At 64.3% G+C, this 55,470-nt stretch carries 55 protein-coding genes (2 of these 55 running past the window's edge); 34 read left to right on the top strand and 21 right to left on the bottom strand.

The window, feature by feature from the left end; all coding sequences use genetic code 11:
- Window positions 1-659, bottom strand: partial view of an aminoglycoside phosphotransferase family protein gene (locus tag KAK11_RS01735; protein WP_210805522.1) — the 5' portion only. 406 nt of this gene lie to the left of the window's left edge; the window shows 659 of its 1,065 coding nt (coding positions 1-659); it begins with the start codon at window positions 657-659; the stop codon falls past the left edge of the window.
- 141 nt (window positions 660-800) lie between these two features.
- Here KAK11_RS01735 and KAK11_RS01730 point away from each other — a divergent pair, with 141 nt between their 5' ends.
- Genes KAK11_RS01730 through rsmA form a run of 3 tightly spaced genes read left to right on the top strand, consistent with a single transcriptional unit; the run spans window position 801 to window position 5,328 of the window.
- A complete protein-coding gene (locus tag KAK11_RS01730) occupies window positions 801-3,254 on the top strand; it encodes an LPS-assembly protein LptD (protein ID WP_210805520.1) in 2,454 nt (817 codons plus the stop codon).
- Entirely contained in the window at window positions 3,251-4,564 is a 1,314-nt protein-coding gene (locus KAK11_RS01725) for a peptidylprolyl isomerase (protein WP_210805518.1), read from the top strand. Before KAK11_RS01730 ends, KAK11_RS01725 begins: the two co-directional genes overlap by 4 nt.
- Entirely contained in the window at window positions 4,561-5,328 is a 768-nt protein-coding gene (gene rsmA / locus KAK11_RS01720) for a 16S rRNA (adenine(1518)-N(6)/adenine(1519)-N(6))-dimethyltransferase RsmA (RefSeq protein WP_210805516.1), read from the top strand. Before KAK11_RS01725 ends, rsmA begins: the two co-directional genes overlap by 4 nt.
- A 267-nt stretch (window positions 5,329-5,595) precedes the next feature.
- On the opposite strand, the gene KAK11_RS01715 is transcribed toward rsmA, so the two are convergent.
- From KAK11_RS01715 to KAK11_RS01685, 7 genes are all read right to left on the bottom strand, one after another.
- Window positions 5,596-5,991 carry a barstar family protein gene (locus KAK11_RS01715; RefSeq protein ID WP_210805514.1) on the bottom strand — a complete coding sequence of 132 codons (396 nt, stop codon included), beginning with the start codon at window positions 5,989-5,991 and terminating at the stop codon, window positions 5,596-5,598.
- 51 nt (window positions 5,992-6,042) lie between these two features.
- Entirely contained in the window at window positions 6,043-6,408 is a 366-nt protein-coding gene (locus KAK11_RS01710) for a guanyl-specific ribonuclease (protein ID WP_246498199.1), read from the bottom strand.
- Window positions 6,409-6,810: 402 nt separating this feature from the next.
- A complete protein-coding gene (locus tag KAK11_RS01705; protein ID WP_210805510.1) occupies window positions 6,811-9,129 on the bottom strand; it encodes an NADP-dependent malic enzyme in 2,319 nt (772 codons plus the stop codon).
- 63 nt (window positions 9,130-9,192) lie between these two features.
- A complete protein-coding gene (locus KAK11_RS01700) occupies window positions 9,193-10,446 on the bottom strand; it encodes a M20/M25/M40 family metallo-hydrolase (protein WP_210805508.1) in 1,254 nt (417 codons plus the stop codon).
- Between the two features lie 5 nt (window positions 10,447-10,451).
- Complete coding sequence (uraD, locus tag KAK11_RS01695; protein WP_210805506.1) at window positions 10,452-12,239, bottom strand: 2-oxo-4-hydroxy-4-carboxy-5-ureidoimidazoline decarboxylase; 1,788 nt, start codon at window positions 12,237-12,239, stop codon at window positions 10,452-10,454.
- A gap of 1 nt (window position 12,240) precedes the next feature.
- Window positions 12,241-13,215, bottom strand: coding sequence for an allantoinase PuuE (gene puuE, locus KAK11_RS01690; protein WP_210805504.1), 975 nt, complete (start codon window positions 13,213-13,215; stop codon window positions 12,241-12,243).
- Window positions 13,212-13,901 carry a GntR family transcriptional regulator gene (locus KAK11_RS01685; protein WP_310737738.1) on the bottom strand — a complete coding sequence of 230 codons (690 nt, stop codon included), beginning with the start codon at window positions 13,899-13,901 and terminating at the stop codon, window positions 13,212-13,214. The genes puuE and KAK11_RS01685 overlap by 4 nt, the downstream gene beginning before the upstream one ends.
- Before the next feature lie 179 nt (window positions 13,902-14,080).
- Between KAK11_RS01685 and uraH the strand changes: the two genes are divergently transcribed.
- From uraH to KAK11_RS01635, 10 genes are all read left to right on the top strand, one after another.
- Window positions 14,081-14,434 (top strand): hydroxyisourate hydrolase, encoded by a 354-nt coding sequence (uraH, locus tag KAK11_RS01680; protein WP_210805502.1) that lies wholly within the window; start codon window positions 14,081-14,083, stop codon window positions 14,432-14,434.
- A 305-nt stretch (window positions 14,435-14,739) separates the two neighbouring features.
- Window positions 14,740-15,933, top strand: coding sequence for a urate hydroxylase PuuD (locus KAK11_RS01675; RefSeq protein ID WP_210805500.1), 1,194 nt, complete (start codon window positions 14,740-14,742; stop codon window positions 15,931-15,933).
- 84 nt (window positions 15,934-16,017) lie between these two features.
- Entirely contained in the window at window positions 16,018-17,034 is a 1,017-nt protein-coding gene (locus KAK11_RS01670; protein ID WP_210806609.1) for an ABC transporter substrate-binding protein, read from the top strand.
- 8 nt (window positions 17,035-17,042) lie between these two features.
- A complete protein-coding gene (locus tag KAK11_RS01665) occupies window positions 17,043-17,855 on the top strand; it encodes an ABC transporter ATP-binding protein (RefSeq protein ID WP_210805498.1) in 813 nt (270 codons plus the stop codon).
- Window positions 17,852-18,628: an ABC transporter permease gene (locus tag KAK11_RS01660; protein ID WP_210805496.1), complete on the top strand. Its 777-nt coding sequence runs from the start codon at window positions 17,852-17,854 to the stop codon at window positions 18,626-18,628. The genes KAK11_RS01665 and KAK11_RS01660 overlap by 4 nt, the downstream gene beginning before the upstream one ends.
- Before the next feature lie 46 nt (window positions 18,629-18,674).
- Complete coding sequence (locus tag KAK11_RS01655; RefSeq protein WP_210805494.1) at window positions 18,675-20,750, top strand: two-component system sensor histidine kinase NtrB; 2,076 nt, start codon at window positions 18,675-18,677, stop codon at window positions 20,748-20,750.
- Entirely contained in the window at window positions 20,747-21,403 is a 657-nt protein-coding gene (locus KAK11_RS01650; RefSeq protein WP_246498197.1) for a response regulator transcription factor, read from the top strand. The genes KAK11_RS01655 and KAK11_RS01650 overlap by 4 nt, the downstream gene beginning before the upstream one ends.
- A gap of 46 nt (window positions 21,404-21,449) precedes the next feature.
- Window positions 21,450-22,415, top strand: a complete 966-nt coding sequence (gene thiL / locus KAK11_RS01645; protein ID WP_210805492.1) for a thiamine-phosphate kinase — start codon at window positions 21,450-21,452, stop codon at window positions 22,413-22,415.
- Window positions 22,412-22,981 (top strand): phosphatidylglycerophosphatase A family protein, encoded by a 570-nt coding sequence (locus KAK11_RS01640; RefSeq protein ID WP_210805490.1) that lies wholly within the window; start codon window positions 22,412-22,414, stop codon window positions 22,979-22,981. The genes thiL and KAK11_RS01640 overlap by 4 nt, the downstream gene beginning before the upstream one ends.
- Before the next feature lie 18 nt (window positions 22,982-22,999).
- Window positions 23,000-23,539, top strand: coding sequence for a CinA family protein (locus KAK11_RS01635; RefSeq protein WP_210805488.1), 540 nt, complete (start codon window positions 23,000-23,002; stop codon window positions 23,537-23,539).
- Here KAK11_RS01635 and KAK11_RS01630 read toward each other — a convergent pair.
- Window positions 23,482-25,614 (bottom strand): putative bifunctional diguanylate cyclase/phosphodiesterase, encoded by a 2,133-nt coding sequence (locus tag KAK11_RS01630; RefSeq protein WP_210805486.1) that lies wholly within the window; start codon window positions 25,612-25,614, stop codon window positions 23,482-23,484. The genes KAK11_RS01635 and KAK11_RS01630 overlap by 58 nt on opposite strands.
- A gap of 197 nt (window positions 25,615-25,811) precedes the next feature.
- Between KAK11_RS01630 and KAK11_RS01625 the strand changes: the two genes are divergently transcribed.
- Window positions 25,812-26,762 (top strand): 2-hydroxyacid dehydrogenase, encoded by a 951-nt coding sequence (locus KAK11_RS01625; protein WP_210805484.1) that lies wholly within the window; start codon window positions 25,812-25,814, stop codon window positions 26,760-26,762.
- A gap of 70 nt (window positions 26,763-26,832) precedes the next feature.
- On the opposite strand, the gene holA is transcribed toward KAK11_RS01625, so the two are convergent.
- From holA to leuS, 3 genes are read right to left on the bottom strand one after another with little or no spacing between them, the layout of a single operon-like run.
- Window positions 26,833-27,921, bottom strand: coding sequence for a DNA polymerase III subunit delta (gene holA / locus KAK11_RS01620; RefSeq protein WP_210805482.1), 1,089 nt, complete (start codon window positions 27,919-27,921; stop codon window positions 26,833-26,835).
- Window positions 27,922-27,930: 9 nt separating this feature from the next.
- The gene (locus KAK11_RS01615) at window positions 27,931-28,437 is read right to left on the bottom strand and encodes an LPS-assembly lipoprotein LptE (protein ID WP_210805480.1); all 507 of its coding nucleotides are present in this window, start codon (window positions 28,435-28,437) and stop codon (window positions 27,931-27,933) included.
- A gap of 2 nt (window positions 28,438-28,439) precedes the next feature.
- Complete coding sequence (leuS, locus tag KAK11_RS01610; protein ID WP_210805478.1) at window positions 28,440-31,151, bottom strand: leucine--tRNA ligase; 2,712 nt, start codon at window positions 31,149-31,151, stop codon at window positions 28,440-28,442.
- Window positions 31,152-31,213: 62 nt separating this feature from the next.
- On the opposite strand from leuS, the gene KAK11_RS01605 reads away from it, so the two are divergent.
- Both KAK11_RS01605 and KAK11_RS01600 read left to right on the top strand, forming a co-directional pair.
- Window positions 31,214-33,238 (top strand): PEP/pyruvate-binding domain-containing protein, encoded by a 2,025-nt coding sequence (locus tag KAK11_RS01605; RefSeq protein ID WP_246498195.1) that lies wholly within the window; start codon window positions 31,214-31,216, stop codon window positions 33,236-33,238.
- 69 nt (window positions 33,239-33,307) lie between these two features.
- Window positions 33,308-34,246 (top strand): Ig-like domain repeat protein, encoded by a 939-nt coding sequence (locus KAK11_RS01600; RefSeq protein ID WP_210805476.1) that lies wholly within the window; start codon window positions 33,308-33,310, stop codon window positions 34,244-34,246.
- Window positions 34,247-34,249: 3 nt separating this feature from the next.
- Here KAK11_RS01600 and KAK11_RS01595 read toward each other — a convergent pair whose 3' ends face one another.
- The 4 genes from KAK11_RS01595 to KAK11_RS01580 are packed head-to-tail and all read right to left on the bottom strand — an operon-like array spanning window position 34,250 to window position 36,691.
- Complete coding sequence (locus KAK11_RS01595) at window positions 34,250-34,669, bottom strand: ExbD/TolR family protein (protein WP_210805474.1); 420 nt, start codon at window positions 34,667-34,669, stop codon at window positions 34,250-34,252.
- Window positions 34,670-34,674: 5 nt separating this feature from the next.
- Window positions 34,675-35,322: a MotA/TolQ/ExbB proton channel family protein gene (locus KAK11_RS01590; RefSeq protein WP_210805472.1), complete on the bottom strand. Its 648-nt coding sequence runs from the start codon at window positions 35,320-35,322 to the stop codon at window positions 34,675-34,677.
- The gene (gene dapB, locus KAK11_RS01585; protein WP_210805470.1) at window positions 35,319-36,137 is read right to left on the bottom strand and encodes a 4-hydroxy-tetrahydrodipicolinate reductase; all 819 of its coding nucleotides are present in this window, start codon (window positions 36,135-36,137) and stop codon (window positions 35,319-35,321) included. Before dapB ends, KAK11_RS01590 begins: the two co-directional genes overlap by 4 nt.
- Window positions 36,137-36,691, bottom strand: a complete 555-nt coding sequence (locus KAK11_RS01580) for an outer membrane protein assembly factor BamE (RefSeq protein ID WP_246498194.1) — start codon at window positions 36,689-36,691, stop codon at window positions 36,137-36,139. The genes dapB and KAK11_RS01580 overlap by 1 nt, the downstream gene beginning before the upstream one ends.
- 148 nt (window positions 36,692-36,839) lie before the next feature.
- Between KAK11_RS01580 and fur the strand changes: the two genes are divergently transcribed.
- Window positions 36,840-37,310 (top strand): ferric iron uptake transcriptional regulator, encoded by a 471-nt coding sequence (gene fur, locus KAK11_RS01575; RefSeq protein ID WP_210805468.1) that lies wholly within the window; start codon window positions 36,840-36,842, stop codon window positions 37,308-37,310.
- Here the strand turns inward: fur and hprK are convergent.
- The 4 genes from hprK to KAK11_RS01555 form a co-directional block, all read right to left on the bottom strand.
- A complete protein-coding gene (hprK, locus tag KAK11_RS01570) occupies window positions 37,264-38,220 on the bottom strand; it encodes an HPr(Ser) kinase/phosphatase (RefSeq protein ID WP_210805466.1) in 957 nt (318 codons plus the stop codon). The two genes, fur and hprK, sit on opposite strands and share 47 nt — an antisense overlap.
- Window positions 38,221-38,244: 24 nt before the next feature.
- Complete coding sequence (locus KAK11_RS01565; protein ID WP_210805465.1) at window positions 38,245-38,715, bottom strand: PTS sugar transporter subunit IIA; 471 nt, start codon at window positions 38,713-38,715, stop codon at window positions 38,245-38,247.
- A gap of 238 nt (window positions 38,716-38,953) precedes the next feature.
- On the bottom strand, window positions 38,954-39,295 hold the full coding sequence (hpf, locus tag KAK11_RS01560; protein WP_210805463.1) for a ribosome hibernation-promoting factor, HPF/YfiA family: 342 nt from the start codon (window positions 39,293-39,295) through the stop codon (window positions 38,954-38,956).
- A 211-nt stretch (window positions 39,296-39,506) separates the two neighbouring features.
- Window positions 39,507-40,598, bottom strand: coding sequence for a sensor histidine kinase (locus KAK11_RS01555; protein WP_210805461.1), 1,092 nt, complete (start codon window positions 40,596-40,598; stop codon window positions 39,507-39,509).
- A gap of 111 nt (window positions 40,599-40,709) precedes the next feature.
- Here KAK11_RS01555 and KAK11_RS01550 point away from each other — a divergent pair, with 111 nt between their 5' ends.
- The 7 genes from KAK11_RS01550 to KAK11_RS01520 all read left to right on the top strand — a co-directional run bounded on the left by KAK11_RS01550 (window position 40,710) and on the right by KAK11_RS01520 (window position 47,024).
- On the top strand, window positions 40,710-41,351 hold the full coding sequence (locus KAK11_RS01550) for a response regulator (protein ID WP_210805459.1): 642 nt from the start codon (window positions 40,710-40,712) through the stop codon (window positions 41,349-41,351).
- A gap of 108 nt (window positions 41,352-41,459) precedes the next feature.
- Entirely contained in the window at window positions 41,460-42,578 is a 1,119-nt protein-coding gene (locus tag KAK11_RS01545; RefSeq protein WP_210805457.1) for a histidine kinase, read from the top strand.
- A gap of 27 nt (window positions 42,579-42,605) precedes the next feature.
- A complete protein-coding gene (locus KAK11_RS01540) occupies window positions 42,606-42,986 on the top strand; it encodes a response regulator transcription factor (RefSeq protein WP_210805455.1) in 381 nt (126 codons plus the stop codon).
- Window positions 42,987-43,038: 52 nt separating this feature from the next.
- A complete protein-coding gene (locus KAK11_RS01535; protein WP_210805453.1) occupies window positions 43,039-43,584 on the top strand; it encodes a heme NO-binding domain-containing protein in 546 nt (181 codons plus the stop codon).
- Between the two features lie 12 nt (window positions 43,585-43,596).
- Window positions 43,597-45,189 (top strand): ATP-binding protein, encoded by a 1,593-nt coding sequence (locus KAK11_RS01530; RefSeq protein ID WP_210805451.1) that lies wholly within the window; start codon window positions 43,597-43,599, stop codon window positions 45,187-45,189.
- Window positions 45,190-45,351: 162 nt separating this feature from the next.
- Window positions 45,352-46,326 (top strand): magnesium/cobalt transporter CorA, encoded by a 975-nt coding sequence (gene corA, locus KAK11_RS01525; protein WP_210805449.1) that lies wholly within the window; start codon window positions 45,352-45,354, stop codon window positions 46,324-46,326.
- A complete protein-coding gene (locus KAK11_RS01520; protein WP_210805447.1) occupies window positions 46,323-47,024 on the top strand; it encodes an HAD-IA family hydrolase in 702 nt (233 codons plus the stop codon). Before corA ends, KAK11_RS01520 begins: the two co-directional genes overlap by 4 nt.
- Window positions 47,025-47,412: 388 nt before the next feature.
- Here KAK11_RS01520 and KAK11_RS01515 read toward each other — a convergent pair whose 3' ends face one another.
- Window positions 47,413-48,339 (bottom strand): carbohydrate kinase family protein, encoded by a 927-nt coding sequence (locus KAK11_RS01515; protein ID WP_210805445.1) that lies wholly within the window; start codon window positions 48,337-48,339, stop codon window positions 47,413-47,415.
- Window positions 48,340-48,632: 293 nt separating this feature from the next.
- Between KAK11_RS01515 and KAK11_RS01510 the strand changes: the two genes are divergently transcribed.
- The 10 genes from KAK11_RS01510 to KAK11_RS01465 all read left to right on the top strand — a co-directional run.
- Window positions 48,633-49,622 carry a sugar ABC transporter substrate-binding protein gene (locus KAK11_RS01510; RefSeq protein ID WP_210805443.1) on the top strand — a complete coding sequence of 330 codons (990 nt, stop codon included), beginning with the start codon at window positions 48,633-48,635 and terminating at the stop codon, window positions 49,620-49,622.
- Window positions 49,623-49,750: 128 nt separating this feature from the next.
- Window positions 49,751-50,707 carry an ABC transporter permease gene (locus KAK11_RS01505; protein ID WP_210805441.1) on the top strand — a complete coding sequence of 319 codons (957 nt, stop codon included), beginning with the start codon at window positions 49,751-49,753 and terminating at the stop codon, window positions 50,705-50,707.
- A complete protein-coding gene (locus KAK11_RS01500) occupies window positions 50,704-51,486 on the top strand; it encodes an ATP-binding cassette domain-containing protein (protein ID WP_210805439.1) in 783 nt (260 codons plus the stop codon). The genes KAK11_RS01505 and KAK11_RS01500 overlap by 4 nt, the downstream gene beginning before the upstream one ends.
- Window positions 51,487-51,504: 18 nt before the next feature.
- A complete protein-coding gene (locus KAK11_RS01495) occupies window positions 51,505-51,966 on the top strand; it encodes an RbsD/FucU family protein (protein ID WP_210805437.1) in 462 nt (153 codons plus the stop codon).
- Window positions 51,956-53,212 (top strand): ROK family transcriptional regulator, encoded by a 1,257-nt coding sequence (locus KAK11_RS01490; protein ID WP_246498193.1) that lies wholly within the window; start codon window positions 51,956-51,958, stop codon window positions 53,210-53,212. The genes KAK11_RS01495 and KAK11_RS01490 overlap by 11 nt, the downstream gene beginning before the upstream one ends.
- 195 nt (window positions 53,213-53,407) lie before the next feature.
- Complete coding sequence (locus KAK11_RS01485) at window positions 53,408-54,151, top strand: beta-ketoacyl synthase chain length factor (protein WP_210805435.1); 744 nt, start codon at window positions 53,408-53,410, stop codon at window positions 54,149-54,151.
- Window positions 54,144-54,920: a lysophospholipid acyltransferase family protein gene (locus KAK11_RS01480; protein ID WP_210805433.1), complete on the top strand. Its 777-nt coding sequence runs from the start codon at window positions 54,144-54,146 to the stop codon at window positions 54,918-54,920. Before KAK11_RS01485 ends, KAK11_RS01480 begins: the two co-directional genes overlap by 8 nt.
- Window positions 54,907-55,167, top strand: a complete 261-nt coding sequence (locus KAK11_RS01475; protein ID WP_210805431.1) for a phosphopantetheine-binding protein — start codon at window positions 54,907-54,909, stop codon at window positions 55,165-55,167. The genes KAK11_RS01480 and KAK11_RS01475 overlap by 14 nt, the downstream gene beginning before the upstream one ends.
- Window positions 55,168-55,196: 29 nt before the next feature.
- Window positions 55,197-55,448 carry an acyl carrier protein gene (locus tag KAK11_RS01470; protein ID WP_210805429.1) on the top strand — a complete coding sequence of 84 codons (252 nt, stop codon included), beginning with the start codon at window positions 55,197-55,199 and terminating at the stop codon, window positions 55,446-55,448.
- 12 nt (window positions 55,449-55,460) lie between these two features.
- Window positions 55,461-55,470 carry the 5' end (the start) of a COG4648 family protein gene (locus tag KAK11_RS01465; RefSeq protein ID WP_310737725.1) on the top strand. 548 nt of this gene lie beyond the right edge of the window, so 10 of the gene's 558 nt are visible here — the first part of the coding sequence; the start codon lies at window positions 55,461-55,463; its stop codon lies beyond the right edge, outside the window.

Raw genomic sequence — 55,470 nt, 5'->3', positions numbered from 1 at the left:
TCAGACACCATCAGGTTGCGCGGCATCCAATCCCGGTGCACGGCCACCGTGGGCTGTGCCAGCGCGCTGTCGAGCAGGTGCGTGCAGACGCCCGCCCACATCTGCTTTTCTTTGTCGCCCCAGGTGAGGCCAAACTCCTTGGCCACACACCAGTCGGGGAACAAGTCCAGCTCGCGCTGTAGCAAGGGTGCGTCATACAGCGGCAGGCTGTCGGCCTTTACCGTACTTTGCCAATGCACCAAGGCGCGGATGGCGTCGCGCATCAGGCGATCCGCCTGCGCCTGGTTGGCCTCTTTCAAGGCGTTCAGATAGAGCCCTTGGCCCAGGTCGCTGAGGAGCAAAAAGCCCTGTGCTTCATCGGCCGCCAGCACGTCCGGCGCGTTCAAACCTGCTTGGTGAATGAGCCCGGCCACGTGCAAAAAGGGGCGCACGTCCTCGAGGGGCGGTGGCGCGTCCATGATGATCAAGGTTCCCGCGGCGCCCCGGATGCGGAAGTAGCGGCGAAAACTGGCGTCTGCCGAAGCGGGTGCGAGGCTGGTTGCATCCAGCTGATGAGTGGCCAGCAGCGGCGTCAACCAGGCGTGAAAAGCGCGTTCGCGTTCGGGGGCGGCCCAGGCAATGGAGGACGAGTTGGCCGTAGAGTGGGCAGACATGGACATGCGCTGGGTGCAACGACCCTCGTGGATAATGCCTCGATTCTACCGAGCCCCCTTCCGCGCCCTCTGGGCTGGCCGCTGAGCGCTGGCCGCTTTGCAGACCGCTGCCGCGGTGGACGGCCCTCACCGAACGGTTTTGTTTTGTTGTCCTTCTCTCCGTCACGCCTGAGCCTCTGCGAGCACCGCGTTCGTTCGCGCCGCCTGGGCTCGGGTGCGCCGGCTGTGCCGCCCGCGCGCATGCGCGCAAGCCTGACGCCTGTGGCCTTGATCCTGGCCTTGCTGCCCGCGGCTGCCTGGGCGCAAACGAGCCCTCAGCAAGCTTTGCCGCTGCGCATCGATGCGCTTGGTGCTGCGCAGGCGGCCGCAGCGCCTGCAGCGGCTGCTTCTGCCGCTGCAGACGAGGTGACAGTCATGCAGGCCGAGCGGCCGGCCAGCGCCAAGGACATCGTGCTGACGGCCTTGCGCCTGCGCACCACCATGGACCTGGAGACCGTGGCCACGGGTGAGGTGACGCTGTCGCAAGGCGACTTGGTGTTGACCACCGATGCCTTGAGTGTTCAGCATGCCTCACAACTGGCGGTGGCCAAGGGCCGCGTGACGGTGCGCCGTGGGGCCGACCGCTTCAGCGGCAGCGAAGCCCAGGTCAACCTGAAAACCCGCGAGGGCGTGCTCAAGGATTCAGTCTTTGACTTTGCCCGCACCGGCGCCGGTGGCCAAGCCAAAGACATCGAGTTCTTCTCCGACCGCCGGCTCACCGCCCAAGCCGCCAGCTACACCAGTTGCCGGCGCGAGGAAGACTTGGAGCCCGATTGGGTCCTCTCGGCGGACAAGCTCTCGCTGGACTTTGAGAACAATGAAGGCCGGGCCGAAGGCGCTACCTTGCGGTTTTTGGGCGTCCCCATTCTCTATGCGCCGGTGCTGAGCTTTCCGTCCACCGATGCCCGCAAGTCCGGCTGGCTGCCGCCGAGTGTGAATGTGGACAACCGCTCGGGTATCGACCTGGCGGTGCCCTACTACTTCAATCTCGCCCCGAACTACGACCTCACCCTCACGCCGGGTTTCTTGGCGCGGCGAGGCGCGTCTTTGCAAGCGGAGTTCCGCTATTTGGGTGAGCAAGACCGCGGCCGCTTCGCGGGGCATTGGGTACCGGACGACCGGGCCGCCGCGCGCTCTCGGGGCTCGGTCGACTTCAGCCACAGCGGCGAGCTCAACACCGGGCTGCGTTATGACTTGGCCGTGCAGCGCGCCACGGATGACGAGTACTGGAAAGACTTCAGCCGGGTGCTGCCCAGCCAAATGCAGCGCTTGCTGCCGCAAGACCTGAAGATCCAGCGGCAATGGACCACCGGTGATGACGCTCTGCGCTGGGGCACTTATGCCCGAGCGCAGACTTGGCAAGTGCTGCAGAGCACCACCGACGCGGTGGTGCCACCTTATCAACGCCTGCCGCAAGTGGGGTTGCGTGTGGAGGGCGACGCCCCGGGCGGCGCGCGCATGCAGCTCGCGGCCGAGTACAACCGCTTTGTGCTGGCCGACCGTTCCGCCGATGACACGCGCCCGAACGGGCAGCGCTTGCATGTGCAGGCCGAGATCAACCGCCATTGGGATGAGGGCTGGGGATGGATCAGTCCGACCCTGCGGCTCAATGCGGCCAGCTATCAGGTCGATGCGGTGGCCGCCAGCCCGGCCTTTGAGCGCCGCCGCTTGATCCCCACTGTCAGCCTGGACAGCGGCCTGCGCTTGGAGCGTCCGGCGCAGTGGCTGGATGTGCCGCTGCTTCAGACCCTGGAGCCGCGCCTGCATTACGTCTACACGCCGTTCCGCGCGCAAACTGATCTCCCGCTGTTTGACACGGCGGCGCGGGACTTCAATGAGCTGTCCATTTACGCCGACAACGCCTTCACCGGGGTTGACCGCATCAGCGATGCCCAGCAGCTCACGGTCGGCGCGACCTCGCGCCTGATTGATCCGCGAACCGGTGCTGAGCGCCTGCGTTTGGGCGCGGCTCAGCGCTACCTGTTCCGCGAGCAAAAGCTCACACCAGACGGGCTCACTACGGCCAATCGTTTTTCCGATCTGCTGCTCTACGGCAGCGGCAGCCCTGCGCCCGATTGGCGCATTGACGGCACCCTGCAGTTCAATACCGACACCGACCGTTTTGCGCGCAGCATCACCTCGGTGCGCTGGCAACCCAAGCCCTTCCATACCTTGGCTGCCACCTACCGCTTTGCGCGTGACTTGAACGAGCAGATCGACCTCGCCGGGCAGTGGCCGCTCTACCGTGGTGCCGCCAGCGGGCGGGGCTGCCAGACCACGCTGTACGGCGTCGGCCGCACCAACTACAGCGTGCGTGACAGGCGTCTCACCGATTCTTTACTGGGCCTGGAATGGGATGCGGGCTGCTGGATAGGCAGAATCGTGGTCGAGCGCACCTCAACGGCGCGCAGTGAGGCCACCACGCGTTGGATGTTCCAGTTGGAGTTGATTGGCCTCTCCCGGCTCGGCCCCAGCCCCTTGAAGGTCCTGAAGGACAATATCCCCGGCTATAGGCTGCTGCGCGAAGATGACGCCCAGCCCACGACAACGGTAAACCCATGACAACTCTCGCTTCTCGACTTCGTCGTTTCGGTCTGGCGACTCTGCTGGCTGTGCCTGTGGCTGTGGCGCTGGCGCAAACCACACCCCGCTCGGCGGACTTCATCGTGGCCGTGGTGAACAACGAACTGGTGACCCGCAATGAGGTCGACCAGCGCATCGCTGAGCTGCGCGAGCAAGCCCGACGCAGCAATGCCAAGCTGCCTGCCGATGCGCAGTTGCGCAAAGAGGTGGTGGAGGCGCTGATCAATGAGCGGGTGATCATCACCTATGCCCGCGACAGCGGCATGAAGGTCGATGAGGCCGAGTTGGACCGTGCCGTGGCCAATGTGGCGGCCGCCAACAAAATGAGTGTGGATGTCTTGCGCGAGCGGCTCAAGGCCGAGGGCCTGGACATGACACGCTTTCGCAATAACTTGCGCGACCAAATCCTGGCGGAGCGCACCCGCGAGCGTGAGGTGCAGGGTCGGCTGCGCATCAGCGACGCCGATGTCGAACGCTTTATCGAGGAACAAGCCGCCCAGCGCGGCCGGGTCGCGACACTCAATTTGGCACAGATTCTGGTGACCGTGCCCGAGGGGGCCAGCCGCGAAGTCGAGAACCAGCGCCGTGCGCGTGCTGAGGAAGTCCAGCGTCGTCTCTTGGCCGGTGAGGCCTTCGACAAATTGGCCCGGCAATACTCCGAGGATGGCAACCGCGAGCGCGGCGGTGAGATCGGCGCCAAGCCCCAAGACAAATTGCCGGACCTGTTCGTTGAAGCCGTGCAGTCCGTGCCTGTGGGCGGCGTCACACCAAAGCTGATCCGCAGCGGTGCGGGTTTTCATCTGATCAAAGTGCTGTCGCGCAGCGATGGCAGCGAGGTCACCGTCACCCAGACCCGCGCCCGTCACATCCTGCTGCGCCCCTCAGTGCGGCTCAGCCCAGAAGCGGCCAAACGCCGTCTGGCCGAATTCCGCGAGGCGGTGGTCACAGGCAAGGCCAGCTTTGAAGAGTTGGCACGCAAGAACTCCGAAGATGGCAGCGCCACCAGCGGTGGCGACTTGGGTTGGGCCAACCCAGGCCAGTTCGTGCCCGAGTTTGAAGAGGCCATGGGCCGTCTGCAATTGGGCGGCATTTCGCCGCCGATTGAATCCCGCTTCGGCTTCCACTTGATTCAAGTGACCGACCGCCGCGACGTACCCATGGACCCCAAGCAAGTGCGCGAGCAGGCCCGCAACGTGCTGCGCGAGCAGCGCTACGAGAGCACCTACACCGAGTGGATCAACGAGTTGCGCTCGCGGGCCTACGTTGAGATGCGGGAAGCGCCCCAGTGAGCGGCCATCAAGCGCGCAAGCGCTTCGGTCAGCACTTTCTGACCGACGGCTTCATCATCGACAGCATTGTGCGGGCCATCAACCCGCAGTCGGGTGAGCCTGTTATTGAGATTGGCCCGGGTCTGGGCGCCTTGACCCTGCCTTTGCTGGCCTGCTGCAAGCCACTGACGGTGATTGAGTTGGACCGCGACCTGGCCGCCAAGCTGCGTCGCCAAGAGGGCTTGCGCGTCATCGAGGCGGATGTGCTGACGGTGGACTTCCACGCGTTGGCCGATGAGTTTGGCGCCAAGCTGCGCATCGCGGGCAACCTGCCCTACAACATCTCCACGCCCATCTTGTTTCACCTGCTGGGCTGTGTGGATCGTGTGGCGGACCAGCACTTCATGCTGCAAAAAGAGGTGGTCGACCGCATGGCGGCCGAGCCGGGCAGCAAGGCCTATGGGCGCTTGTCGGTGATGCTGCAGTGGCGCTACGACATTGAATCGATCTTGGAGGTGCCGCCGGAGTCGTTCGACCCGCCACCGCGCGTGGACTCCGCTGTGGTGCGCATGGTCCCACTGCCCAACGCGGTGGCGCTGGACCAAGCGCGCTTCGAGGACATGGTGCAGTGCGCTTTCTCGCAGCGCCGCAAGATCTTGCGCAACACCTTGGGCCGCTGGCTCGAGGAGCAAGGCTTTAGCGGTGAGTTTGACCTCCAGCGCCGTGCTGAAGAGGTGCCTGTGGCTGAGTATGTGGCCTTGGCGCAGGCCTTGCCCTCAGGCTGACGCTCAGCGTTGCTCCCGCCTTGCTGCAGGGGCCTGCATGAAATGAAAACGGCCCGCGTGCAAACGCGGGCCGTTGTCCTTGTGGTGTCTTGCGCGGCGCTTAGGCGGCGTTCAACCACATCGAGGTGTCAAAAGCACTGCTCATCATCGGCATGTTCATGCCAAAGCTGGGGTTTCCACCGGCTTTGCTGCTGGCCTTGCTGGCTGGCTTGACTTCGGGGGCCGTCTCAGTAGCCCGCTCCCATGACCCTGTTTCTTGGGAGCGGGCTACTGAAAAGAATAGAAACATCGGAACGGTATCTTGCGATCCGCCCAGAAGTCCGCTGCATCTCGGAAGACATCCAGCAATTGTTCGCGCGACTCACGGTCGAACTTGGAGTTGTCTGGAATCTGCTCCAGCACCACCACAAAGCCGGGCTGGCTGCCGGACTTGTGGACCAGGTCGGTCATGCAGTCGTAGAGCGCATCCAAGTTCTTGCCGAAGTGCTGCGGGAACAAGAAGGAGGTGGCAATGCCCTCCAACACGTCCTGCTTGGACTGGGCTTCGGTGAGATTGGCAAACAAGAAGTGCTGGCCCGACTCCTGGGCCGCGCGCATCAGGTCATCGACCCGGAATGCGCGTATCGCCTGCACGATGTTGGGACGCACAGATTGCAAAAGCATGTCGCGTTCCTCCTTGTGTTCAAAATAAAAAACCGAGAACCGATCGGCTGGTCACTTCACGATGCGCTTGAAGCTCGCATAGTGATCAGCGGTATAAAAACATGCGTCAGGAGCCTGAGCTTGCTGACCACCGCAGACAATCCGCCGAGCACCCCGGTCACGCGAGCCAGGTGTTGGGACGGTGTATTCGCGGTAGTAGCCCCGAGCCTGCCTGGGCAACAGCCTCTCACGGTTGCCAAACACGGTGCCATCCTTGCTGTAAGGGAAGGGGCCACCGGCCAGAATCAGCCGTTCAGTACGCTGTGCTTCGACGGGGAGTGCAGACCGTGAGATCTCAGCCATGACCACCGGGGTGGACTCTGCTGAGTCTCGGGCCTGAGCCGACCCATGCACGCCCAACCCGAGGGTGGCGGTCATGAGTGCGACGCTCATCGACACAGCTGCAAGCAGGCCAAAACCTCGCGTGCGCGGTGAGGGCTTGGGCCCAGACTTTGACGAGGATTCAGACACCAGCAGAGGACCGATGTGTGTCACGGGTTTACCCTGAAGACTTAAACCGTGATGCTATCTGATTGGCGTGAAAACCACAAGAGAGCTGCCGCAAAACTGAGCAAAGCCAAGGTTAAGTTGTGAGTGAGCACTCTCGCAATTCGTGAGAATTTGCAGGGTTTTGCGAAATTTGTCGCACCGCAAAATTTCCTGCCTGAGGCTCGGGGTGGTGCCGCTGTTGTTGGCACGCACGATTTTGGGGCGGCCATGAAAAAGGCGAGACCAGCGGTCTCGCCTTGGGGGCTTCAAGCGGCGCCTGAAGCGCCGAGATCAGCGTGCTGCGTTGGCGTCGGCCACGGTCAGCGCCGTCATGTTGACCACCCGGCGCACGGTGGCTGAGGGCGTCAGGATGTGCACGGGCTTGGCGGCGCCCAAGAGCACGGGGCCGATGGCAATGCCGCCACCCGAGGCGGTCTTGAGCAGGTTGTAGCTGATATTGGCCGCGTCAATATTGGGCAGCACCAGCAAGTTGGCTTCGCCCTGCAGCAAGGTGTTGGGCATCAGCCGGGTGCGGGCCTCCGGGTCCAGGGCCACATCGCCATGCATCTCGCCGTCCACCTCCAGCCAAGGCGCTTGCTCGCGCAAGAGCTGGAAGGTCTGGCGCATCTTGACCGCACTGGGTTGGTTGGACGAGCCGAAATTGGAGTGCGACAGCAGCGCCACCTTGGGCTTGATGCCAAACCGCATCATCTCTTCAGCGGCCATCACGGTGATCTCGCACAACTCTTCGGCCGTGGGGTCGTAATTGACGTGGGTGTCCACCAAGAAGACCTGGCGCCCCGGCAGCATCAGCCCGTTCATGCAGGCATAGACCCGCACGTCTTGCTCGGTGCGCGGGCTGCCGCCAGCGGTCTTGCCGATGACCTGGTCGATGTACTCCAAGTGAGTCGCGGTGCTGCCCCAGGTGCCGCAAATCAGGCCGTCCACATCGCCCTTGTGCAGCAGCATGGACCCGATCAGGGTCAGGCGGCGGCGCATCTCAATCTTGGCCAACTGCTCCGTCACGCCACGGCGTTCTGCCATGCGGTGGTAGGTCTGCCAGAAGTCGCGGTAGCGGTCGTCTTGCTCAACGTTGACGACCTCGTAGTCCAGGCCTTCTTGCAGACGCAGGCCGAACTTTTCAATGCGCTGGGCAATGATGGCGGGGCGCCCGATCAGGGTGGGGCGCGCCAAGCCCTCATCGACCACGATTTGGCAGGCCCGCAGCACGCGCTCGTCTTCACCCTCGGCATAAGCCACGCGCTTTTTGGCGGCACGCTTGGCGGCCGCGTAAATCGGCTTCATGACCGTGCCCGACGCATAGACAAAGCTTTGCAGCCGCTCGCGATAGGCCTCCATGTCGGTGACCGGGCGCTGTGCCACGCCACTGTCGGCCGCCGCTTGGGCCACCGCTGGCGCGATCTTCATCATCAAGCGCGGGTCAAAGGGCTTGGGGATGAGGTACTCAGGGCCAAAGGCCAGCTTCTCCCCGGCATAGGCAGCAGCCACCACCTCGTTTTGCTCGGCTTGTGCCAAGTCGGCAATGGCGTGCACCGAGGCAATTTCCATCTCGTCGGTGATGGTGGTGGCGCCGCAGTCCAGCGCACCTCGGAAGATGTAAGGGAAGCACAGGACGTTGTTGACCTGGTTCGGGTAATCGGTCCGCCCGGTCGCCATGATGGCATCGCTGCGCACGGCCTTGACCTCCTCGGGCATGATCTCCGGCGTCGGGTTGGCCAGCGCAAAGATCAAGGGTTTGGCGGCCATGCTGGCGGCCATATCGGCCTTCAACACGCCACCGGCCGACAGGCCCAAGAAGATGTCCGCGCCGGCAATCGCCTCGCGCAGCGTGCGCTGCTCGGTCTCTTGGGCGAATTCGGCCTTGTCCGGGTCCATCAGCTCGGTGCGGCCCTTGTAGACCACGCCGGCCAAGTCGGTGACCCAAATGTTCTCGCGGGGCAGGCCCAGCTTGACCAAGAGGTTCAAGCAAGCCAGGGCCGCCGCGCCAGCGCCGGAGGACACCAGCTTGACGTTCTTGATGTCCTTGCCCACGACTTTGAGGCCATTCAGCAAGGCGGCGCCCACCACGATGGCGGTGCCGTGCTGGTCGTCGTGGAAGACGGGAATCTTGAGTCGCTCGCGCAGCTTGCGCTCGACATAGAAACAGTCGGGCGCCTTGATGTCTTCAAGGTTGATGCCGCCAAAGGTGGGCTCCAGCGCCGCGACGATGTCCACCAGCTTGTCGAGGTTGTCCTCTTTGATCTCCAAGTCAAAGACGTCAATGCCCGCAAACTTCTTGAACAGAACGGCCTTGCCTTCCATCACCGGCTTGGACGCCAGCGGGCCGATATTGCCCAAGCCCAGCACGGCCGTGCCGTTGGTGACCACCGCCACCAGGTTGCCGCGCGAGGTGTAGCGGAAGGCGTTGGCGGGGTCGTCAACAATCGCCTCACACGCAAAGGCCACGCCTGGGGAATAGGCCAGAGCCAGATCGCGCTGGTTGATCAGCTGCTTGGTTGCAGCAATCTCCAGCTTTCCGGGCGTCGGGAACTCGTGATATTCAAGCGCGGCGCGGCGGAGTTCGTCGCGCTTTTCGTCGGCAGTATTCAAAGCTTCTCCTTGCCAACCGAGGTCTCAGGCTGGGGCTGGCGATTGTAGGCAGGCCGTGCGGGTTTACGTCAGTAAATCCCGCAGTGAGCGTGCGAGAACCTTGGTGGCGCGCCGCAGGTCTTCCAGCACGATGTGTTCATCCGCCCGCTTGGCATTGCTTTCGCGCACGGTGCGCGGCCCGGCGCCGTAGATCACGCCGGGAATCTGGCGCTCGCCATACAGACGGACATCGGTGTAAAGCGGCGTCCCCACCGCAGGGATGGCTTCTCCAAACACAGCCTGGCCGTGGGTTTGGATGGCGGCCACCAGCGGCGCGTTGCCGGGCAGCGGCTGCATGGCGCGGGCCAGCAGCAAGCGCCGCACTTCCACGCGCAATTGCTTGCCGCCACGCGGCGGGCTGAAGCGGGCTGCGGCCTGAGCAATGCACTCGCGCAGGCTGGCCTCCACCACGCTCGGGTCTTCTTCGGGGATCATGCGGCGGTCCAGCTTGAGCACCACTTTGCCGGGGATCACATTGGTGTTGGTGCCGCCTTGGATCAGGCCAATGTTCAGATAAGGGTGGGTGATGCCCTCGACGCTGGAGCGCACCTGGAGGTAATCGCTGTTGAGCCGGTACAGCGCATTCATGATGTGCACGGCGCCTTGCAGCGCATCGGTGCCACTGTCGGGGATGGCGGCATGGGACATATCGCCCTGCACGGTCACCTCCAACTGCAAGCAGCCGTTGTGAGCCACCACCACTTGGTAGCTGAAGCCGGCGGCAATCATCAGGTCGGGCCGGGTGTGGCCGTGCTTCAAGAGCCAGCCGGGGCCCAACTCGCCACCGAACTCTTCGTCGTAGGTGAAATGCAACTCCACCCCGCCTCGGCGCGGCGCGCCCAAAGACTCCAGCGCCCGCAGTGCAAAGGTGAAGGTGCTCATGTCGCATTTGCTGACGGCCGCCGCGCGGCCATAGAGCTTGCCGTCCACCACCTCGCCGCTGTAGGGGCCGTGTGTCCAGCCCTCACCGGGCGGCACGACATCGCCGTGGGCGTTCAGCGCAATCGTGGGGCCGCCGTCGGCAAAGCGCCGCCGCACGATCAGGTTGGTGATGCTTTGCATGCCGTAGGCCTGCACCTCCTCGGCGGGAACGGGAAAGGCCTCGGCCGCCAGCCCCATTTCGGCCAAGAGTTCGCGCAGGCGCTCGGCATGGGGTGCGTTGTTGCCGGGCGGCGTGTCGGTGGGCACTTGCACCAGGGCTTGCAGAAAGCGGACTTGCTCCTCAAAGTGGGCGTCCACCCAGGCGTCCAGGGCGGTGTAGTCGGTGAGTGCAGTCATGTGGTTCAGGCGTTGGGGCTGGCCACGGCGGTCAGCAGGTGGTGAAAGGCTTGGACGGCCAAGTCGGCATCGTCGGCGGTGATGGATTCCAGCGGGTTGTGGCTGATGCCCGCATTGAGTCCGCGCACAAACAGCATGGCTTGGGGCATCACGGTGTGCAGCATCATGGCGTCGTGCCCCGCACCGCTGGGCATGCGGTGCACCGGCAGCCCCAGCGCGGAGACAGCAGCCTCCCACTGCGCTTGCCACTGTGGGTGGCTGGGCGCAGCGCTGGCACGCATGGTTTCTTCCAGCACGATCTGCACGCCGCGGGCCTCGCTGATGCGAGCGATGTGCTCGCGGATGTCCGCCACACAGGCATCGCGTGCCGCATTGGTGGTGGCGCGGATGTCCAGGCTGAAGCGGCAGCGCCCCGGCACCACATTGATAGACCCTTGCGGCACCTCCAGCAAGCCCACGGTGCCCACCACATCGGGCACTTGGGCGGCGCGCTTCTCCAGGGCCAAGATCAGCTCGGCCACCGCCGCGGCAGCATCTTGGCGTTGGCCCATTGGGGTGGTGCCGGCATGGCAGGCCTGGCCGATGGCCTCACCCATGAAGCGCACGCTGCCGTTGATGGAGCTCACCACGCCCAGCGGCAGGTCCAGCCCATTGAGCACCGGGCCTTGTTCGATATGCACCTCGACAAAGCCGAGATAGCGTGACCCGTCGCGCCGCAGCGTGGGAATGTCCTCCACACACAAGCCTGCGCGGCGCATGGCCTCGCGCATGGGTGTGCCCTGGGCGTCTTGCTGATCCAGCCAGCCGGCATCGAAGCTGCCGGTCAGGGCGGACGATCCCAAGAAGGTGGCTTTGTAGCGCTGGCCTTCTTCTTCCGAAAAGCCCACCACCTCTAAGGCAAAGGGCAGGCGGGTGCCGCTGGCCTTGAGGGCCTTCACCACGGCCATGGGCACCAGAATGCCCAGCCGCCCGTCGTACTTGCCACCGTTGCGCACGGTGTCGTAGTGGCTGCCCGTCAGCAAGCGCGGCGCATCGGCGGTCAGGCCCTCGTAGACGCCTACCACATTGCCGACAGCGTCAATCTCCACCCGGTCAAAGCCGCAGTCCTCGCGCATCCAATCGGCCAGCTGCTTGGCGCAGGCGCGATGCGGCTCGGTCAAATAGGTGACGGTCAGTGCGCCTTCCACCTCGCTGTGCTGGGCCAGGGCTTCGGCCCAGTCCCAGACCTGCTGGCCTTGCAGCGGGGTGTGGCCGAACTTGTCGTTGAGGCGAATCTCAGCGATGCGGTGGATGTTGCGCAGCACCTCGGCAAACTCAAAGGCGGCCGAGCCCTGCAGCCGGCGCTCGAAGGTGCTGATGATCTCTTGGCGGCTCAAGCCTAAGCCGCGCGGGCCCCGCACGGCCAAGATGAAGGGCCAGCCAAAGCGGGCGTTGTAGTCGGCATTGAGCCGCTGCAAATGCGCAAATTCCTCAGGGCTGCAGTGCGTCAGGCCGGCGGTGCTTTGCTCATGGGTGGACTCGGCCGTCAACGACTTCGCGACCATGGCCTTGCCCGCCAACTCGGGGTGGGCTCGGATCAAGGCCAGTTGCTCCTCGCGGCTGGCTTGGCGCACCACGCTCACCAAGGCATGTTTCAGCGCATGCAGGCTGGCAAAGGGTCGCAGCGCGGCGGCGCGCTCTGCCACCCACGGCGAATGCTCATAAATGCCGTTGAGATGTTGGGCGAAGGCGTCGGCGCTGGCCTCATTCAAGGTGTTCAGGTTCAAGGTCTTGGCTGGGGCGTTCGGGCTCATGTCATTCCCACAAAAAAGCAGTGCTGGCGTCGTAGGGGTGGGTCTGTCGCCAATGGCGCGCAATGTCGATGCGGCGCGTGATCCAGACGCGGTCATGGCGTTGGATATGGTCCAGAAACCTTTGCAAGGCGCGCATGCGGCCGGGGCGGCCCAAGAGGCGGCAGTGCATGCCAATGCTCATCATGCTGGGGCGCTCGTCGCCCTCGGCCCAGTGCACATCAAAGGCATCCCGCAGGTACTCGAAAAACTCATCGCCATGGCTGAAGCCCTGCGGCAGGGCAAAGCGCATGTCGTTGCAATCCAGCGTGTAGGGCACGACCAGGTGCGGACAGGTGTTGCCATCGCTCTTGCGCACGGTCAGCCAGAAGGGCAGATCATCCCCGTAGTAGTCGCTGTCATAGGCAAAGCCACCGTGGTCGGCCACCAGGCGGCGGGTGTTGGGGCTGTCGCGGCCGGTGTACCAGCCGGCGCCGTGGATGCGCTGCTCGGGCGGCAGCAGCGGGCCGGTCAGCTTCTCGATGAGGGCCATGCCGCGCTCTAGGTGCTCGCGCTCTTGCTCGGGCGGCATGTTTTGGTAGTGGATCCAGCGCCAACCATGGCAGGCGATCTCGTGGCCCATCTCTACAAACGCTGCACACAACTCGGGGTGACGCTCCAAGGCCATAGCGACGCCAAAGACCGTGAGCGGCAAACCGCGGCGTTCAAACTCGCGCAGCAGGCGCCACACGCCCACACGCGAGCCGTATTCGTAAATGCCCTCCATCGACAAATGCCGGTCGGCAAAGGCCGGTGGGTTGAACATTTCCGAGAGGAACTGCTCTGACCCCGCATCCCCATGCAGCACCGAGTTCTCGCCGCCCTCTTCATAGTTCAGCACGAACTGCACCGCCACGCGCGCTTGGCCGGGCCATTGGGCGTGGGGCGGGTTGCGGCCATAGCCGCGCAGGTCTCGGGGATAGTGGGCAGAAGTGCTCATGGTGTGGGGGGCAGAAGTGCCAGGGCGAGGTCAGGGCTGCGTGGGTCTAAGTGGAGGTTGCGCTCGACGCTGCTGAGATGCTGGGTCAAGAGCTTGGTGGCAGTCTTGCCATCGCGGGCGGCCAGGGCATCGACGATGCGGCTGTGTTCGTCCTGGGAATGTTCGGCCGAGTGGCTGGATTGGTACATCAGCGCAATCAGCGAGGAGCGGTTCAGCAGGTCGTTCAACAGCTCGGCCAAGACGGTGTTGCCCAACATGCGCGCCAAGACCACATGGAAGTCCGCCAGCAAGCGGGTGCGGCCGGGCACATCGGTGCGGGCGATGGCCTCGCGCTCCAGCTGCAGGTGTTGCCGCAGTTGGCTGATTTGGGCATCGGTGATGCTGCTGGCCAGGGCTTTGACCATGGCCGTCTCCAGCATGCCGCGCACCTGAAACACCTGCCGCGCCTCCTCCACACTGGGCGTGGCCACAAAGGCGCCGCGGGCAGGGGAGAGGGTGACCAGATGGTCGCGCGAGAGCTGGTTCAGCGCTTGACGCACGATGGTGCGCGAGACGGCGAAGATGTCGGCGATTTTTTGCTCGGCCAGCTTGGTGCCTGGCATCAGGCGCCGCTCCACGATGGCGGCGGTGATAGAGGCCACGATGCGCTCGGTGGCGCCGGTGCTGGCACCGCCGACGGGCTCAATGGCCTCGCGCGAGGCCTTGCTGCGGCGCGGGCTTTTGCTGCTCGCTGCCGCTGCGCTGCGGGGTCTAGGCTTGGTGGTCACCACAGAAGATGGCTTGGATGGTCTTCCTAAAGTGTATACACTTTGATGCAGTCATCGTGCAAAATTTTGTCTACCCCTTTTGTCTGAAAGGAGCCGCCATGGGCCGACTCTCTACCCACGTTCTGGACACCGCACATGGCTGTCCTGCCGCCGGCATGCAAGTCACGCTGCAGCGCGTCCAAGACGGCCAAGCTGAGTTGGTCAAGCGCGTCACGCTGAATGCCGATGGCCGGGCTGATGGGCCCCTGCTGGAAGGGGCAGCGCTGGTCGCCGGTACCTGGCGGCTGAGCTTTGAGGCGGCGGACTACTTCCGAGCGCGTGGCGTGGTGTTGCCAGAGCCGCCCTTCGTGGGCACGGTGCATCTCGATTTCGGCATCGCTGATGTGCAGGGCCACTATCACGTGCCTTTGCTGGTGAGCCCGTGGTCCTGGTCCACTTATCGCGGCTCATGAGCCCCGACGAGCGTCGCCTTCGCCGGCCAAAGTCGCGCTGGGGGCGCAAGAAATCTCCAGGCGGTCTGGTGCCCTCTTGAGAGGTGCTGCACCAACATGGGTTGGGGGGCATGCACCATGCCCGGGAAAATCCGGGGTGGTGACGCTACTTTGGTGTATACACTTCGAGCCACGTCGCCGCGGTGCCTGAGCCACTCGTCTCAGTTTGCGACCCTTCGCTTCTCACAGAGCCCGCTGTGGTGAGAGCAGGCGGGTCAGCTCCGTGAGTACACCTCGGCTGGCGCGGTTCCTGCTAATGGGTTGCCATGGACGCATATTTGCTCGACTGGGCCAATCTCCTGCTGCGCTGGGCGCACGTCATCACGGCCATTGCCTGGATCGGCTCGTCCTTCTACTTCGTTTTCCTCGACAGCAGCCTCACCAAGCCCACGGCGCCCGATCTCGTGGCCAAAAAGGTTGACGGTGAGTTGTGGGCTGTGCACGGTGGCGGCTTCTACAACCCCCAGAAGTATTTGGTCTCGCCGCCGAGCTTGCCCAAGAACTTGCACTGGTTCTACTGGGAAAGCTACAGCACCTGGCTGACCGGCTTTGCCCTGTTCACCGTGCTCTACCTCTTCAATGCCGGCACCTACTTGATCGATAAATCGGTCTATGACTGGTCAGCGGGCGCTGCCATTGCCGCTGCGCTGGCGTTTCTGGTCGTGTTCTGGCTGATTTACGACCTCGTTTGCCGAGTGTTTGGCCAGCGTCCGGATGGTGAGCGCTTGGTGGGGGCCATCATTACCGTGGTGGTGGTGCTGGCGTCTTGGGCGGCGTGCCAGTTGTTTGCGGGCCGCGCCGCCTTTTTGCTGGTGGGCGCCATGATGGCCACGGCCATGAGTGCCAATGTGTTCTTCTGGATCATCCCGGGCCAGCGCACCGTGGTGGCGCAGTTGCGTGCCGGGCAAGCGCCTGACCCCATTCACGGCCAGCGCGGCAAGCAGCGCAGCGTGCACAACACCTATTTCACGCTGCCGGTGCTGATCGCGATGATCTCCAACCACTATGGCTGGCTCACAGGTGCGCCGCACAACTGGCTGGTGTTGGTGGCCTTGATGCTGGCGGGTGCCTTGATCCGCTACAGCTTTGTGGCGCGCCACAAGGCCCATGTGGAGGGCCGCGCTGCGCCTTGGGGCTATGCGGTGGCTGGGTGTGTGCTGTTGCTGGGCTTGGCCGTGATCTTGGCCCCCAAGCCCAGCCCCGCCGTGGCGGCGCCGGCGCCGGTTCAGTTCAGTGAGGTCAGAGCGGTGATCGAGCAGCGCTGCGTGCTGTGTCACAACGCTCAGGTTCAGAACAAGGGTGTTGCTTTGCATACGCCGGAGTTGGTGCAGCGCCATGCTGCAGCCATCGTTCAGCAGGCGGTGCTGCAGCGGGCCATGCCCATCAACAATGCCACCCAAATGACGGAGTCAGAGCGCCAGTTGTTGGCGCGCTGGCAGCAGCAAGGTTTTCCCCCCTGAGTTCTCTCGGCTCAGTCCCTGTCTCAGCACTTTGATCGGAGTTTTGCCATGTCGCTTGTCACTTCCTTATCTCGTCGGCGCTGGATGGGCGTGACGCTCGCTGCCACCCTGGTGTGCAGCACAGGCGCTGTGGCCCAGGCCAGCACGCCGCTGAAGTTCCAGTTGGATTGGCGCTTTGAGGGCCCCGCGGCCTTGTTCTTGGCCTCCAGTGCCAAGGGCTACTACAAAGCTGCTGGGCTGGACGTGACCATCGACGCGGGCACTGGGTCCAGCGGCACTGTCACACGCGTGGCGTCGGGGGCCTATGACATGGGCTTTGCGGACGTCGCCGCCTTGATGGAGTTCCATGCCAACAACCCTGACGCGCCCAACAAGCCCGTGGCGGTGATGATGGTCTACAACAACACGCCCGCAGCGGTCTTGGCGCTCAAGAGCAGCAAGATCAGCAAGCCTGCCGACCTGGCCGGCAAGAAGCTGGGCGCCCCCAGCTTTGATGCGGGCCGCAAGGCCTTCCCCATCTTCGCCAAGGCGAACAGTCTGGGGGCGGTCCAGTGGACGACCATGGACCCGCCGCTGCGCGAGACCATGCTGGTGCGGGGCGATGTCGATGCGATCACTGGCTTCTCCTTCACCTCCTTGCTGAACTTGGAGGCACGGGGTGTCAAGACCGAAGACATCGTGGTCATGCCGTTTGCGAGCCATGGCGTGAAGCTCTATGGCAACGCCATCATCGCCAGCCCCAAGTTGATCAAGGAGAACCCGCAAGCGGTGAAGGCCTTCTTGTCAGCCTTCACCAAAGGGGCCAAGGAGGTCATGGTCAACCCGGATGAAGCCATCGCCTATGTCAAGGCACGCGACGGCATCATCAATGTGGATCTTGAGAAGCGCCGTTTGCGCATGGCGATTGATGCCGTCGTGGCCAGCCCCGACGCGCGTGCCGAGGGCTTTGGCGCGGTCAATCCGGGTCGGCTGTCGCTGATGGCGTCGCAAGTGTCAGATGCCTTTGCCACCAAGACACGGGTCAATGTCGGCGCCATTTGGACCGATGCCCTGCTGCCCAGCGCGGCTGATCGCAATATCTTGCCCGCGCCGCGCAAGTGAGGCCTTTGATGTCTGCCTTTGTTGATTTTCAGAACGTTTGGTTGGCCTATAACGATGAGTTATTGGCTCAAGGTCAGTTTGCTGTCGAGGACATTTCCTTGCAGGTGGGCCGCGGTGAGTTCATCGCCATCGTCGGCCCATCAGGGTGTGGCAAGTCCACCTTCATGAAGCTGACGACGGGCCTGAAAATGCCCAGCAAAGGCAGCATCACCATTGATGGACAGCCGGTGACCGGCCCGCTCAAGATCAGCGGCATGGCCTTTCAAGCGCCCAGCTTGCTGCCCTGGCGCACCACCATGCAAAACGTGCTGCTGCCCTTGGAGATCGTGGAGCCCTATCGCAGCCAGTTCAAGGCCAAGCGGGCCGAATTTGAGGCGCGCGCTCGCACCTTGTTGCAGAGCGTGGGCTTAGGGGGCTATGAGGACAAGTTCCCCTGGCAGCTCTCAGGCGGCATGCAGCAGCGTGCCAGCATTTGCCGGGCCCTGATCCATGAGCCCAAGATGCTGCTGCTCGATGAGCCCTTCGGTGCCCTGGATGCCTTCACCCGGGAAGAGCTGTGGTGCGCTTTGCGCGACCTGCACGCCGCCCAGCAGTTCAACGTGATCTTGGTGACCCATGATCTGCGCGAGAGCGTGTTCCTGGCCGACAAGGTCTATTGCATGAGCAAGAGCCCTGGGCGCTTTGTGGTGCAAAGAGACATCAACTTGCCGCGGCCGCGTGACTTGGAGATCACCTACACCCCCGAGTTCACTGAAATCGTCCATGAACTGCGTGGCCATATCGGCGCCATGCGTAAAACCGGTGTGGTGGTGCCGCAATGAGCAAGTCGCTTTCTTCTCAGCTTGAGCGCTATGCGCCCCTGGTGGTCTTGGCTGTCACCTTGTTGCTTTGGCAGCTCATCGTCACGCTGCTGAGCGTGCCCGACTACATCTTCCCCAGCCCGTGGCAGATTGCGCTGCAGTTTGGGGAGTTCAGAGAGCCGCTGCTGGAGGCCGCTTGGAAGACCTTCTGGGTCACGATGCTGGGCTTTGCCATCAGCATTGTGGTGGGCGTGTTGCTGGGTTTTTTGATCGGCAGCTCCCGCCTGGCTTACAAAGCCCTGTACCCCTTGATGGTGGCCTTCAATGCGGTGCCCAAGGCCGCCGTGGTGCCCATTTTGGTGGTGTGGTTTGGCATTGGTTTGGGCCCAGGCATCATCACGGCCTTTCTGATTTCCTTCTTCCCGATCACCGTCAACATCGCCACGGGCTTGGCCACCTTGGAGCCCGAGTTGGAAGACGTGTTGCGGGTCTTGGGCGCCAAGCGCTGGGATGTGCTGGTCAAGGTGGGCTTGCCGCGGTCCATGCCTTACTTCTATGGCTCGCTCAAGATTGCCATCACCCTGGCGTTCGTGGGCACTGTGCTCGCGGAAATGACCGCTGGCGATTCCGGTATCGGCTACCTGATGCAAAGCGCCGGCAGCCAGCAGCGCATGCCGCTGGCTTTTGCGGGCCTGGTCACCATCGGCGCGATGGCCATGGTCATGTATGAGCTCTTCTCCTGGGTGGAGAAGCGCACCACGGGCTGGGCACATCGGGGCTCTCAGGCTGCGTAGTTTCCACGGCGGCAGGTAGGCAGGCGGTCGGCACAATGGGGTGCCCATGACCGACCTCTCCTCTCTACTGGACATCCGCCGCCTCAGACGCCGCCCGCGCTGGCTGCTGTGGGTGGCCTTGGTCGCCTTGCTCGCCGTGGCCCAGACTTGGCTGGTGCGCCTGACCTTGGAGCATGAGTCCAACCGCGCGCAAGACCGAGCCGAGTCGGTGGCCTCGGCCGTCGCCTCTGAAATGCGGCGCGCGACCCAGCGTGCGGTGCAAGCTGCGCAATCGCTGACTTGGAACGACCCACCCCTGGCGCAATGGCATTACGACGCTGAGGCCATGCTCAAGCAGCGGCGCGAGATGCTGCGCTTGGAATGGCGCGACGCTGCCCTCAAGACCTTAGATGCCTTGGACAGCCCGCTGGAGGGCGCTGTGTTTGCGCAAATGCGCCGCAGCGATCAAGAGGTGGAGATGCAAGCCGCCTGCGCCTTGGCGCTGCGCACCTCCTCACCGGTGCTGTCGCGCTCCTACTTTGTGCCCCAGCAGGCCGGCCATGGGCTGGAGGTGCTGGACTTGTGCATTCCCACCCAGGTTCAAGGCGAGCTCAAGGGGTTTGTGGTCGCCACGTTGAGCCTGCCCTCGCTCTTGGACAGCGCGGTGCAGAGCTTCGGTGTGACCGAGCACGAAGTCTCCTTGGTGGAAGCCGATGGCACTCGCCTGGCCCGTTCTGGCGCCCAGCGCGGCACAGGCATCTACCAGGCCACGCGCTTGGTGGATGTTGCTGGGCCGCCTTTGCTGTTGCGGGCGGATGCTGTTTATGGCCGGCCCGGTTTGATCCCCAACCTCACCACGGCCCTGGTGCTGGGCTTGTCCTTGGTGCTGTTCGCCTTGGTGGTGTTACTGGCGCGCGATGTGCGTCGCCGGGCCCGGGCCGAGTTGGCCTTGGCCGATGCCTTGGCTTTTCGTCGCGCGATGGAGGACTCGCTGGTCACCGGTTTGCGTGCCCGCGACCGTCAAGGCCGCGTTACCTATGTCAATCCGGCTTTTTGTGACATGGTGGGCTTCAGTGCCGAAGAGATCATCGGCCAGACACCGCCCCCTTATTGGCCGCCCGAACATGTCGAGGAATACCAGCGCCGCCAAGCTGATCGACTGAACCCCGAAGTGACCGATCTGGCGACCCAGCGACAAGGCTTTGAGACGCTGTTCATTCGCAAAAGCGGTGAGCGCTTTCCGGTGATGATTTATGAGGCCCCGTTGCTGGACCGCGTCGGCCACCATGCGGGCTGGATGAGTGCGGCCTTGGATGTGAGTGAGCAGCGCCGCATGGAAGAGCGCTCGCGCCAGCAGCAAGAGCGCTTGGCGGCCGCCGCCCGCTTGGCCAGTGTGGGCGAGATGGCCACGCTGCTGAGCCATGAGTTGAACCAGCCGCTGGCCGCCATCGCCAGCTACGCCACGGGGTCTCTCAACCTGCTGGACGACCCAGACATGCCGCCCAGCATGATCAAGCAAGCGCTGGAGCGTATTGCCGAGCAGGCTGAGCGCGCTGGCCGGGTCATCAAGAGCGTGCATGGTTTGGTGCGGCGGCGCGAGCAGGCCAAAGAGCCCATTACCGCGGACTTGCTCATCGAGTCCGTCATGCCCCTGGTGCGCCTGCAGGCTCGCAAAACAGGCACGCGGCTGGAGGTCCAATGCCCCAAGCCCGCTCCTCGGGTGCTGGCCGACCGCACCATGGTCGAGCAAGTGCTGCTCAACCTGACCCGCAATGGCTTGCAGGCCATGGACGGCAAGGTCGATGTGACCGAGCGCGTGCTGCTGCTGCGCGTGACCCAAACTCATGAACGATGGGTGCGCTTTGCGGTCATCGACCGCGGGCCGGGTATTGCGCCAGAGGTCGCTGCCAAACTGTTCACGCCCTTTTTCACCACCCGTGAAGAGGGCATGGGCTTGGGCTTGTCGCTGTGCCGTACCGTGATTGAGCAGCATGGCGGTGCCTTGGACTTCGACACGGCGGCGGCGGCAGACGGCGGCGGCTGCGAATTTCGATTCACCCTGCCCGTCCCTGAGCCTCAACGCCCGTCGCCAGCCCTGGCGACTGCCACCGATTCACAGCCTCCCGAGGAGCCTCGCTCATGACAAGCACATTCGGCCTGCCCATGGTCTATCTGGTGGATGACGAGGACGTGGTGCGTGATGCCCTCGGCTGGCTTTTGCGCTCGCGCCGCTTGCTCTCTGAGGGTTTTGCCAGCGCCGAAGCCTTTGAACAATTGTTGGACCAGCGCCTCCCCGGGGGAGCCCAAGATTTGGGCTGGCCGTCCGCGCCATCATGCCTGCTGCTCGATGTGCGCATGCCGGGCATGAATGGCTTGGCGCTGTTTGACCGACTCATCGAGCGCGGCTTGATCGAGCGCTTGCCCGTGATCTTTCTGACCGGCCATGGCGACGTGCCCACGGCGGTGCAAACCGTCAAGCGCGGGGCCTTTGACTTTGTCGAAAAGCCCTTCTCGGACAACGCGCTGGTGGACAAGGTCGAGCAAGCCCTGGCGCGCAGTGAGGCGGCACTGCGCTTGGTGCGCAGCAAGACCGCAGTGCAGCAGGCTTTGGCCGACCTGACCGACCGTGAGCGCGAGGTCATGCACTTGGTGATCGCGGGCAAGCCCAACAAGCTGATTGCCGATGACCTGCAGATCAGCGTGCGCACGGTGGAGGTGCACCGCGCCCGCGTGTTTGACAAGATGGGTGTGAAGTCGGCCGTCGAGTTGGCCAACAAGGTGCAGGGTCGCGAGTAAGCACTCATGTGCGCTGCCGCTGCGGCAAGGCGCGACAATCGGCCCCATGGCCCTTGGTGAATTCGATTTGATTGCCCGCTACTTCAAGCGCCCCGTGAAACGGGCGGCGCTGGGCGTGGGCGATGACTGTGCCCTGCTGCGCCCGACACCGGGGCAGCAGTTGGCGGTGTCCACCGACCTCTTGGTCGAAGGCCGCCACTTCCTGTCCACTGTCGCGCCCGAGCGGCTGGGCCACAAGGCCTTGGCCGTCAACTTGAGCGACTTGGCGGCCTCGGGCGCCAGCCCGCTGGCCTTCACGCTCAGCTTGTCCATGCCCCGGGCCGAGGAGCGCTTTCTGGCGCCCTTTGCACAAGGGCTGCTGGCGCTGGCCGATGCCCACGGCATCGAGTTGGTGGGCGGCGACACCACGGGCGGGCCGGTGCTGTGCATTGGCATCACGGTGATGGGCGAAGTGCCACCGGGCCACGCGCTGTTGCGCAGCGGCGCCCGAGTGGGCGACGAGATCTGGGTCAGCGGCCATTTAGGTGATGCACGGCTGGCGCTGGAGGTGTTCCGCGGCAGCCTCAGCCTGACGGGCGACGCGTTTGACCACGTGCGGCGAGCGATGGAGTGCCCCACGCCGCGTGTCGAATTGGGCCTTGCGCTGCGCGGTATCGCCAGCTCGGCGATTGATATCTCGGACGGCCTGCTGGGTGATCTGGGTCATGTGCTGCGCGCCTCCGGCGTGGGGGCTGAGCTGGACTTGGCCGCCTTTCCCCGCTCCGCCATCTTGGCCGCACAGTCAGACGATTGGCAGCGCACCTGCTTGCTGACGGGCGGTGATGACTATGAATTGCTCTTCACGGCGCCTGCAGAGCGACATGAGGAGGTGCTGCTGTCCGCGGCAAGCGCGTTCACACCCGTTCATTGCGTGGGGCGCGTCGTGGCGCCTGAGCGAGGGCTGGTGGTGACGCAGCGTGGGACGCCCGTTGACCTGGCGGGTCTGTCCGCGTTTGACCACTTCAAGTCATGAGCGCGCCCTTCAGTGACGCTGAGATTGTGCGGGATGAGCATGGCCAGACGGCCCCGCGTCGCGCCAGCGCCCGGCTGATGCTGTCGCATCCGCTGCACTGGATCTCCTTCGGTTTTGGCAGTGGCTTGGCCCCTGTGGCCCCTGGTACGGTGGGCACGCTGTGGGCCTGGGCCTCCTTCCTGGTACTGGACCATTGGCTTTCCGATCTGCAATGGGCCGGCGTGTTGGCTGGCGGCCTGCTGCTGGGCTGGTGGGCCTGTACGCGGACCGCGCAAGCCATGGCCACGGCCGACCCCGGCGCCATCGTCTGGGATGAGGTGCTGGCTTTTTGGCTGGTGTTGTGGATCGTGACCCCGGCCGGCTGGTGGACCCAGTTGGTCGCCTTTGCCTTGTTCCGCTTGTTTGATGCAGCCAAGCCGGGGCCGGTGCGCTGGGCGGACGGCCTCTTCAAATCCAAGCCCGGTCAGACGCCGGGCTGGGCCCAAGGCTTCGGCATTCTCTTTGATGACCTGGTGGCCGCCCTGTGCACCTTGATGGTGATGGCGCTGTGGCGCTCTGCCAGCTGACTTTGCCTCGGAGCCGCCATGCACCTGCTGACCGCCGAAGTCCAGAACAATCTGGCGACTTTGCTGCCTGAGCTGGCTCAAGCCCTGCGCCTGCGGGGGCAGCAGTTGTGCTGTGCTGAAAGCTGCACCGGCGGGCTCATCGCCGCTGCGTGTACCGAGCTGGCCGGCTCCAGCGATTGGTTTGATCGCGGCTTTGTGACCTACAGCAATGCTGCCAAGGTGGACCTGCTGGGGGTGCCGCAGGCCTTGCTGGAAGCCCACGGTGCCGTCAGTGACCCGGTGGCGCGCGCCATGGCCGAAGGCGCGCTCTTGCGCAGCGCGGCGCATTGGTCGCTGGCGGTCACGGGCATTGCCGGGCCGGGCGGTGGCACGGCCGATAAACCGGTGGGCACCGTGTGCTTTGCATGGGCGCATCGCCCAGCGCTGGGCGGAGCGGTGACGCTGCGCTCAGAGCGCCATGTGTGGCCTGGGGATCGACAGGCCGTGCGCTCGGCCACGCTTCAGTGCGCTTTGGGGCGTTTGCGCGCTTGGCTGGGCGAGTTGCCGGGTTCGATATAGCCGGGTGCCAGCATGGCTGCATTGGCGGCCACTTTGGGTGCCGCTGGCAAGCCGCCACCAATGCTCCAGGTGGGTAGCGGCCAGGGGGGCTCTTTCAGGGCGGCTTGAGGCTCGCCAAACAGATAGCCCTGCTGCAGCGGGCAGCCCAGGCGACCCAGCATGTCGCGCTGGCTGGTGGTCTCCACACCTTCGGCGATCACCTCCCAGCCCAAGCCTCGGCCCATGCGCACCATGCTGGCCACCATCTTGCGCGACAACTCGTTGTCTTCCATGCTTTGCACAAAGGTCGGGTCCAGCTTGACTCGGTTGGGCTGCAGGGCCATCAGGCGAGTCAGCGAGAACATGCCCGAGCCAAAGTCGTCGATGACCAGCCCCACACCCATCTCGCGCAGAGCGCGCACTCGCTCGTCGGTGTGTTCGGGGTCGGACATCAGGGTGGCTTCCGTCAGCTCCACTTCCAACTCGCCCGGCTCGACTCGGTACTTCTTGAGCGCAATGCTCAGCGTCTCCAGCCAGTCTTCATGGCGGAACTGCGCATCCGACACATTGATCGCAATGCTGCCCGGGAAGCGGCCTTGGCCTTTCCACGCCGCTACTTGGGCGCAAGCCAGATCAATGGCGCGCGCGGCCAGTTGATGCAGCACGCCGGCCTTCTCGGCGCGCCGAATGAACTGCGAGGGTGTGAGCAGGCCGCGATGCGGGTGACGCCAGCGCATCAGTGCTTCGGTGCCGGCGGATTGACCCGTGCGTGTGTCCACCACAGGGTGGTAGAACATCATCAGCTCTTGGCGCGTCAGCGCGTGCTGAATCTCCGTGTCCGTCTCGTCGTTGATGGGCGCGGGCATCGCCTGCACATCGCCGTCGCGGTAGAGCGCGTAGCGGCCACGGCCCATGGACTTGGCGCGGTACATGGCTTGGTCGGCATGGCGCAGCAGGTCGTCGAAGTCTTCGCCATCGCGCGGGAAGCGGGCCACGCCAATGGTGGCCGAAATACGCACCTTGGTGCCCACAGCGTCAATCACCACGGGCTCTTCGATGGCGTGGATCAGTCGCAGGGCGGTGTGGGCGATGGCCTCAAAGTTTTGGGCTTGCGGCAGCAGGGCCACGAACTCGTCGCCACTGAGACGCCCGATGATGTCGGACTCGCGCGCGGTGTCGCGCAGGCGCTGGCTGATGCACAGCAAGAGGACATCGCCCGCCGCGTGGCCGTGGGCATCGTTGATTTGCTTGAAGCGGTCCAGGTCGATGAACATCAAGGCCATGGTGCCGCGGCTGCGCCGAGCCACTGCTTGGGCATGGTCGTACAGCTCTTTGAACAGCCGGCGATTGGGCAGGCCCGTGAGCTGGTCATACATGGCCAGACGGCGCAGCTCGATATTGCTGTTTTCCAGCTCGCCCACCAAATCAGCGATACGGCCGCTGGCATGGTTGAGTTGCTGGCCAAGCTCACCAATCTCGTCAGCGCGCTTCCAGCGCAGGGTCGTGGCTTCCTCGGCATTACGGCCGGGCGCAGCCAGGGCCATGGCTTGGTGCTTGAGGCGGCGCAGCGGGTGCAGCAGCAGCAGGCTCATCACCGCCAGCATGGCCAGGGTGCCCAGGGCCAGTTGCAGCCCGACCAGGCGCCACATGGCCCAGCGCCGCTCTTGCAGCAGGGCCGTTGGCAGGCCGGGCTCAAAGCCGACACGTAGCGTCGCCGGCGAGGTGGCGGGCATATTGACCGCGATCTCCGCCCAATAGAGCTTCAGTCCGCTGGCGCAATGCGAGGCATACCGAGCGGGGCCGGGCGGGCGGCTCAGGCCGCGGTCCAGCTCAATGGCGCAGACATCGGGGTGGGCCAGCAGCTTTTGCAGCCACGGCTCCAGCGCGTCTTGGCTGGGCAGTGTTTCCAGGGAGGCCGCGGCTTGGTTCAGGATGTCGTGCCGATAGGGCGCGCCCAAAGCTGGGTCGGTGCCACTGCTGAGCTTGGGCTCCAGGGCGACCAAGAACAAGGCGGGCACGACAATGCCTGCGACGATGATGCTGATCACTGTCGCGCGCAAAGACCACTTGATGGGCCGCTTGCCGCCTTTTGCCAACGGTCTCTCCACTGTGTGCGCTCTGTGGCGCGTTATGAGGCAGGACTGCTCCAACAGTCCCCATGACTCTGTCTTCGTCGAGTTAGCATTCTCTCGACTGAGCCCTGCTTTGGGCAAAGTTTGACGCCAACGTCGCTCGCTAGCGTTGTCTAAACATCAACGAAACTGTGAATTTTGCCCGTCAAGCCGGAAGCTCCATGAAGATTTACCTTTTGGGCAGCATGGATGCTGCGTCGCTGCAGGACTGGCAAAAGCATCTTCAGGCCGAAATGCCTGAAGAGCAAGTTTTGACCACCTTGGCGCCTGAACAAAATGCAGAGATCGACGTGGCTGTGGTGGCGAATCCAACGCCAGGCGCCTTGCGAGAGCTGCCAAGCCTGCGCCTGATCCAGTCCTTGTGGGCAGGGGTTGATCGCTTGGTGGCCGATGAATCATTGCCCATAGGGGTGCCGGTATGCCGCATGGTAGACCCGCACATGAATGTGGCCATGGCCGAGACCGGCCAGTGGGCGGTGCTGGCCCTGCATCGCGGCTTTTTCCGCTATGCCCGCCAGCAAGCGCAAGCCTGTTGGCAGCCGCTGACGCAACGGCGGGCTGATGAGGTGCGGGTCTTGGTGCTGGGCTGGGGCGAGATGGGCCGCACCCTGGGCATGCGACTGAAGGGCATGGGGTATCGGGTGGCCGCCTGGCGAATGGGCACGCGCAGGGACACAGCCTCCGGCGCGCACGGGGTGACGCTTCATGAAGGGCCGCTGGCGCTCCGGTGCGCTCTGGCCGAGGCCGATGTGCTGATCAACCTGCTGCCGCTGACGCCGATCACCCGGGGGCTGCTCAATGCCAAGTGTTTTGATGCTCTGCCGCGCGGCGCAGCGGTGGTCAATCTGGCGCGCGGGGCCCATCTGGTGGAGGCTGATCTTTTGGCGGCGCTGGACTCAGGCCATCTCTCTCATGCTGTGCTCGATGTCTTCGCCACCGAGCCCTTGCCGGCTGACCACCCGTTTTGGCGGCGTCCCGACATCACGGTGCTGCCGCACGCCGCTGCCCAAACCGACCCGCGCAGTGCAGCGGCTGTGGTGGCCGCCAATGTGCGGGCTCTCCGAGCGGGCGAGCCGCTGCAGCATGTGGTGGATGTGGCCCGGGGCTATTGAGGAGCACGAGACGCGGCGCCTCAGTGCGTGAGGTCCGCTAGGACTGACCCGTGGCTCGCCCCGGTTTGGCTTAGAGCGCGCTCAGCGCCAACTTGCCCCGACCGGGTTCACGCGGTGCCAAGGCATCCAGCGTCAGCAGCAGCAAACGGCGCAAGCCGTCCCAGGCGTCTTCGGGCCAGTCCGGGTGGCGCAGGCCCTTGACCAAGCCGTCGCAGACGCTGGCGGCGGCCACCAAGCGGGCCAGCTGAGCGCCGCTGGTCTGCGGCAGCACACGCTCAAATGCGCGTTCCTTATCGCCCCAAACCCGGGCCTCGCGCAGCGCCATGGGCAGGGGTTTGCCGCCGTCCATGGCGTCGCGGGCGCGCTTGAGGGCGCGGATGTCCTCGGCCAGCGTCCAGTGCACCAGCACGGCGGCCTCGCCCTCGGCTTTGAGGCCGTCGAGCATGCGCAGCGCGCGCTCGGTCTGGCCGGCCAGCACGGCAGCGCCGAGCTGGAAGACGTCATAGCGGGCTACATCCAACACGGCGGCCTGAATCTGTTCAAAGCTCAGCGGCCCGGCCGGATAGAGCAGGGCCAGCTTTTGCAGCTCTTGGTGGGCGGCCAACAAATTGCCTTCGACCCGATCCGCAAAGAAAGCCAGGGCCTGTTGGCCGGACTCATCATGGGCCAGGCTCTGGCCTTGAGCCTGCAGGCGCTGGGCAATCCAGCGCGGCAGTTGCGCCCGCTCGATGGGGTCGATGCGCAGCGTGATGCCGGCGCGGTCCAGCGCGCTGAACCAGGCGCTTTGCTGCTGCTGCCTATCCAGCTTGGGCAGGTGCACCAGGGTCAGCAGGCTGTCGGACGAGGCCATCTCCGCATACTGCTGCAGCGCGGCCGAGCCCTCTTTGCCCGGCTTGCCGCTGGGGATGCGGATCTCCATCAACTGCTTGTCGCAGAACAAGCCCATGGACTGCGAGGCACCGAGCACGCCGCTCCAGTCAAAGTGGGCGCCGCTGACGGTGAACACCTGTCGGTCGCTGTAGCCTGCCGCACGGGCGGCCGCACGGAGCTGATCGGCAGCCTCTTGCGCCAGCAGGGGCTCATCGCCCCACAAGGTGTAGACGGCCTTGAGCTCACCTTTGGCCAGATGGGCGGCGAGCTGTTCAGGGCGCAGTTGCATGGGTGGCGTTCAGCGGGCAGGCGCGACGGTCGCGGCCATGCGCAAGAGCTGGCGTGCCAGGTCGTCGCGCATCTCCAGCAGCAGGGCGTCTTGCTCCACCTCTTTGGCCAGTGCGGCGGTTTCAATCGTGCTCATGTCGCGCGTCTGTTCCAGCACGGTGTCGGGCAGCAGCAGCTTGCCTTGGCCCGTGCTGAGGCTGAAGCGTAGGCTGACGCGCAAGCGAAACTCGCGCACTTGGCCGGCCGCAGTGGACGAGACCACGCTGCGCTCAAAGCGGTCGTCCCGCGCACTGATGAGCAACTCGGCCTGGGCGGGGCTGGTGACCACGCGCACCTCGCGCGGCAAGGCGCGGCGCACGGCGGCGGCCATCTCGGACTGCGGTGCAAAGCCTTGCAAGGCCACGCTGCGCACGCCCAGTGGAGGTGGGGCCTTGAGCGCAAAGCCACAGCCCGACAGGCCGAGCGCCGCCACGGCAGCGGCACACAGCAGTGAGCGTCGGGTGTGCAAGGCGTTCACGCTCAGACCACCACGTTGACCAGGCGGCCCGGCACCACCACGATCTTCTTCGGGGCCTTGCCTTCGGTGAACTTTTGCAAGTCGGCCGAGCTGGCCAGCAGGGCCTGGGCTGCGGCTTCAATGGCGGCCTTGTCGGCGCTGGCGGGCACGGTGAGCGCACCGCGCAGCTTGCCGTTGATCTGCAGCACCAGCTCCAACTCGTCTTGCACCAAGGCGGTTTCATCGACGGCGGGCCAGGCGGTATCCAGCAAGTCGCCCTGGCGGGCGGCAAAGCCCAGCTCAGACCACAAGGCATGGCCGATATGCGGGCAGGCGGGGTAGAGCGCGCGCAGCAGGATGGAGAAGCCTTCGCAGACCACGGCTTGGTCGCCCGCATCCGCGCTGGCCTTGAACTCCTCCAGCGCATTGAGCAGCTTCATACAGCCTGACACCACGGTGTTGTACTGCATGCGTTCATAGTCATGGCTGACCTGCTTGAGCACCAGGTGCACCTCGCGGCGCAGGGCCTTGGCCTCCTTGCTCAGCGGCGCTTGGCTCAAGTCGCCGGCGGTGGCGGCTTGCAAGGCCTCGCGGCGCTGGGCGGCAAAGTTCCAGACGCGCTTCAAGAAGCGGTGCGCACCTTCGACGCCCGAGTCGTTCCACTCCAGTGTTTGCTCAGGCGGGCTCGCGAACATCACAAACAAGCGGGCCGTGTCGGCGCCGTAGGTGTTGATCAGGTCCTGCGGGTCCACGCCGTTGTTCTTGGACTTGGACATGGTGCCGATGCCCTGGTAGTCCACGGCCGAGCCGTCGGTCTTGAGCTTGGCGCCGATGATCTTGCCGCCCTCGTCGTGCACATGCTCCACTTCGTGCGGCCAGAAGTACTCGATGCCGCCCTGCGCCGTCTTGCGCGAGTAGATGTGGTTGAGCACCATGCCCTGCGTCAGTAGCTTGGTGAAGGGCTCGCTGATGCTGACCAAGCCCAGGTCGCGCATGACCTTGGTCCAGAAGCGCGCATAGAGCAAATGCAAGATCGCATGCTCAATGCCGCCGATGTACTGGTCCATGCCGCGGTGCCCGGCGGCATCGGCGCTGCCCATCCAGTACTCGGTACCGGCGCCCACCATGGCTTCGGTGTTGGTGGGGTCGCAGTAACGCATGAAATACCAAGACGAGTCGATGAACGTATCCATCGTGTCCGTCTCGCGGCGGGCCGGCTTGCCGCAGCAGGGGCAGGCCACGTTCAAGAAGGCCTCGCACTTGTTCAGCGGGTTGCCGCTGCCGTCCGGGATCAAGTCCTCCGGCAGCACCACGGGCAAGTCTTTCTCGGGCACCGGCACGGCGCCGCAGGACTCGCAGTGGATGATGGGAATCGGCGTGCCCCAGTAGCGCTGGCGGCTGATGCCCCAGTCGCGCAGGCGCCAGGTGGTTTTCTTCTCACCCAGGCCCTTGGCAGCCAGCAATTCGGCGACCTTGGTGACGGCGGCCTTGTGGGCCAGGCCATCAAGCACGCCAGAGTTGACGCAGACGGCGCGCTGCTTGTCGCCGTACCAGTCGGCCCAGGCGTCGGTGGAGAAGGCTTCACCCTCGGCGCTGACCACTTGCTGGATCGCAATGCCGTACTTCTTGGCAAAGGCAAAGTCGCGCTCGTCGTGGGCAGGCACGCCCATCACCGCGCCGTCGCCATAGCTCATCAGCACATAGTTGCCCACCCACACGTCCACGGCCGCGCCGGTCAGCGGGTGGGTCACGCTCAGGCCGGTCTTCACGCCCTTTTTCTCTTGCGTGGCCAGCTCAGCCTCGGTGGTGCCACCCTGGGCGCATTCGGCGATGAAGGCCGCCACCTCGGGCTGGCTGGCAGCGGCCAGCGCGGCCAGCGGGTGCTCGGGGGCCACCGCGCAGAAGGTGACGCCCATGATGGTGTCGGCGCGGGTGGTGAAGACGTAGAGCTTGCCGTCCTGGATCAGTTGGCCGTCAGCGCCCTTGATCTGGTGCGGGAAGGCAAAGCGCACGCCCTCGGACTTGCCGATCCAGTTCTCCTGCATCAGGCGCACGCGCTCGGGCCAGCCGCTGAGGTAGTTCGGGTCTTCCGGGTTGGCCACGGCCGAGAGCAGTTCTTCGGCATAGCCCACGATGTTCAGGTAGTAGCCGGGGATCTCGCGCTTCTCGACCACCGCGCCCGAGCGCCAGCCCTTGCCATCAATGACCTGCTCATTGGCCAGCACGGTTTGGTCCACCGGGTCCCAGTTGACGACCTGGGTGCGGCGCACGGCGATACCCTTTTCCAGCATCTTCAGGAACAGCCATTGGTTCCAGCGGTAGTAGCTGGGTTGGCAGGTGGCGATCTCGCGCGACCAGTCGATGGCCAAGCCCATGGCCTGCATCTGGCCCTTCATGTAGGCGATGTTGGAATAGGTCCAGGCCGCCGGTGGCGTCTTGCCCTTCATCGCGGCGTTTTCCGCCGGCAGGCCGAAGGCGTCCCAGCCCATGGGCATCAGCACGTTCATGCCCTTCATCCGCAGCTGGCGGGTGAGCATGTCGTTGATGGTGTAGTTGCGCACATGGCCCATGTGCAGCTTGCCGCTGGGGTAGGGCAGCATGGAGCAGGCGTAGAACTTGGGCCTGAGCTGACCATGGCTGTCGCGTGCGTCTTCAGTGACGCGGTAGGCGTCGGCAGCGTTCCAGTGGGCTTGGGCCGCGGCTTCGACCTCGTTGGGGGCGTACTTGTCGTTCATGGGCCGATTATCGCGGAGGCGCTGGCATCATCCCGGCTCACGGACAACAAAGGGAGGATGGCATGCGTGCTGGGAGGGGGATGCGCTGGGCGCTGGGCTTGCTGGGGCTGTGGAGCAGCCTGGCTGGGGCGCAACTCGGGCAAAAGCCGTCGGGCTATCGGCCGCAGAGCCCTGCGGGGGCGGCGGCCGAGCCGCGACTGGCCGACAGCTTGATGGCGCTGCCGGGCCGGCCCGTGCGGGCCCCACGGGCCGATGCGCTGCCTGGCTGGGTGTTTCGCCTGGGCAGCCGCGCCGAGTTTGACCAGATGGCGCGCGTCTATGACGCCGGCACACCGCTGGCCTTGCCGCACCTCATTTTTGCCATCGACAGGGGCCAGGCCGACAAGGTCTACTTCATCCACTCGCGGCGCTTTCAGTTCCATGAGCAGTTCCTCAAGGCGCGGGACCACGTCAGCGAATTTGCGCGGGCGAGCTTGAATGACAACTACCGCTCGCCCCAGCGCCGCTACCTGTTTGGCACGCTAGCCTGGCGGGCGCAAGCCAAGGCCTGGGCCTATGAGTTTTGGGAGGGCGATCAGCTCACCCCCGAGTTACTCGCGCTGGCCAACAAACGCTTGGGCGAGCAGTTCTTTGCGCCCCTGGTCTTCAAGCCCAATTCGGCCGCGCAAGAGGCGGTCGGTCAGGGCCTGAAGCTGGCGCTGCTGACCCAGGCCGAGGTGATCTCCCAGCAAGGCTTTCTGCCGCTCAACCTGGGGCAGGCCGTGGGGCGGCTGAGGGTGCTGGCACCAGGCCAGCCCTTGGACGACTTGGAGCCCGATGACATCGCCCTGCTGCAAGAGGTGCCGCTGAGCCTGCCGCCGGTGGCGGGCGTTCTCACCACGCGGCCGTCAACGACCTTGTCGCATGTGAACCTGTTGGCCAAGGGCTGGGGCATTCCCAATGCCTATGTGCGCGAGGTGGCCGACTGGCTGGCGCTGGATGGCCAATGGGTGCAACTCAGCGTGCAGCGCACCGGGGTCACGCTGCGGCCCAGCACGGCCGAGGCACGCACCGCCGTGCGGCGCCCTGGCGCACCCAAAGTCTGGCCTCAGCCGGACCTGAAGCGCACGGCGCTGCTGCCTCTGGGCGAGATGCGCGCGGTAGACCGTCAGCGCTGTGGCAGCAAGGCCGCCAACCTGGGCGAGTTGACTCATGCCTACAAGCGCGGGGCCTTGAGGGGCGTGGCGCCGGTGCCGGACGGCTTTTGCATCCCATTTGCCGACTTTGCGGCCTTCATGGCCCAGCCCGAGGCCCAGCAGGCCTTGCGGGCGGCACAGGCTGAGCCGGGCTTTGCCCAGAGCCGCCAGGTGCGCGCACGCGCCTTGGCGCAGCTGCGTGAGGCGCTGGTGGCGCTGCCCTTGCCGGACGGGCTGGCGGCCCGCTGGCAGGCCACATGGCAGCGCCAGTTGGCGGGCGATGGCGTGTTTGTGCGCAGCTCGTCCAACTCCGAAGACCTGCCTGGTTTCAGTGGGGCAGGGCTCTACACCACGGTGCCGAATGTGAAGCAGGCTGATGCGCTGCCGCTGGCGGTCAAGACGGTTTGGGCCTCGGTGTTCAATGCGGAGGCTTGGGAGGCGCGGCGGTGGCACGGCGTGCCGCACGACAAGGTGGTGATGGGGGTGCTGGTGCAGCGGGCCATTGATGCCCGCGCATCCGGTGTGATGCTCACCGTCAATCCGTTCGACCCGGCGCAGTCGGGGGTCAGCTATGTGTCCGCCAAGCGCGGCCTGGGCATTCGGGTGGTGGAGGGAAAGCGCCAAGCGGAGCAGGTGCTCTACGTCAAACGCAGCAATGCGATCCAAGTCTTGAGCCGGTCGGACGACCCAGTGGCGCTGTTGCTGGACGCGCAAGGCGGCGTGCGCGAGCAGGCTGTCGAGCCAGGCCGTGCCGTCTTGAGCGACGACCTGGTGCGCCAGTTGGCCCGCACGGGCGAACAGGTGCGCAGCCTCTTGGGCCACGGGCCTCAAGACATCGAATGGGCCACTGACGCTGAAGGGCGCATCGTGCTTCTGCAGGCACGCCCCTTTGTGCAAGGCAGCCTAAAGTAACGCTGACGATAATGGCCTGCCCGTGCATCGACACGGGCCATGACATACACCAATCAAGAGGAGTGAGCGATGAATGTTGCCGATACGGTGCGTGCTGCCCTGCTGGGGGCGCTGTGGGGCAGTGTGGGGGCGGCTTGGGCCGCTGGCCTCCAAGTGGCCAGGGTGACGCCGTCGTCAGTGGTGGATGCCACGCCACCGGCCGTGACCCAACTCAGTGTCACGGGCCGCTTAGATTTGGACCAGCCCTTGCAGCAGGTCCGTATCAAGCTCAGTGCCCAGGACGATGTCTCGGGCCTGCAAGGCGTGTGGCTGAGCTTCAAGTCGCCCTCGGGGGTCAGCCAAGTGCGTGTTCAGGCTGATGTGGCTGCTCAAGGGCTGGTGGCGAGAGATGTCGCGCTGTCGCTTGGCATGGGCAGTGGCCAAAACGGGCAGAGCGTGATGCCTTGGGCGCAGGCCGGGCGTTGGAGCTTGGCGGAGCTGACCGTGCACGACATGGCCGGCAACACGCGGGTCTATGGGCCTGCTGAGATCGCTGCGGCGGGCTGGGACGCCCAGTTCTCGGTGGTGAACCCGCATGTGGACCTTCGGCCACCCGTGTTGGATCGCGGGGAAATCTTGACGCCGGTGCTGTCCTTGGCGGACCGCATTCCGGGCACCACGTTGCCGCCCTTGGTGCGGGTCCGATTGGACGTCAGCGACCAAGGCAACACGGCGCTCTCGGGCTTGCAGCAAGCCACGCTGCAGTTGTGTCGTGTCGGCTCTGCCTGCGCGACGAATGACACGCTGGAATTACGCTATCAAAGCAGCGTGACGGGGCAGGGGCGCAGCTCGGTGCTGATGAGTGGCCTGATGGACCCCGTGAGCCAACGCCTGGGTGACTACGCGATCAGCTCACTCACGCTGTATGACCATGCCGGGAACAGCACGTGGATGGCCACCAAGGCACAAGGTGGCAAGACCAATTTCTTGAAGTTCTTCCCGTCGGTGACGGTGACCATCCTGCCTTGAGACTCAGGGCGCTTTGGCCTCAGCCACAAAGCCGATGCGCGTGAGCCCGGCTTGCTGCAACAGGCCGATCAGCTCCGCCACCTTGCCGTAAGGGGCGGTGCTGTCGGCCCGCAGATGGACCTCGGTGGCGGGGTTCTTTTCGGCGGCCTCTTTGGCTTTTTGGCGCAGCTCGTCCAGGCTGCTGCGCTGCTCGCCAATGAAGAGGCGGCCTTCGCGGTCCAGCCCCACGGCCAGCACGGCGGCGGCCTCAAGGGGCTTGGCGCCGTCGGCTTTGGGCAGGTCCAGGCGCAGGCTGCTGCTCATCAGCGGTGCGGTGACCATGAAGATCACCAGCAGCACCAGCATCACGTCGATCAGCGGCGTCATATTGATGTCGCTCATCGGGGTGCTGGGCCGGGGGCGCTCCAATCTGCCAAAGGCCATGATGCTCAGCGCCCGTCCAGCGCCAGTTCGCGCAGATCATGGGCGAAGCCTTCGAGCTCAGCCTCGCACTCGTTGATCCACTTGCCGAACAGGTTGTAGGCCAACACGGCCGGAATGGCCACGGCCAACCCTGCGGCCGTCATGATCAAGGCCTCACCCACGGGGCCTGAGACGCGCTCCATCGTCATGCCACCGCCTTCGGCCAAGCCCATCAGCGCGTGGTAGATGCCCCAGACCGTGCCGAACAGGCCAATGAAAGGCGAGGTGGCTCCGACCGAGGCCAAGAACACCTGGCCCAATTGCAAATGGCCCAAGCTGCGGTGCAGGGCATCGCGCAGGCGGCGGGTCAGTTGGGCCTCGGCTTTGGCGCTGGCTTGCAAGGTGCCCGCCGCAGGCGTTTCCAAGGCGGCCAGCACCAGGGGGCTGAGCACGCCTTCACGGTCCAGGGCCGCCAAGCGGGCTTGGCCTTCGGCCAGACTGGGGGCTTGCCAGAACGCGGCCACGGCACGCTGCGCGTCTTGGCGCGCGCGGCGTAGGCCCCAGGCCTTCCAGAGGATGACCACCCAAGCGCCGATAGACATCAGCAGCAGGGTGATGGCCACGGCGCGCCCAATGGCGTCACTGGCGCCCCAGAACGCGGTCAGGCCGTTCATGCGCGCAGGCCCAGCACGTCTTGCATGTCGTACAGGCCGGGGGCGCGGCCTGCCAAGAAGCGCGCGGCACGCAAGCTGCCTTGGGCAAAGGTGACGCGACTCGACGCCTTGTGGGTGATTTCAATGCGCTCACCGATGCCGGCAAACAGCACGGTGTGGTCGCCCACCACATCGCCACCGCGCACGGTGGCAAAGCCAATGGTGGACGGGTCGCGCTCGCCGGTCACGCCTTCGCGGCCATAGACGGCGCAGCTGCTCAGGTCGCGGCCCAGGGCGGCGGCCACCACTTCGCCCATGGCCAAGGCGGTGCCGCTGGGGGCGTCGACCTTGAAGCGGTGGTGGGCCTCGATGATCTCGATGTCGTAGCCTTCGTTGAGCGCACGGGCCGCTTGGTCCAGCAGGCCCAACACCACGTTGACGCCCACGCTCATATTGGCCGCCATCATGATGGGGATGTCTTTGGCGGCTGCGCCGATCTCGGCCTTCTGCGCGGCGCTGAAGCCGGTGGTGCCAATGACCATGCCGATGCCGTGCTGGCGGCAATGGGCCAAATGGGCCAGCGTGCCTTCGGGGCGGGTGAAGTCGATCAGCACTTGGCTCTGTGCCAGACCTGCAGTCAGGTCTGACTGGATGCGGACCTGGCTTTCCCGGCCCAGCCACGCGGTGGCGTCGGCGCCCAGCGCGGGGCTGCTGGGAATGTCCAGGGCCCCAGCCAGAGCGCAGTCTGGGGCCGCCACCACGGCTTCAATCAGCATGCGGCCCATGCGGCCGGAGGCGCCCGCAATGGCGATGCGCAAAGGCGCTGCAGCACTCATCACAAGGGCTCCAGCGGCGGGTAGGTGCGGGCCGCGCCCTTGGGCTGATCGGCATTGCTGGCGACCCGAGGTGCGGGGGCAGGCAGCGCGGCTTTTTCTTCGTCCGTCAAGGCCAGCTTGGGCTCTTTGTCGGAGCGCGAGGGGCGGCTGATGGAGGCCACAAATTCGCGCTCGGTGGGCAGCTCAGGCGCGGTCAGGGTCTTGACGCGATCGCCGTCGAACTCCACCACCACGGTGCGCTGCTGCGGTGCGGTGCCTTGGCGGCGCATCGTGAAGACGTAGTCCCAGCGTTGGGCATGGAAGGGGTCGGCCAGCATGGGCGAGCCCAGCACGTCGCGGACCTGGGTGCGGCTCATGCCGGGCTTGATCAAGTCCGCTTGCTCCCGCGTGACCACGTTGCCCTGCACGATTTCAACGCGATAAGGCGTGATCAGGCTGGTGACACCGTCGCTCATGGTGTTGGAGAACTGGGCGCAGCCCGTCATGGCCAGCAGGCCCGCAATGGCGGCGGCGGATCGAAGCCACAAAGCGGCGGATCGAGATGAACACAGCATGGAGGAGGAGCCTCGGTGATCAGCAAAAAACCCGTGGCCCAAGAGGCCACAAAGCGCAGACAGATAGGCAAGCTGCAAGCAGGCTGGCTATCATGCGGCGATTCTAGCGGCGGCGCCTGGGCGGTGCGGCCGGTGTTCAGGACTCCTCATGACCCATGTTGACGAACTCAAGAGCAGCGGCTTGAAGGCCACTTTGCCGCGCATTCGCATTCTGGAAGTGTTCCAGAGAACTTCGCAGCGGCACATGACGGCGGAAGACGTGTTCAAGGCCTTGCTGGCCGAGCAAGCCGACATTGGCTTGGCCACGGTGTACCGGGTTTTGATGCAGTTTGAGCAGGCGGGGATCCTGTCGCGCAGCCACTTCGAGTCGGGGAAGTCGGTGTTCGAGCTCAACGAGGGCGAGCACCACGACCATTTGGTGTGTTTGACCTGCGGGCGGGTGGAAGAATTCTTTGACCCCGAGATCGAATCCCGGCAGCGGGAGGTGGCGCAGAGCCGGGGCTTTGCCCTGCAAGACCACGCGCTCTCACTCTACGGCCATTGCACCAAGGCCCACTGCGAACACCGTCCGACTAAAAATCTTGGCCAGACGCCATCGCGGCCTGGTGGCGGCGAATGAACTCCTGATAGGTGTCGATGCCGCGCAATTGCAAAATAGTGTTGCGCACCGCGGCTTCGACCAAAACGGCCAAGTTTCGGCCCGCATCCACCGCAATCACCACTTTGCGAATGGGGATGCCCAAGATCTCGTCATAGAGCGGCTCATAAGGCAAGCGCTCAAACTCGCGCTCCATGGTCTCTTTGCGCACCAGATGCACGATGAGCTTGAGCCGCATCTTGCGGCGCACCGCGGTCTCGCCAAAGATGGCCTTGATGTCCAGCAGGCCGATGCCGCGCACCTCCAGCAGGTTCATCAGCAGGTCGGGGCAGCGGCCTTCGAGGGTGGTTTGTGAGACGCGGAACAAGTCCACCGCATCGTCCGCCACCAAGCCGTGGCCGCGTGAAATCAGCTCCAACCCCAACTCGCTTTTGCCCAGGCCCGATTCGCCGGTCAGCAGCACACCCATGCCCAGAATGTCCATGAAGACACCGTGGCGGGTGGTGCGGTCGGCCAGCAGTTGGCTCAGATAAGACCGGACCAAGTCGATCACATGGCCGGCTGAATGCTCGGTGGTGAACAGCGGGATCTCGGCCCGGTCGCACATGGCCACCAGTTTGTCCGGGGCCTTCTCACCGTCGGCCACGATGATGACCGGCGGCTCCAAGGTGACGATACGCTGGATGCGGCTCTCTTGGGTTTCGGGCGGGCAGTCTCGCAGATAGACCACCTCGCGGTGGCCCACCAACTGCACCCGATAAGGGTGGATGTAGTTGAGATAACCCACCAAGTCGGCTGCCGAGCGCGCTTCGCGCATGGCGCTTTCGTCAAAGCGCCGCTCGGGGTGGGCATGGCCAGCGATCCACTCCCAGCGCAGGGTGGACTGGTGTTCTTCAAACAGCGCTTCAGCGCTGATGGAAATGGCCTTCACGGGGGTGGGCCTGGGTGGTCGGGCTTAGGCGACCGACTTCAAGGGCTCCCAGCCTTCAATCAGGCGGTGAACCGTGGCGGCATCTGGGGCGGTTTTGAGCTTGTCGCGCAATTCGCGGTCTGAGAGCAACTCGGCAATCTCCGAGAGGATTTCAAGATGGCGCTGGGTCGCGGCCTCGGGCACCAGCAAGAAGATCAACAGGCTGACCGCTTCGTCATCAGGGGCATCGAAGGGGATCGGCTGCTGCACGCGCAGCACGGCAGCCAGCGGGTTCTTCAAGCCTTTGACGCGGCCGTGGGGCACGGCCACGCCGTGGCCCAACCCGGTAGACCCCAGACGCTCTCGGGCAAACAGGTTGTCAGTGACCGTCGCGCGGGCAATGGCGTGCTGGTTTTCAAACAGCATACCGGCGTGCTCGAACGCGCGCTTCTTGCTGGAGGCTTCCACGCTGACCAACACATTGTCGGCAGGCAGGATGGCGGCGAGGCGGTTCATGGCGGGTTCTTTCGACGACGGGTCACTGGGATACTGCGGCAGGACGACCTTGAGGCGTCAGGTCAAGGGTGCGGATTATAGAAATCGGTCCTCGGCGGCGGAACTTGAATTCGAGCACATTCTGTTGCATTGCTGGGGATTGCTGCGTCGCAACAACAGCCACTCATGAAAAAGGCGATCCGAAGATCGCCTTTGGCGGGCAAGCTGAGTGCATCAGCTGCCTATTGTGAGTTATCGCTCACATCATGCTCACGCTTTGGCGCTTGACGCTGGCGTGGTGGTGATCTTGAACCTTGTCCTTGTGGCGAACCACTTGGCGGTCCAGTTTGTCCATCAATTGGTCAATGGCGGCGTACAGGTCCTCGTGGGATTGCTCTACAAAAATGTCCTTGCCCTTGATATGCAAATTGACTTCGGCCTTCTGGCGACGCTCCTTTTCCTTGAGCTTTTCAACGGTCAAGAGGACATTGACATCAACCACCTGGTCAAAGTGCCGCGTGATGCGGTCCAGCTTGGTCAACACATACTCTCTGAGGGCTGGGGTCACTTCCAGGTGATGTCCGCTGATCTTCAGATTCATCGAGGCCTCCTTACGGGCACGCAAACGTATGGAACGAGCTGCGAATCAGGCCTGCCGGTGAGGGCAAAAGCGCCGATCCGTCTGACCAACTATGCGCCCTTTAAATCGCTTTGCCAAGCATGTTCAGGTGCAAAAAATCGGTGTAGATTCCGGGTTGAAGCAGCTTTGCCAAGTTCTGCACTGAGCGGGCAAAAAATCTTTGCCCAGCCCTTCAGGCGCCTTGTTTTTCGCCGAGCTTCTGGCCCACGATGTGGGTCGTGGCCAGTGGCAGCTTCAGGCTGACCCGGCAACCTTGCCCAAGTGCGCTTGTCACCCGCACGCTGCCGCCCATCAAGACCACCAGTTCTTGCACCAAGCTCATGCCCAAACCTGTGCCCGGAATGGGCCCAGAAGGGTCGGCGCGATAGAAGCGCTCGAAGATCCGAGCTTGCTGTTCGGCGCTCATGCCAATGCCGTGGTCCGTCACCTCAATGTCTGCCCATGGCGGACGGCTCTTCTCTCGACGAGCATGAACCTGCACGGGTGTGTGTTGTGGTGAGTACTTCAAGGCGTTGGAGAGGATGTTGATCAATACCCGCAGGGCTTTGGCGCGGTCCACCCACAGCAGGTCGGCGCTGGCTGCGATGCGCACTTGCACGCGCTGCGGGGTCAGCTCGGCGGGCAGCGAATCACGCGCCTCTTGAAGCAAGGCGGTCAAGGACACGGCCTGGGGTTTGAAGTCTTGACCTTGTTTGGCGTCCACCCTGGCCAAATCCAGCAACTCCTCGACCAAGTGCGAGAGCGAGTCGGCTTGGCGGCAGAGGATCTCCGTGACCTCCGCCAATCCTTCGGGCTTGAGCTTGCGGCTGCGCAGCAACTGGGCGAATCCAAAGAGGCTGGCCACGGGGTTGCGCAACTCGTGTGCGGCCGTCGCCAGGAACTCGCTGTGGCGCTGCCTCTGCGGGGCGCTGAGGCTGGCGAGGTAGAGGTTGAAGCCGCCATGGGGCCCGGGCTGGCCGCGCAGCGTCCACTCACGTCCATGGGCCAAACGCACGGTGGCGGCGCCTGGCCTGCCCAGCGATGCGTGGCATTGCAGCAAAGGTCCGATCGTGGCCGTCCGCCCGGCCAGCAGCGGGGCCAGAAGTGCATCGAGTGCGCTCAGGGTTTCGCCCCGCAAGGCCTCTGCTGTGCTGCCGAAAACCATGGCGAATGCAGGGTTGCACCACAACAGCTGCTGTTCAGCGTCAAAGCAGGCCATGCCTTCTTGAGCCTGGTCCAGCAGCGCAGGCAGGGCATCACAGAGGGCGTGGGCAGGAGAGGGCATCAGTCAAGCCGGCTGACCCGTGGGGCCATGGCGCTGCGGTGAAGAGGTGTATGGCTTTCGGCGCGCAGGGGTGGGGCTTGAATTTTCAAAAATAAATGATAAATTTGAACAATGACTCGCCACGACGACGACGTGCTCACCACCCGCCAAGCGGCTGAATTGCTGGGCGTGGCCCTGCGCACGGTGCAGTTATGGGTCGAGGCGGGGGCTTTGCCGGCCTGGAAGACGGCGGGCGGACATCGACGCATTGCGCGCGACGCGGTCGAGCGCTTAAAGCAGCGCCAAGTGCAAGACATGCACGCAGCCCCCGACCCTGCGGTGGCGCCAGCCGAGCCAGCGCGCGTGCGCCTGCTGGTCGTCGAGGACGATGCCGACCTGCTGCGGCTCTATGCCTTGACCGTTGAATCCTGGGACTTGCCCATCGACCTAGACCTGGCCCGCAATGGCTTTGAGGGCTTGGTGCGCCTGGGCGAGCACCCGCCGGATATGTTGATCACCGACCTGATGATGCCGGGCATGGACGGTTTTCGGATGCTGCGGGCACTGCAAGCCATGAAGCCCTTGGCGCAAAGCATGGACATCTTGGTCGTCACGGCGCTGAGCCCGGCCGACATTGCCGACCGCGGGGGCTTGCCCGCCGGCATTGAGTCCTTCACCAAGCCGGTGCCGTTCTCCCAATTGGAGCAACGCGCGCGCCACTTGCTGGCGCAAAAGGCGGCGGATCGCGCCGCTGAGCCGGCTCAATTCGCCTGAAGCAGGCGATTTCTTCTGCTTATTCGGCTTTCGTGACAAATGTCCTCGTGTTAAAAATGATAAAAGTGAAAACTGCTCTGCACGCTGATCTGTAAGGAGGTGCGCCACATGCACGCCACACTCGATGAACTGCTGGAACACTCGCAACACGGCTTGCTGTGGGTAGGCCAGGACGGCACGATCCGTCACATCAACTCCCAAGGCGGGCAGCGCACGGGCTTGGCCTTGGGCCGCAAGCTGTTTGACCCCGACTTGAAGCGCGCCTTGGTCGAGGTCATCACCAGCCGCACGCCCAAAGTGGTCAAGGCCATTGGTGCGGCCCCGCGCCCGGGTGCTGCGCCTGCCGAGCTGAACTGCCGCGTGCTGCCGGGCCTTGCCAAAGACGATGCCTTTGTGGTGGTGCAGGCGGAAGGTGCCGACAGTGGTGGTGTGGCCTTCGACAACCTGATGCAAGTCATCCGCACCGATTTGCGAGACCCGCTGCGCCAAGCGCAGCAAGCTTTGGCGGGTGCTCTCAGGACCGGCGTGGCCAACGACATGAAGGTGGCTGGAGAGCACGTGGACAGCTTGATCAAGCTGGTCGAGAAGCTGGTGGATCTGGCCGCTGTCTGGCGCTCAGACGCTCTGATGTCTGCCGACCGCATTGAGCTGTGGCCCTTGCTTCAACAATGCTGGGCGGAAGTCGAGCCACTGGCACAGCAGCGCAGCGTCACGGCCCGCCTGCAAGTCGAGGGCGAACTCAAGGACCTTGCCGTCTTGTATGGCAGTGAGCAATGGCTCAAGCGCGTGTTCACGGAGTGCCTGGAGATGGCGGTGCGTGGCGTACCTGCCGGCGGCGCCCTCGAGATCGAGCATCGGCAAATGGGCGCCCGCGCCATCATCATGCTGCGCGACGTCGGCGTTTTCTCGCAAGAGGAAGTCAAAGGTGTGGCCTTGACCGGCGGGGCGCCCGCCCAGGCAGCGGGCACTGAGACGCCCAAGCGCCCCGTGGGCGAAGCCATCGGCCTGCAATTGGCCGAACACATCATCTCCTTGCACGGCGGCCAGCTGCGCGAAGAAGACGAAGGTGGCCTACACACCTTTGTCATCGACCTGCCCACCGGCGCCCCGCACCAGTTCGACTCCAGCCAACTCGATATTGCTCAAGCTCAGCAATATGCCAAAGACCTTGCCGCTTTGATGGCCCGCGCCCGCGACCGCAAAGCACAAGCCAACAAGCCCGCCTAAGCGTCTCTACCTCAAGGGAGTTCCACCATGAAGCGCATCCTGATTGTCGAAGACCAAGCCGACATCCGAAAACTCATCCGCATGACCCTGGAGTTCGAGAACTACGAAATCCACGAAGCCGCGGATGGCTCATTTGGCCTGCGCATGGCTGCGGCCATTCAGCCCGACCTGATGTTGTTGGACGTGATGATGCCCGGCGAGTTTGACGGCCTGCAGGTCTGCCAACGCATCAAGTCCGATCCAGCCACCCAGCACATCAAGGTGGTGCTGCTGACGGCGCGTGGCCAACAGCGTGACCGCGAGGCCGGTGAGCATGTTGGTGCCGATGAGTACCTCATCAAGCCCTTCAGCCCACTGCAATTGATCGACACGATTGAGCAGCTGATGACGCCTGAGGCCTCAAGCTGACCTCTGGCATTGGGTCGCATCGTTTCGCAGCGGCAGCTACAAGGAGCGCATCATGTACGGACTGGTTAACCGAGCCATTGAGCAACTGGTCACCTCCATCAAAGGTGAGGCGGGCTGGCAAAGAGTGTGTGCCATGGCGGACACGCACGCCGATGGTTTTGTCAGCATGCAGCCCTATGACGATGCACTGACCTACAAGCTGGTATCGGCCGTCACTGTCGAAACGGGCTTGACTGCAGAGCAGGTGCTGGAGGCCTTCGGCGAGTACTGGATTCTCTACACCGCCGAGGAAGGCTACGGCCAACTGCTGGACGCAGCCGGCGACAACCTGAGAGACATCTTGGGCAACCTCAACGACCTGCACGGTCGCGTCGAGATCGTCTTCCCCCAGATGCACCTCCCGGTGTTCTCGGTGCAAGACAACGAAGACGGCAGCTTCGATGTGATCTACAACTCCCATCGCGAAGGTCTGGCACCCATGGTGGCGGGCTTGATCCGAGGCTTGGCCAAACGCGCGCATCAGACCATCTCTCTGGAGCCTCAGCCTGAGGCGGGCGATGCCAAAGCAGTCTTCCGGGTGCGTGTGCTCACGCAATGATCAAGGACCACCATGGACAGCACCTTATCTTTGCGGGGAGATCAGCTCAACCGAGCCTTCCCCTTTCATGTGTGGGTGGATGAAGACCTGCACATTCGCTCTATGGGGTCCAGCCTCTGGGCCTTAGGACTGGGTGATCGCCTCAACCAACGCTTGGACGGTCTGTTCGACATCAAGCGACCACAGCGTCATGCCACGATGAAAGACTGGCTGCAGCACGGGCATGGCCTGTGCACGCTGGTGAGCAAAGATGAAAAGCGCCTGCAGCTCAGAGGCAGCCCCGAGTGGATGGACGACGGCAGCATGCTGCTGGTCGTGGCACCGGTGGTGACCAGCATGGCAGACATGCAAGGCAAAGGCCTGAAGCTCAAAGACTTTGCTGCGCACGACGCCGCGGGGGAGTTGCTGCTGCTGGGACGCACCATGGCCCTGTCGGCAGACGATGCCATGCGCATGGCCGCCAAATCCAAGGCGCGCTTGGCCCAAATCGAAGCCATGCTGGAGCTGTGCGACGCGGGCGTTGCTTACTTCGATGCGGATGAGCGCCTGCGTTATCAAAACAAGGTGCTCAATGGGCTGATGTGTTTCATGCCAGGAGAAGCCTTGGGGCTCAGCCTGACGCAGTTCGAGGACAGGCTGGTCGGCCTCTTGTCACCCGCTGAAACCCAGCGCAACCCCATCACCGAGCTGTTGATTGCCGAAGGCGCAGGGCAGAACGACGCCGTGATGGAACTTCGCCGAGAGCGTCCGTGCTACGCCGTGGTTCAAGTCTCGCTGCGCCGCAGTGACGACGGCGGACATGTGGTGTTCATCCGCGACGTCACGCGTGAGACCGAGACCGAGCGCATGAAGAGCGACTTCTTGTCCAGCGCCGCGCACGAGCTCAGAACCCCCATGTCCAGCATCTTGGGCTATGCCGAGCTCTTGCTGCATCGGCCGATGTCTGAGGAGCGACGCACAGAAGCCATGAGCATCGTGCTGCGGCAGAGCCAGTTGATGATGCGCATCGTCACCGAACTGCTCGACTTGGCGCGCATCGAAGCTCGCCAGGGTCGAGACATGGAGCGCAAACCCACGCCCTTGAAGCGTTTGCTGGAGCAAATCGCCCAGTCTCAGCTCGAAGCCGGCGTCAGCCATCCCTTGAGCCTGCCCGCAGAGTGTCCCGACGCCCTCTTGCTCATTGACGAAATCAAGGCGGTGCAGGCCGTCTCCGAGGTCTTGGACAACGCGCGCCAGTACTCTGAGCCTGGCCAACCCGTCGCACTCAGCATTGCGGCGGCTGACGACCAGTGGTTGACGCTGGAGATCCGCGACCGCGGCATCGGCATGACGCCTGAGGAAGTCAGCCGTGTCTGCGAGCGCTTTTGGCGCGCAGATCCGTCGCGCCACAACCCCGGCACAGGCCTGGGCATGAGCTTGTGCAAGGAAATCATCGACCTGCAAGGCGGCTGGATGGAGATCGACAGCGAGCCAGGTCAAGGGACGCGGGTGCGTTTATCTCTGCCTGTCGTCACCGTCGCGGCCATCGGCGGGTCCCCCATGGACCATAATTCAGCCATCGCCACTACGAAGGTGCCCCCCTTGGACGCCCCTCACCCGCGGTGACCGTCCCCTCCAGCCCGGTGTGCTGAGGCCTAGCGCCCAGTGCCAGGATGCGGGGTGAGACGGTTCCCACTCCCCCGCCCAGGTGCTCTTGGCACCTGTTGAAAGCCCCGAATTGCGCCGCAGCCCTCGTGCTGTGCGCCATGCCGACGCTGGAACTGAACCATGCTGAACGTATTCACGCTGGACAAAGGCCGCCTCAGTGGCCGCTTGCTGCAAGAAGAGATCGACTCGGCCGCTGACCTGGCCGACGTGCAACCCGTCTGGGTCGACCTGGAAGCCCCCACGGCGGAAGAAATTGGCTGGATTGCTGCCCGCTTTGGCCTGCACATCCCCAACAACATCGTCGACGATGACCTGGAAGAGTCGGCTCGCTTCTACGAAGAAGACAACGGCGAGCTGCACATCCGCTCCGACTTCTTGATTGACGACGACATCACCCCGCGCAATGTGCGGGTGGCCTTCATCCTCTTTCACAACGTGCTGTTCTCGGTCCACGCCGAAGACTTGCCCGTGTTCCGCCTGCTGCGCCTGCGGGCCCGCCGCATTCCGGCCTTGATTGAAGACGCCAAGGATGTGCTGCTCAAGCTCTATGACGCCGATGCTGAGTATTCCGCCGACGCGCTGGAAGGCATCTATGACGCGCTGGAGAAAGTCAGCGCCCGCGTCTTGAAGCAAGATGTGGACGACCGCGCCGCCGGTGAGGCCCTGGCCGCCATTGCCCGCGAGGAGGACTTGAACGGCCGCATTCGCCGCAATGTGATGGACACGCGTCGCGCGGTCAGCTTCATGATGCGCAGCCGCATGCTCAATGCCGAGCAGTTTGAAGAAGCCCGGCAGATCATGCGCGACATCGACTCGCTGGACAGCCACACCGCGTTTCTGTTCGACAAGATCAACTTCTTGATGGACGCGACAGTCGGTTTCATCAACATCAACCAGAACAAGATCATCAAGATCTTCTCGGTGGCCAGCGTGGCCCTGCTGCCGCCCACGCTGATCGCCAGCGTCTACGGCATGAACTTCCAGCACATGCCCGAACTCAGCCAAACCTGGGGCTATCCCTTCGCGCTGGGGCTGATGGTCTGCTCGGTGGCCGCGCCGCTGATCTACTTCCGCCGCAAAGGCTGGATGCGGTGAGCGGGCACTCCTTTCAAGCGCTGACGCTGGACCTGGACGACACGCTCTGGCCGGTCTGGCCCACCATCGCGCGGGCGGAAGCAGCGCTGCACGGCTGGTTGAAGCAACACGCCCCCCGCACCGCGGCGCGCTTTGATGTGGCTGCCTTGCGCCGCATTCGCAATGCGGTGGCTGACGCCCACCCGGACCAGGCCCACGACCTCTCGTGGCAACGCCAGACCAGCATTGCCTGGGCGCTGCGCGAGGCGGGTGACGACGAGGCCCTGGCGGCGCCGGCCTTTGAGGTGTTTTTCGACGAGCGCCAGCGCGTGGTCTTGTACCCCGACACCTTGGCGGCCCTGCAAGCCCTGAGCGCTCGCTGGCCTTTGTTTGCCCTGACCAACGGTAACGCCGACCTTGAGCGTATCGGTTTGGCACAATTCTTCATCGGCGGCCTCAGCGCCAAGGCCTTTGGCCAGGGCAAGCCCGAGCCTGCCTTCTTCCATGCCGCGTGTGAGCATCTTCAGCTCACCCCGCACCAAGTCCTGCATGTGGGCGACGACTGGGCCTTGGACATCGAAGGTGCATGCGGTGCTGGGCTTGCCGCTGCTTGGGTCTGCCGCCCGGGCCCCCCCCCCAAACCCGAGGGCGCCTCAGCCCAGCCTTGGTTTGAGGGATCGGATTTGGCTGAGTTGGTGAGGGTGTTGGGCGCGGGTTGAGGACTGTGTCGGTGAAGGTCTGATCCTCTCTTGGTGGCACGGGTGCTTTCTCTCACACCCTTGCCCAAGTTTTCGCTGACGCAGCGCCGCAGGCATTCCCCGCCGCTCATGTCACCCGGCCTTCGGCCTCCTTCTTTACTTCGCTTTGGGGAATACCTGCGTCACTGCGTTAGCCGAGGTTGTGCTTGTTGACGCAAGCGCACTAGACGTGGGCCGTGATCAACGCCAGGACAGTCATTGCCGATTTCGAGCAGCGGGGATTGGGGGTGTGATGGAGCGAAGTAAAGGAGGAGGCCGAGGGCCGGGGGACATGAGCGGAATCGCACCCCCAATCCCCGATGCACGCGCAGGCCTCAGAAGTCGAATCGCATGTCGCCCGCACCACCCCTCAAGGCAACTCCGCCCGACGCGGCAAATCCGCCCCCCGCCGCCCGCAGGTGATGGCGGCGGCTTGTGCGGCAAAGGCCAGCACGCCTTGCCAGGCGGGCAGTGACAGCGTGCTCAAGCCCTCGGGGCTCAGAGCGCCCAGCTCGGCCAAGCGGGTCAGCATGGCGGCTTGAAACGTGTCGCCCGCGCCCACCGTGTCGACGACGGTGGTGCGCACCGGCGCCACCTCAAACTCACCGGCTGCTGTCCAGGCCAACGCGCCCTCGCCACCGCGTGTCACCACCACCGCGCGTACGCCGGCAGCACGCCAGCGCTGGGCCAGTTCCGCAAAGGCGACGCCGGGGTAGAGCAGGCCCAGGTCCTCGTCGCTCACCTTCAGCAAGTGGGTGCGGGCGGCCATCCAGTCCAGGGTGTCGCGCCAGCGGTCCAGCGAGGGCTCGACGTTCAAGCGCACGTTGGGGTCATAAGCGATGACGCGGCGCTGGTGCTCGCGCTCGACCAAGGCACGCTGCACGCTGGCCACGGGCTCCACCACCATGGCGTAAGAGCCAAAGTGGATGGCCTGGGTGGCGGCGGGCAGGGTGTCCAGCGCGTTCATCGGCAGCTGCCGGTCGGCACAGCCGGCGCCATAAAAACTGTAGGACGGCACACCGCTGGCGTCCACGCCAATCAGGCTCAGCGTGGTGGGCGCGTCCAGCCACTGCACGCAGTCCGGCGCAATGCCCTCGGCCTTCAAGGCGGCCCCTAGGCGGTCGCCTAAAAAGCCTTTGGAGATGCCGCCGAAAAACGCCACCGGTTGCGCCAGCCGCGACAGACCCACGGCCACATTGAAGGGCGAGCCACCGATGCGGGCGTCCAGCATCATGCCGGTGGGTGTGTCCTGCACCGCAAACACATCAAACAAGGCCTCGCCACAAACGACAAACATGCTGCTTCACTTTCAAAGGAGAGACATCTAGAGGAGGTGAGCAGCACGCAAAGCGCGGCTCAAGCGGCCGTGCGCATGCCGCTGCACAAGGCTCGCATCCTGCCCAAGAGCCGTCTGCGGGCCCACTGGGGTTTACCATTAATCAATCCACTTGATTTATTTAACCATCCGGTTTCACAATCCAGCCAGCGCTGACGACGGGGGTGTGAACACCACCAGGTCTGACGGCGTCACCTTCTCAGCCCCTCGCTGGCGCCGCGCCACAGCGGCCCGACCTTTCAGGAGACAAACCCATGAACCGCACCCTGTCCGCTTTTGCTTTGGCCGCTGCGGCCGCTCTGGCTGCACCCGCTTTTGCAGCGGGCGAGCCCGTCATCGGCCTGATCACCAAGACCGAGACCAACCCCTTTTTCGTGAAGATGAAGGAAGGCGCGCAAGCCGAGGCCAAGAAGTTGGGCGCCAAGCTGATGACGGCGTCGGGCAAAAAGGATGGCGACACGGCCGCTCAGATCACGGCCATTGAGAACATGGTCACGGCGGGGGCCAAGACCATCCTGATCACCTCCAGCGGCGACGCCATCATTCCGGCCGTGAAGAAGGCCCAGGCTAAGGGCGTGCAAGTGATCGCGCTGGACAGCCCGTTTGAGGGCGCTGATGCGCTGTTCGCCACCGACAACTACAAGGCCGGTGTGCTGATTGGCCAATATGCCAAAGCAGCCCTGGGCAACAAGCCGGCCAAGATTGCAATGCTGGACCTGTTCCCTGGCCACCCGGTGGGCGCCCAGCGCCACAACGGTTTCATGACCGGCTTCGGCTTGAAGGCCAATGACGCCAAGTCCAATGAGCTGTCGTCCACGCCCGAAACCGTCTGCGCTGCCGACACCGATGGCAACCAGGCCAAGGGCCAGACTGCGATGGAGAACTGCCTGCAAAAGGACCCCAACATCAACGTCGTCTACACCATCAATGAGCCGGCCGCTGCAGGCGCCTACAACGCGCTGAAGAAGGCCGGCAAAGAGAAGGGCGTGATCATCGTCTCGGTGGACGGTGGCTGCGCCGGCGTGGCGGATGTGGGCAAGGGCGTGATCGCCGCGACCTCGCAGCAGTACCCCCTGAAGATGGCGGCCATGGGCGTGGCGGCCGGCGTTGAATACGCCAAGGGCGGCAAGAAGGCCAGCGGCTATGTCGACACTGGCGTGACGCTGATCGCCGGCAAGGCGGTGCCCGGCGTGGACAGCAAAGACGTGAAGACCGGCACCGACCTGTGCTGGGGCACGAAGTAAGGCCTCTGGCCTGAATTCGCTGGGGGTCTCACCCCTGGTGCGCAAGCCGGTGGTGGCCTCGTGGCACCACCTGGCTTGCTGGTTCGCTGTGGCGCTCTCGTCACCCGAGCCCGTCTAAGGATTCCTCCATGTCCCTCAAAGAAAAGCTGCCCCCCTTGAGCCAGCTCGGGCCCTTCATCGCCCTGGCGGTGGCTTGTGTGGTCTTCGGTGTGACCACCGACAACTTCTTTACTGCGGCCAACTTTGCGCTGATCCTGCAGCAGGTCATGGTGGTGGGGGTGATCGCCATCGGCCAGACCTTGATCATCCTCACCGCGGGCATCGATCTGTCTTGCGGCATGGTGATGGCGCTGGGCAGCATCATCATGACCAAGTTCGCCGCAGACTTTGGCCTGCCGCCCTCGCTGGCCATCCTCTGCGGCATTGCCGTGACCACCTTGTTTGGCCTCGTCAACGGCCTCTTGGTCACCCGCATCAAGCTGCCGCCCTTCATCGTCACGCTGGGCACCTTCAACATTGCCTTTGCGATCACCCAGCTCTACTCCTCAGCCCAGACCGTGACCAATGTGCCTGAGAGCATGTTGTGGTTGGGCAATACCTTCAGCGTGGGCGAGAGCCAGATCGCCTATGGCGTGGTGCTGATGGTGGCGCTCTACCTGGCGGCTTGGTACTGGCTGCGCGACACCGCCTCAGGCCGCCATGTCTATGCCGTGGGCAACAACCCCGAAGCGACCCGCTTGGTGGGCATCCCCACCGACCGCGTGCTGCTGAGTGTGTATGTGTTGGCGGGCTTGTTCTATGGCATTGCCTCCTTGCTGACCGTGGCCCGCACGGGTGTCGGCGACCCCAACGGTGGCCAGACCGAAAACCTGGACGCCATCACCGCCGTGGTGCTGGGCGGCACCAGCTTGTTCGGGGGGCGTGGCGTGATCTTGGGCACCTTGGCCGGCGCCATCGTGGTGGGCGTGTTGCGCAACGGCCTGACCCTGATGGGCGTGTCGTCCGTCTACCAAGTCTTGATCACCGGCATCTTGGTGATCTTGGCGGTGGCCGTGGATCAACTCTCGCGCAAGGGGGCACGATGAGCAAACTTGTGATGCAAGCCAAAGGCTTGGTGAAGCGCTACGGCCAAGTGACGGCGCTGGATGGTGTGGACTTCGAGCTGCGCGCGGGCGAAATCCTGGCGGTGATTGGTGACAACGGCGCGGGCAAGTCGTCGCTGATCAAAGCGCTGTCGGGCGCCACCGTGCCCGATGGAGGCGAGATCCTGCTCGACGGCAAGCGCGTGCAATTCCGCAACCCCATGGATGCGCGCCGAGAAGGCATTGAGTGCTGCTACCAAGACCTGGCCGTGGCACCGGCGATGACGATTGCCGAGAACCTCTTTCTGGGCCGTGAGCTGCGCCGCCCCGGCTTTGCCGGCACGGTGCTGCGCCAGCTCGACAAGAAGAAGATGCTGGAAACCGCCATCGAGCGCATGGCCGATTTGAAGGTCGGCATTCGTTCCATGACGCAGGCGGTGGAAACGCTCTCGGGCGGCCAGCGCCAGTGTGTGGCCGTGGCCCGCGCGGCGGCCTTTGCGCGCCACGTGGTCATCCTGGATGAGCCCACGGCGGCCCTGGGCGTGAAAGAGGGCAATATGGTGCTGGAGTTGATCCGCCGCGTGCGGGACAAAGGCTTGCCTGTGATCCTCATCAGCCACAACATGCCGCATGTGTTTGAGATCGCTGATCGCATCCATGTGGCCCGCTTGGGCAAACGCGCGGCGGTGCTTAACCCCAAGAAGATCTCCATGAGCGACACCGTGGCGGTGATGACGGGTGCGCTTGATCCTGCAAAGCTCCCGGCCGAGTGCTTGGCCTGAGCATCAAAGCCCCTCGCCATGCTCAAAGGCATCTCACCCCTGCTCACGCCGGATCTTCTCAAAGTGCTGGCTGAGATGGGCCATGGCGATGAGATCGTGCTGGCCGATGCCAACTTCACCGCCGCTGCGTTGGCGCGCGACGCCGGCTGCACGGTCTTGCAAGTCCCCGGTGCCACGGTCGAGCAACTGGCCCGCGCCGTGTTGGCGCTGATGCCCTTGGATGAGGCGGTCGAGCAGCCTGTGGCCTATATGCAGGTCTGTGCTTGGCCCCAGGGCCAGCAAAGCGCGCAGCAACGCGCCGTCATCGCCATGTTGGAGCACGAAGGCCATGCCCGCGCGGCACAATGCGCAGCCACGGAACGCTTTGCGTTTTACGAGCGCACGCGCCGCGCCTTTGCCATCGTGCTGACCGGCGAGCTGCAGCCCTATGGCAATTTCATCCTCAAGAAGGGTGTGATCGGAGAAGCCCTTGTCCCTTGATGCTGATGACCCTCACGCAGACCCCCTGGCCGCATCGGATGTGCGGCACCTGCGTCCGCGGGGCTCCAGCCAAGGCGGCTTGGCGCAATACAACGAGCGCGTGGTCCTGCAGGCGGTGCGTCTGCATGGCCCAGTGCCGGGGGCTGAGATTGCGCGCCTGACCCATCTCACCGCGCAGACGGTGTCGCTCATCACCAAGCGCCTGATCGACGAAGGCCTGCTGATCAAAGGCGCACCCGTGCGGGGCAAGGTGGGCCAGCCCTCGGTGCCGCTGATGCTCAACCCCGAAGGGGCGTTCTCCATCGGCGTCAAAGTGGGCCGCCGCAGCCTCGATGTGCTGCTGGTGGACTTCACCGGCCAGGTGCGCGAGCGCCAGACCCAAAGCTATCTCTACCCCGAGCCGAAGGCCGTGCTTGACGCCATTGCCCACAGCACGCGGCTGTTCACCCGCAGCCTGGGGCTGCAAGGGCGCGAGCGACTGCAAGGCATTGGTGTGGCGGCGCCGCTCTCATTGGGGGGCTGGCGCCAATTGCTGGGCCTGCCTGCCGAGGTGGCCCAGGCCTGGGCCTTGGTGGACTTGGCCGCCGAGGTCGAGCGCCGCACCGGCCTGCCCGCCACCTTCATGAAGGACACGGCCGCCGCCTGCGTGGCCGAGCTGGTGGCCGGGCGCGGCCGCAGCGTGCGCAGCTACCTGTATCTCTTTGTCGACACCTTCATCGGTGGCGGCCTGGTCATCGACAGCCATTTGCATGCCGGCTTGCACGGCAATGCCGGCGCCGTGGGCTCCCTGCCCTTGGGCATGACGGCCCCCGGCACCCGCAAGAGCCCGGCCCAGCTCTTGGCCGTGGCCTCTTTGCTGACCTTGGAGTCGCTCTACACCCAGGCCGGCCTGGACCCCGAAGCCGTTCAAGACGAACGCGCGCTTCAAAGCCCGTGGCGAGAGCACACCGAGATGTGGCTGCGCCAAGCGGCGGCCGCCATTGCCCACGCCATCAACAGCGCGGCCTGCCTGTTGGACCTAGAGGGCACCATCATCGACGGCAGCTTCAGCCGCGAGATGCTCGCCGCCCTCTTGGCCGAGGTCCAAGCGGCCTCGGCCCGCACCAACTGGGAAGGCGTCGTGCCACCCTTGGTCCAACCCGGCGCGATCGGCTCCGACGCCCGGGCCCTGGGCGGCGCGATGCTGCCGCTCTATGCCAACTTTGCGCCGGATCGGGATTTGTTTCTCAAGACCGACACAGCCTGACGTCGGCTTCTGGGGGGATGACCCCAGTCAGTGCGAGCCCGTGCGGCACTACAATCTCTACCCTTCTCGGCGGCTGAAACGCCCTTGAGACGCGGGTTTGGAGCGCCCGTGAGCCCCGGGCAGCCCTGCCCGCGCCGTGGGTCGCCAAACATTGGCGCGAGTCTAAAAAACAAAATCAGACCTTGCTGCATTCCCGTGGAAGTCCATTTCGTCATCAATGCCTGGGCGGCTTTTGCGCCGGGCTTGTCATCTGCGCAGGACTGGCAGGCGTGGGCGAGCTCGCCCACGATTCCTCGGGGCACGGCACAGGCTGAGGTCAAATCCATGCCCGCCATGATGCGGCGGCGCTTGAACGCACTGGGCCGTATGGCCGCAGAGGTCTCCTATGCGGCCACCGATGCGGTAGGCTTTCCCACCATCTTCGCGTCTCGCTATGGTGATGCCAGCCGCTCTCTGGAGCTGCTGTCCGGCTTGGCGAAAGCTGAGCCCGTGTCTCCGACAGCGTTTGGGCTCTCGGTGCAGAATGCCATCGGCGCCATGGTGTCCATGGTGCGAGAGGACCGCGCCAATATGCTGGCGTTGGCCGGCGGGTCTGCCAGCGCAGCAGCGGGCATTGTGGAGGCCGCCGCTTTGCTTGCCGATGGTGCCCCTGAGGTATTGCTGGTGCACTACGACGCGCCGCTGCCACCGGACTATGCGCACTTCCAGGACGAGCCCGAGGCCCTTTATGCCTGGGCTTGGCGAATTGCTGCCTCCCCTCAGCCGGGCGCCCATGGCTGGACCTTGACCCGGCGCAGCGGGGTTGCCACAGACGCGCAAGCAAACTTGGCCCCCTCACTCCCGTTGGGCCTGGCACTGCTGCGCCCCGCCATCCTGCCGGGGCATGTCGAGCGCGCGTGGCGCGACGGCATTGAATGGACGCTGTGCGCTCATGGCTGAGTCCTTCTCGCGCCTCTGGCGCATGCTGGCCACCGGCCTGTGCTTCTTCACCTTTGGGCTGGGTGGCGTGCTCTTGGGTGTGCTGGTGTTCCCTGCGATGCGTTTGCTGATGCGTCAGCCGGCAAGGCGTGCCGTGGCGGCGCGGCGCGTCATTCAGGCTGCATTTCGCGGCTTTGTTGGCATGATGCGCGGTTTGGGCGTGCTGAGCTACGAGGTGCACGGCCGCGAGCGATTGCAGCGCCAAGGCCTGCTGATCTTGGCCAATCACCCCTCGCTGATTGATGTGGTGTTCTTGATGGCTCTGGTTGACAACGCCGACTGCATCGTCAAAGCCGCTTTGGCGCGCCATCCGGCCACCTGGGGGCCCGTCACGGCCGCAGGCTTTGTGTTCAATGATTCCGGTGCGGGCTTGTTGGAAGGCTGCCAGGCCAGTCTCGATGCTGGCAGCAACCTGATCATCTTTCCTGAGGGCACCCGAACCCCGCGTACCGGTGGATTGCTGCTGCAGCGCGGCGCCGCCAATGTGGCGGTGCGCTGCGGGCGAGACATCACGCCGGTTCGAATCACGGTGCAGCCAGCCACCCTGGGTAAGGGTGAGCCCTGGTACCAAGTCCCGACGCGCAAGCCTCACTTTGTCTTCCGCGTGGAGTCAGACATCGCGGTGGCACCGTTTCAACACCAGGCCGCCTCAGAAGCCTTGGCGGCGCGCCACTTGACCGACCACTTGACCGACTATTTTTCGATGGAGACCCGCCATGTCAGCGCTTGAGCAAGAGATCAAAGACATCATCATCCAGTCCCTGCAACTCGAAGACATCACGCCTGAAGACATTGATGTAGAAGCGCCACTGTTCGTCGAGGGCTTGGGGCTCGACTCCATCGACGCACTGGAGTTGGGCTTGGCTCTTCAAAAGCGCTACGGCGTCAGCATGTCAGCCGACAGCGAAGAAACCCGTCGCCACTTCCGCAGCGTGCGCTCGCTGGCAGCCTTTGTGGCCGCAAACCGCAAAGCCTGAAACAGCCCTCCCATCCAAAAGGTGCAGTCATGACCAAGGACGAGATCTTCCAGACCATCGTCAACACCCTTCAAGAGACCTTTGAAATCGAAGCGTCTCGTGTCACACCCGATGCGCGCTTGTATGAGGACCTGGACATCGACAGCATCGATGCCGTGGACCTCATCGTGCAACTCAAGCCGCTGGTGGGGCGACGCCTGCAGCCCGAAGCCTTTAAATCCGTGCGCACGGTGCAAGATGTTGTCGACGCGCTGCATGGCCTGATGCACAAGGCCGGTTGAAGCCCGACGACCGTGAAACCCG

Source organism: Ideonella paludis (genome assembly GCF_018069865.1).
GTDB classification, from domain to species: Bacteria; Pseudomonadota; Gammaproteobacteria; order Burkholderiales; family Burkholderiaceae_C; genus Ideonella; species Ideonella paludis.
Note: the sequence above shows the minus strand (reverse complement) of the source record. Positions and strands in the feature narration are given on the sequence as shown.

Bases quoted from the DNA above. Each gene is read 5' to 3' on its own strand.
- KAK11_RS01500 (WP_210805439.1), top strand. From the start codon at position 50,704: ATGAGCAAACTTGTGATGCAAGCCAAAGGCTTGGTGAAGCGCTACGGC.
- KAK11_RS01540 (WP_210805455.1), top strand. From the start codon at position 42,606: ATGAAGCGCATCCTGATTGTCGAAGACCAAGCCGACATCCGAAAACTC.
- KAK11_RS01590 (WP_210805472.1), bottom strand. From the start codon at position 35,322: ATGAACGGCCTGACCGCGTTCTGGGGCGCCAGTGACGCCATTGGGCGC.
- KAK11_RS01600 (WP_210805476.1), top strand. From the start codon at position 33,308: ATGAATGTTGCCGATACGGTGCGTGCTGCCCTGCTGGGGGCGCTGTGG.
- KAK11_RS01480 (WP_210805433.1), top strand. From the start codon at position 54,144: ATGGCTGAGTCCTTCTCGCGCCTCTGGCGCATGCTGGCCACCGGCCTG.
- holA (WP_210805482.1), bottom strand. From the start codon at position 27,921: ATGCAACTGCGCCCTGAACAGCTCGCCGCCCATCTGGCCAAAGGTGAG.
- KAK11_RS01665 (WP_210805498.1), top strand. From the start codon at position 17,043: ATGTCTGCCTTTGTTGATTTTCAGAACGTTTGGTTGGCCTATAACGAT.
- KAK11_RS01650 (WP_246498197.1), top strand. From the start codon at position 20,747: ATGACAAGCACATTCGGCCTGCCCATGGTCTATCTGGTGGATGACGAG.
- KAK11_RS01470 (WP_210805429.1), top strand. From the start codon at position 55,197: ATGACCAAGGACGAGATCTTCCAGACCATCGTCAACACCCTTCAAGAG.
- KAK11_RS01710 (WP_246498199.1), bottom strand. From the start codon at position 6,408: ATGACCGCCACCCTCGGGTTGGGCGTGCATGGGTCGGCTCAGGCCCGA.
- puuE (WP_210805504.1), bottom strand. From the start codon at position 13,215: ATGAGCACTTCTGCCCACTATCCCCGAGACCTGCGCGGCTATGGCCGC.
- KAK11_RS01715 (WP_210805514.1), bottom strand. From the start codon at position 5,991: ATGCTTTTGCAATCTGTGCGTCCCAACATCGTGCAGGCGATACGCGCA.
- KAK11_RS01625 (WP_210805484.1), top strand. From the start codon at position 25,812: ATGAAGATTTACCTTTTGGGCAGCATGGATGCTGCGTCGCTGCAGGAC.
- KAK11_RS01660 (WP_210805496.1), top strand. From the start codon at position 17,852: ATGAGCAAGTCGCTTTCTTCTCAGCTTGAGCGCTATGCGCCCCTGGTG.
- KAK11_RS01565 (WP_210805465.1), bottom strand. From the start codon at position 38,715: ATGAACCGCCTCGCCGCCATCCTGCCTGCCGACAATGTGTTGGTCAGC.
- KAK11_RS01725 (WP_210805518.1), top strand. From the start codon at position 3,251: ATGACAACTCTCGCTTCTCGACTTCGTCGTTTCGGTCTGGCGACTCTG.
- KAK11_RS01505 (WP_210805441.1), top strand. From the start codon at position 49,751: ATGTCCCTCAAAGAAAAGCTGCCCCCCTTGAGCCAGCTCGGGCCCTTC.
- KAK11_RS01670 (WP_210806609.1), top strand. From the start codon at position 16,018: ATGGGCGTGACGCTCGCTGCCACCCTGGTGTGCAGCACAGGCGCTGTG.
- KAK11_RS01675 (WP_210805500.1), top strand. From the start codon at position 14,740: ATGGACGCATATTTGCTCGACTGGGCCAATCTCCTGCTGCGCTGGGCG.
- corA (WP_210805449.1), top strand. From the start codon at position 45,352: ATGCTGAACGTATTCACGCTGGACAAAGGCCGCCTCAGTGGCCGCTTG.
- KAK11_RS01640 (WP_210805490.1), top strand. From the start codon at position 22,412: ATGAGCGCGCCCTTCAGTGACGCTGAGATTGTGCGGGATGAGCATGGC.
- uraH (WP_210805502.1), top strand. From the start codon at position 14,081: ATGGGCCGACTCTCTACCCACGTTCTGGACACCGCACATGGCTGTCCT.
- leuS (WP_210805478.1), bottom strand. From the start codon at position 31,151: ATGAACGACAAGTACGCCCCCAACGAGGTCGAAGCCGCGGCCCAAGCC.
- KAK11_RS01580 (WP_246498194.1), bottom strand. From the start codon at position 36,691: ATGCTGTGTTCATCTCGATCCGCCGCTTTGTGGCTTCGATCCGCCGCC.
- KAK11_RS01495 (WP_210805437.1), top strand. From the start codon at position 51,505: ATGCTCAAAGGCATCTCACCCCTGCTCACGCCGGATCTTCTCAAAGTG.
- KAK11_RS01475 (WP_210805431.1), top strand. From the start codon at position 54,907: ATGTCAGCGCTTGAGCAAGAGATCAAAGACATCATCATCCAGTCCCTG.
- KAK11_RS01545 (WP_210805457.1), top strand. From the start codon at position 41,460: ATGCACGCCACACTCGATGAACTGCTGGAACACTCGCAACACGGCTTG.
- KAK11_RS01550 (WP_210805459.1), top strand. From the start codon at position 40,710: ATGACTCGCCACGACGACGACGTGCTCACCACCCGCCAAGCGGCTGAA.
- KAK11_RS01510 (WP_210805443.1), top strand. From the start codon at position 48,633: ATGAACCGCACCCTGTCCGCTTTTGCTTTGGCCGCTGCGGCCGCTCTG.
- KAK11_RS01655 (WP_210805494.1), top strand. From the start codon at position 18,675: ATGACCGACCTCTCCTCTCTACTGGACATCCGCCGCCTCAGACGCCGC.
- KAK11_RS01605 (WP_246498195.1), top strand. From the start codon at position 31,214: ATGCGTGCTGGGAGGGGGATGCGCTGGGCGCTGGGCTTGCTGGGGCTG.
- KAK11_RS01635 (WP_210805488.1), top strand. From the start codon at position 23,000: ATGCACCTGCTGACCGCCGAAGTCCAGAACAATCTGGCGACTTTGCTG.
- KAK11_RS01595 (WP_210805474.1), bottom strand. From the start codon at position 34,669: ATGGCCTTTGGCAGATTGGAGCGCCCCCGGCCCAGCACCCCGATGAGC.
- uraD (WP_210805506.1), bottom strand. From the start codon at position 12,239: ATGAGCCCGAACGCCCCAGCCAAGACCTTGAACCTGAACACCTTGAAT.
- KAK11_RS01700 (WP_210805508.1), bottom strand. From the start codon at position 10,446: ATGACTGCACTCACCGACTACACCGCCCTGGACGCCTGGGTGGACGCC.
- KAK11_RS01530 (WP_210805451.1), top strand. From the start codon at position 43,597: ATGGACAGCACCTTATCTTTGCGGGGAGATCAGCTCAACCGAGCCTTC.
- dapB (WP_210805470.1), bottom strand. From the start codon at position 36,137: ATGAGTGCTGCAGCGCCTTTGCGCATCGCCATTGCGGGCGCCTCCGGC.
- fur (WP_210805468.1), top strand. From the start codon at position 36,840: ATGACCCATGTTGACGAACTCAAGAGCAGCGGCTTGAAGGCCACTTTG.
- KAK11_RS01555 (WP_210805461.1), bottom strand. From the start codon at position 40,598: ATGCCCTCTCCTGCCCACGCCCTCTGTGATGCCCTGCCTGCGCTGCTG.
- thiL (WP_210805492.1), top strand. From the start codon at position 21,450: ATGGCCCTTGGTGAATTCGATTTGATTGCCCGCTACTTCAAGCGCCCC.
- hpf (WP_210805463.1), bottom strand. From the start codon at position 39,295: ATGAATCTGAAGATCAGCGGACATCACCTGGAAGTGACCCCAGCCCTC.
- KAK11_RS01535 (WP_210805453.1), top strand. From the start codon at position 43,039: ATGTACGGACTGGTTAACCGAGCCATTGAGCAACTGGTCACCTCCATC.
- KAK11_RS01515 (WP_210805445.1), bottom strand. From the start codon at position 48,339: ATGTTTGTCGTTTGTGGCGAGGCCTTGTTTGATGTGTTTGCGGTGCAG.